54 protein-coding genes and 2 pseudogenes (2 of these 56 only partly in view) are annotated in these 57671 nt (G+C 37.5%); 19 read left to right on the top strand and 37 right to left on the bottom strand.

Annotated features, from left to right (window positions below; all coding sequences use genetic code 11):
• A protein-coding gene (typA, locus tag ACQKN2_RS03565; RefSeq protein WP_427413723.1) for a translational GTPase TypA crosses the window boundary here: on the bottom strand, positions 1-588 show its start. It extends 1257 nt beyond the left edge of the window; the window shows 588 of its 1845 coding nt (coding positions 1-588); the start codon lies at positions 586-588; its stop codon lies off the left edge, out of view.
• Positions 589-726: 138 nt separating this feature from the next.
• Here typA and ACQKN2_RS03560 point away from each other — a divergent pair, with 138 nt between their 5' ends.
• Positions 727-912, top strand: a complete 186-nt coding sequence (locus ACQKN2_RS03560) for a DUF5325 family protein (protein WP_079559722.1) — start codon at positions 727-729, stop codon at positions 910-912.
• Between the two features lie 57 nt (positions 913-969).
• On the opposite strand, the gene ACQKN2_RS03555 is transcribed toward ACQKN2_RS03560, so the two are convergent.
• Entirely contained in the window at positions 970-1764 is a 795-nt protein-coding gene (locus ACQKN2_RS03555; RefSeq protein WP_427413722.1) for an inositol monophosphatase family protein, read from the bottom strand.
• A gap of 238 nt (positions 1765-2002) precedes the next feature.
• Positions 2003-2200, bottom strand: coding sequence for a hypothetical protein (locus ACQKN2_RS03550; RefSeq protein ID WP_370045985.1), 198 nt, complete (start codon positions 2198-2200; stop codon positions 2003-2005).
• A 126-nt stretch (positions 2201-2326) separates the two neighbouring features.
• Between ACQKN2_RS03550 and ACQKN2_RS03545 the strand changes: the two genes are divergently transcribed.
• Positions 2327-2953, top strand: a complete 627-nt coding sequence (locus tag ACQKN2_RS03545) for a YktB family protein (RefSeq protein WP_427413721.1) — start codon at positions 2327-2329, stop codon at positions 2951-2953.
• Positions 2954-3714: 761 nt separating this feature from the next.
• Here ACQKN2_RS03545 and ACQKN2_RS03540 read toward each other — a convergent pair.
• Together ACQKN2_RS03540 and ACQKN2_RS03535 are read right to left on the bottom strand one after the other, a co-directional pair.
• A complete protein-coding gene (locus ACQKN2_RS03540) occupies positions 3715-4002 on the bottom strand; it encodes a UPF0223 family protein (RefSeq protein WP_079559718.1) in 288 nt (95 codons plus the stop codon).
• A 20-nt stretch (positions 4003-4022) separates the two neighbouring features.
• Positions 4023-4982, bottom strand: coding sequence for an NAD(P)H-dependent flavin oxidoreductase (locus tag ACQKN2_RS03535; RefSeq protein ID WP_427413720.1), 960 nt, complete (start codon positions 4980-4982; stop codon positions 4023-4025).
• A gap of 151 nt (positions 4983-5133) precedes the next feature.
• Between ACQKN2_RS03535 and ACQKN2_RS03530 the strand changes: the two genes are divergently transcribed.
• Complete coding sequence (locus ACQKN2_RS03530; RefSeq protein WP_427413719.1) at positions 5134-6603, top strand: aminotransferase class I/II-fold pyridoxal phosphate-dependent enzyme; 1470 nt, start codon at positions 5134-5136, stop codon at positions 6601-6603.
• Between the two features lie 201 nt (positions 6604-6804).
• Here the strand turns inward: ACQKN2_RS03530 and ACQKN2_RS03525 are convergent, their stop codons facing one another.
• Positions 6805-7173 carry a helix-turn-helix transcriptional regulator gene (locus tag ACQKN2_RS03525; RefSeq protein ID WP_427413718.1) on the bottom strand — a complete coding sequence of 123 codons (369 nt, stop codon included), beginning with the start codon at positions 7171-7173 and terminating at the stop codon, positions 6805-6807.
• A 486-nt stretch (positions 7174-7659) separates the two neighbouring features.
• On the opposite strand from ACQKN2_RS03525, the gene ACQKN2_RS03520 reads away from it, so the two are divergent.
• Positions 7660-8256, top strand: a complete 597-nt coding sequence (locus ACQKN2_RS03520) for a class I SAM-dependent methyltransferase (RefSeq protein WP_427413748.1) — start codon at positions 7660-7662, stop codon at positions 8254-8256.
• 34 nt (positions 8257-8290) lie between these two features.
• On the opposite strand, the gene ACQKN2_RS03515 is transcribed toward ACQKN2_RS03520, so the two are convergent.
• The 7 genes from ACQKN2_RS03515 to pdhA form a co-directional block, all read right to left on the bottom strand.
• Positions 8291-8968: an LrgB family protein gene (locus ACQKN2_RS03515; protein WP_427413717.1), complete on the bottom strand. Its 678-nt coding sequence runs from the start codon at positions 8966-8968 to the stop codon at positions 8291-8293.
• The gene (locus ACQKN2_RS03510) at positions 8961-9404 is read right to left on the bottom strand and encodes a CidA/LrgA family protein (protein ID WP_427413716.1); all 444 of its coding nucleotides are present in this window, start codon (positions 9402-9404) and stop codon (positions 8961-8963) included. Before ACQKN2_RS03510 ends, ACQKN2_RS03515 begins: the two co-directional genes overlap by 8 nt.
• 486 nt (positions 9405-9890) lie before the next feature.
• Positions 9891-10673 (bottom strand): SDR family NAD(P)-dependent oxidoreductase, encoded by a 783-nt coding sequence (locus ACQKN2_RS03505; protein ID WP_427413715.1) that lies wholly within the window; start codon positions 10671-10673, stop codon positions 9891-9893.
• 241 nt (positions 10674-10914) lie between these two features.
• Entirely contained in the window at positions 10915-12330 is a 1416-nt protein-coding gene (gene lpdA, locus ACQKN2_RS03500) for a dihydrolipoyl dehydrogenase (protein WP_053483451.1), read from the bottom strand.
• Between the two features lie 5 nt (positions 12331-12335).
• Positions 12336-13676 (bottom strand): dihydrolipoamide acetyltransferase family protein, encoded by a 1341-nt coding sequence (locus ACQKN2_RS03495; RefSeq protein WP_427413714.1) that lies wholly within the window; start codon positions 13674-13676, stop codon positions 12336-12338.
• 47 nt (positions 13677-13723) lie between these two features.
• Complete coding sequence (locus tag ACQKN2_RS03490) at positions 13724-14701, bottom strand: alpha-ketoacid dehydrogenase subunit beta (RefSeq protein WP_079559704.1); 978 nt, start codon at positions 14699-14701, stop codon at positions 13724-13726.
• 3 nt (positions 14702-14704) lie between these two features.
• Positions 14705-15820 carry a pyruvate dehydrogenase (acetyl-transferring) E1 component subunit alpha gene (gene pdhA / locus ACQKN2_RS03485; RefSeq protein WP_427413713.1) on the bottom strand — a complete coding sequence of 372 codons (1116 nt, stop codon included), beginning with the start codon at positions 15818-15820 and terminating at the stop codon, positions 14705-14707.
• 394 nt (positions 15821-16214) lie between these two features.
• On the opposite strand from pdhA, the gene def reads away from it, so the two are divergent.
• Complete coding sequence (gene def, locus ACQKN2_RS03480; protein WP_427413712.1) at positions 16215-16772, top strand: peptide deformylase; 558 nt, start codon at positions 16215-16217, stop codon at positions 16770-16772.
• A gap of 125 nt (positions 16773-16897) precedes the next feature.
• Here the strand turns inward: def and phnX are convergent, their stop codons facing one another.
• From phnX to ACQKN2_RS03455, 5 genes are read right to left on the bottom strand one after another with little or no spacing between them, the layout of a single operon-like run.
• Complete coding sequence (gene phnX / locus ACQKN2_RS03475) at positions 16898-17704, bottom strand: phosphonoacetaldehyde hydrolase (protein ID WP_427413711.1); 807 nt, start codon at positions 17702-17704, stop codon at positions 16898-16900.
• A complete protein-coding gene (gene phnW / locus ACQKN2_RS03470) occupies positions 17704-18795 on the bottom strand; it encodes a 2-aminoethylphosphonate--pyruvate transaminase (RefSeq protein WP_427413710.1) in 1092 nt (363 codons plus the stop codon). Before phnW ends, phnX begins: the two co-directional genes overlap by 1 nt.
• 15 nt (positions 18796-18810) lie before the next feature.
• On the bottom strand, positions 18811-19794 hold the full coding sequence (locus ACQKN2_RS03465; RefSeq protein ID WP_427413709.1) for an extracellular solute-binding protein: 984 nt from the start codon (positions 19792-19794) through the stop codon (positions 18811-18813).
• Positions 19757-21421, bottom strand: coding sequence for an ABC transporter permease subunit (locus ACQKN2_RS03460; protein ID WP_427413708.1), 1665 nt, complete (start codon positions 21419-21421; stop codon positions 19757-19759). Before ACQKN2_RS03460 ends, ACQKN2_RS03465 begins: the two co-directional genes overlap by 38 nt.
• Positions 21414-22166 carry an ABC transporter ATP-binding protein gene (locus ACQKN2_RS03455; protein ID WP_427413707.1) on the bottom strand — a complete coding sequence of 251 codons (753 nt, stop codon included), beginning with the start codon at positions 22164-22166 and terminating at the stop codon, positions 21414-21416. Before ACQKN2_RS03455 ends, ACQKN2_RS03460 begins: the two co-directional genes overlap by 8 nt.
• A 145-nt stretch (positions 22167-22311) precedes the next feature.
• Between ACQKN2_RS03455 and ACQKN2_RS03450 the strand changes: the two genes are divergently transcribed.
• Entirely contained in the window at positions 22312-23085 is a 774-nt protein-coding gene (locus tag ACQKN2_RS03450; protein ID WP_427413706.1) for a DeoR/GlpR family DNA-binding transcription regulator, read from the top strand.
• Between the two features lie 545 nt (positions 23086-23630).
• Here the strand turns inward: ACQKN2_RS03450 and ACQKN2_RS03445 are convergent.
• Entirely contained in the window at positions 23631-24401 is a 771-nt protein-coding gene (locus ACQKN2_RS03445) for a Cof-type HAD-IIB family hydrolase (protein WP_427413705.1), read from the bottom strand.
• Between the two features lie 446 nt (positions 24402-24847).
• Here ACQKN2_RS03445 and ACQKN2_RS03440 point away from each other — a divergent pair, with 446 nt between their 5' ends.
• Entirely contained in the window at positions 24848-25057 is a 210-nt protein-coding gene (locus ACQKN2_RS03440; protein WP_427413704.1) for a DNA-dependent RNA polymerase subunit epsilon, read from the top strand.
• Between the two features lie 5 nt (positions 25058-25062).
• Positions 25063-26730, top strand: coding sequence for a ribonuclease J1 (gene rnjA, locus ACQKN2_RS03435; protein WP_427413703.1), 1668 nt, complete (start codon positions 25063-25065; stop codon positions 26728-26730).
• 361 nt (positions 26731-27091) lie between these two features.
• Here rnjA and ACQKN2_RS03430 read toward each other — a convergent pair whose 3' ends face one another.
• Complete coding sequence (locus ACQKN2_RS03430; protein WP_427413702.1) at positions 27092-27925, bottom strand: TetR/AcrR family transcriptional regulator; 834 nt, start codon at positions 27923-27925, stop codon at positions 27092-27094.
• Between the two features lie 99 nt (positions 27926-28024).
• On the opposite strand from ACQKN2_RS03430, the gene ACQKN2_RS03425 reads away from it, so the two are divergent.
• Together ACQKN2_RS03425 and ACQKN2_RS03420 are read left to right on the top strand one after the other, a co-directional pair.
• Complete coding sequence (locus ACQKN2_RS03425) at positions 28025-31114, top strand: efflux RND transporter permease subunit (RefSeq protein WP_427413701.1); 3090 nt, start codon at positions 28025-28027, stop codon at positions 31112-31114.
• A 374-nt stretch (positions 31115-31488) separates the two neighbouring features.
• A complete protein-coding gene (locus ACQKN2_RS03420) occupies positions 31489-32049 on the top strand; it encodes a GNAT family N-acetyltransferase (RefSeq protein WP_427413700.1) in 561 nt (186 codons plus the stop codon).
• A gap of 41 nt (positions 32050-32090) precedes the next feature.
• Here ACQKN2_RS03420 and ACQKN2_RS03415 read toward each other — a convergent pair whose 3' ends face one another.
• From ACQKN2_RS03415 to ACQKN2_RS03385, 7 genes are all read right to left on the bottom strand, one after another.
• Positions 32091-33086 carry a S66 family peptidase gene (locus tag ACQKN2_RS03415; protein WP_427413699.1) on the bottom strand — a complete coding sequence of 332 codons (996 nt, stop codon included), beginning with the start codon at positions 33084-33086 and terminating at the stop codon, positions 32091-32093.
• Positions 33087-33104: 18 nt separating this feature from the next.
• Positions 33105-33602 (bottom strand): N-acetyltransferase family protein, encoded by a 498-nt coding sequence (locus ACQKN2_RS03410; protein WP_427413698.1) that lies wholly within the window; start codon positions 33600-33602, stop codon positions 33105-33107.
• A gap of 26 nt (positions 33603-33628) precedes the next feature.
• Positions 33629-34594: a S66 family peptidase gene (locus ACQKN2_RS03405; protein ID WP_427413697.1), complete on the bottom strand. Its 966-nt coding sequence runs from the start codon at positions 34592-34594 to the stop codon at positions 33629-33631.
• A gap of 44 nt (positions 34595-34638) precedes the next feature.
• Entirely contained in the window at positions 34639-35436 is a 798-nt protein-coding gene (locus ACQKN2_RS03400; RefSeq protein WP_427413696.1) for an alpha/beta fold hydrolase, read from the bottom strand.
• Positions 35437-35727: 291 nt separating this feature from the next.
• Positions 35728-38250, bottom strand: a complete 2523-nt coding sequence (mprF, locus tag ACQKN2_RS03395; RefSeq protein WP_427413695.1) for a bifunctional lysylphosphatidylglycerol flippase/synthetase MprF — start codon at positions 38248-38250, stop codon at positions 35728-35730.
• A 328-nt stretch (positions 38251-38578) separates the two neighbouring features.
• Positions 38579-39283 carry a response regulator gene (locus ACQKN2_RS03390; protein ID WP_427413694.1) on the bottom strand — a complete coding sequence of 235 codons (705 nt, stop codon included), beginning with the start codon at positions 39281-39283 and terminating at the stop codon, positions 38579-38581.
• Positions 39284-40885, bottom strand: coding sequence for an ATP-binding protein (locus ACQKN2_RS03385; RefSeq protein WP_427413693.1), 1602 nt, complete (start codon positions 40883-40885; stop codon positions 39284-39286). It lies immediately after the preceding gene.
• A gap of 415 nt (positions 40886-41300) precedes the next feature.
• Here ACQKN2_RS03385 and ACQKN2_RS03380 point away from each other — a divergent pair, with 415 nt between their 5' ends.
• On the top strand, positions 41301-42563 hold the full coding sequence (locus ACQKN2_RS03380; protein WP_427413692.1) for a dicarboxylate/amino acid:cation symporter: 1263 nt from the start codon (positions 41301-41303) through the stop codon (positions 42561-42563).
• A gap of 122 nt (positions 42564-42685) precedes the next feature.
• Here ACQKN2_RS03380 and ACQKN2_RS03375 read toward each other — a convergent pair whose 3' ends face one another.
• The 4 genes from ACQKN2_RS03375 to ACQKN2_RS03360 form a co-directional block, all read right to left on the bottom strand.
• The gene (locus ACQKN2_RS03375; protein WP_427413691.1) at positions 42686-43165 is read right to left on the bottom strand and encodes a hypothetical protein; all 480 of its coding nucleotides are present in this window, start codon (positions 43163-43165) and stop codon (positions 42686-42688) included.
• A gap of 5 nt (positions 43166-43170) precedes the next feature.
• Positions 43171-43833, bottom strand: coding sequence for a TrkA family potassium uptake protein (locus ACQKN2_RS03370; RefSeq protein ID WP_323645594.1), 663 nt, complete (start codon positions 43831-43833; stop codon positions 43171-43173).
• Positions 43834-44318: 485 nt separating this feature from the next.
• A complete protein-coding gene (locus ACQKN2_RS03365) occupies positions 44319-45524 on the bottom strand; it encodes an MFS transporter (protein WP_427413690.1) in 1206 nt (401 codons plus the stop codon).
• Positions 45521-46402 carry an NAD(P)-dependent oxidoreductase gene (locus tag ACQKN2_RS03360; RefSeq protein WP_427413689.1) on the bottom strand — a complete coding sequence of 294 codons (882 nt, stop codon included), beginning with the start codon at positions 46400-46402 and terminating at the stop codon, positions 45521-45523. Before ACQKN2_RS03360 ends, ACQKN2_RS03365 begins: the two co-directional genes overlap by 4 nt.
• Before the next feature lie 285 nt (positions 46403-46687).
• Between ACQKN2_RS03360 and ACQKN2_RS03355 the strand changes: the two genes are divergently transcribed.
• Entirely contained in the window at positions 46688-47134 is a 447-nt protein-coding gene (locus ACQKN2_RS03355) for an Lrp/AsnC family transcriptional regulator (RefSeq protein ID WP_427413688.1), read from the top strand.
• A gap of 137 nt (positions 47135-47271) precedes the next feature.
• Here the strand turns inward: ACQKN2_RS03355 and ACQKN2_RS03350 are convergent.
• Positions 47272-47460: pseudogene (locus ACQKN2_RS03350) on the bottom strand (IS6 family transposase); the annotation flags it as partial.
• A 379-nt stretch (positions 47461-47839) separates the two neighbouring features.
• On the opposite strand from ACQKN2_RS03350, the gene ACQKN2_RS03345 reads away from it, so the two are divergent.
• The 3 genes and pseudogenes from ACQKN2_RS03345 to ACQKN2_RS03335 form a co-directional block, all read left to right on the top strand.
• Entirely contained in the window at positions 47840-48910 is a 1071-nt protein-coding gene (locus ACQKN2_RS03345) for an SDR family oxidoreductase (protein ID WP_427413687.1), read from the top strand.
• Between the two features lie 129 nt (positions 48911-49039).
• The gene (locus ACQKN2_RS03340; protein ID WP_427413686.1) at positions 49040-49270 is read left to right on the top strand and encodes a hypothetical protein; all 231 of its coding nucleotides are present in this window, start codon (positions 49040-49042) and stop codon (positions 49268-49270) included.
• Between the two features lie 61 nt (positions 49271-49331).
• A pseudogene (locus ACQKN2_RS03335) lies at positions 49332-49640 on the top strand (IS3 family transposase); the annotation flags it as partial.
• 238 nt (positions 49641-49878) lie between these two features.
• On the opposite strand, the gene ACQKN2_RS03330 reads toward ACQKN2_RS03335, so the two are convergent.
• From ACQKN2_RS03330 to ACQKN2_RS03310, 5 genes are all read right to left on the bottom strand, one after another.
• On the bottom strand, positions 49879-50634 hold the full coding sequence (locus tag ACQKN2_RS03330) for an SDR family NAD(P)-dependent oxidoreductase (RefSeq protein WP_427413685.1): 756 nt from the start codon (positions 50632-50634) through the stop codon (positions 49879-49881).
• 60 nt (positions 50635-50694) lie between these two features.
• The gene (locus ACQKN2_RS03325) at positions 50695-51480 is read right to left on the bottom strand and encodes a MerR family transcriptional regulator (protein WP_427413684.1); all 786 of its coding nucleotides are present in this window, start codon (positions 51478-51480) and stop codon (positions 50695-50697) included.
• A gap of 321 nt (positions 51481-51801) precedes the next feature.
• Entirely contained in the window at positions 51802-52182 is a 381-nt protein-coding gene (locus ACQKN2_RS03320; RefSeq protein WP_427413683.1) for a winged helix-turn-helix transcriptional regulator, read from the bottom strand.
• 546 nt (positions 52183-52728) lie between these two features.
• A complete protein-coding gene (locus ACQKN2_RS03315) occupies positions 52729-53181 on the bottom strand; it encodes a TlpA family protein disulfide reductase (RefSeq protein ID WP_053483465.1) in 453 nt (150 codons plus the stop codon).
• A gap of 504 nt (positions 53182-53685) precedes the next feature.
• Positions 53686-54228, bottom strand: a complete 543-nt coding sequence (locus tag ACQKN2_RS03310; protein WP_323645374.1) for a peroxiredoxin — start codon at positions 54226-54228, stop codon at positions 53686-53688.
• A gap of 406 nt (positions 54229-54634) precedes the next feature.
• Here ACQKN2_RS03310 and ACQKN2_RS03305 point away from each other — a divergent pair, with 406 nt between their 5' ends.
• The 4 genes in view from ACQKN2_RS03305 to ACQKN2_RS03290 are tightly spaced (at most 17 nt apart) and all read left to right on the top strand, a layout consistent with a single transcriptional unit that may run on beyond the window.
• Positions 54635-55177 (top strand): XRE family transcriptional regulator, encoded by a 543-nt coding sequence (locus ACQKN2_RS03305; RefSeq protein ID WP_323645375.1) that lies wholly within the window; start codon positions 54635-54637, stop codon positions 55175-55177.
• A gap of 17 nt (positions 55178-55194) precedes the next feature.
• Positions 55195-56301, top strand: coding sequence for an ABC transporter ATP-binding protein (locus ACQKN2_RS03300; protein WP_427413682.1), 1107 nt, complete (start codon positions 55195-55197; stop codon positions 56299-56301).
• The gene (locus tag ACQKN2_RS03295) at positions 56291-57103 is read left to right on the top strand and encodes an ABC transporter permease (RefSeq protein WP_427413681.1); all 813 of its coding nucleotides are present in this window, start codon (positions 56291-56293) and stop codon (positions 57101-57103) included. The genes ACQKN2_RS03300 and ACQKN2_RS03295 overlap by 11 nt, the downstream gene beginning before the upstream one ends.
• Positions 57100-57671 carry the 5' portion of an ABC transporter permease gene (locus ACQKN2_RS03290; protein ID WP_323645378.1) on the top strand. The gene runs 226 nt beyond the window's last position, so only the first 572 of its 798 coding nucleotides appear in the window; it begins with the start codon at positions 57100-57102; its stop codon lies beyond the right edge, outside the window. The genes ACQKN2_RS03295 and ACQKN2_RS03290 overlap by 4 nt, the downstream gene beginning before the upstream one ends.

Below are 57671 nucleotides of genomic sequence, written 5' to 3'. Positions count from 1 at the left end.
AATAATTTTCTCAAATAGACATTTCATATCTGCTTCTTGCTTAGATGGATCAGCGTCTAAAGAAGCTGTACCATTTACACCTGAAGCATAGACAACAGGGAAGTCTAATTGATCTTCATCTGCACCTAGTTCAATGAATAATTCAAGTACTTCATCTACTACTTCTAGTGGACGAGCTGAATCTTTGTCTACTTTATTAACAACAACGATTGGTGTTAAACGTTGTTCTAATGCTTTTTTCAACACAAAACGTGTTTGTGGCATACAACCCTCATACGCATCGACAACTAGTACAACGCCATCTACCATTTTTAAAATACGTTCTACCTCACCACCGAAGTCAGCGTGTCCAGGCGTATCAAGGATGTTGATACGAGTTCCTTCATAGTTTACTGCTGTATTTTTAGCTAAAATCGTAATACCACGTTCGCGTTCAATATCATTAGAGTCCATTGCACGTTCTTCAACACGTTCGTTTGAACGGAATGTACCTGATTGTTTTAGTAATTGGTCGACTAAAGTAGTTTTACCATGGTCAACGTGTGCGATAATTGCGATATTGCGAAGATCTTGACGTAAGTTTGTCATTATTCCACTCCATATTCTTTTTTCGAATGTTTAACTGTGATATTATAGCACAAGAAGGATAGAAATGTCCTTATTAGAATTTTCCTCATTCTAAAAAATATATTTGATTTACAAATTTTTAATATAGGAGGCTCGGCTATGAATCGTGCAAAATTCGTAATGGCCATCTACGCATTAGCAGCTGTTTTAGCAATGTGTTCTATCGGGTATTCAGTGGCAATTAGCAGTGTATTAGGTATAATAGCAGGCATTGTGGCTACTTGTGTCATTTTCATGACAGCCTTTAAAATGAAACGCAAACTACGTGAGCAAGGCTTACTTTAATAAGAGTTGATTGCTTAAGTAAGAAGGAGCCTGTCTAAAAAATAGACGGCTCCTTTTTTATTCATAAGGTACAATATAATTTTCTAATAGCTCTTTGTGTATAGATGGATTGGCAATGATAAACGTATCCTGATGCAAGAAATCAAAGCCCTCTCCATGTAGATTAGTGGTGATGGCACCTACTTCCTTAGCGATAATAGTACCCCCAGCAATATCCCATGGTGATAGTCGCATCGATACATAAGCATCTAGTTTACCACTGACAACAAACGCTATTTCCATTGCGGCTGAACCATATGACCGCGTACCGCGTACTTTCCGAATCATTTCAATAACTTTTTCATGGTGAATATGTCGATTGGGTGCTACCCAATGAGCGTTTATACCAATGACCGATTCCTCCATTTTGACTGACTGCAATTTACGTAATGGTGAGTCATTGTACCATGCCCCTTTACCCGCAATAGCATAAAATAAATCTTCACGCATGACATCAAATATGTAACCTAGCTTGCCTACCCCATTAACAAAAATACCGATAGAAATCATAAAATGACGATGTTGCTTCACAAAATTCATCGTGCCATCGATTGGATCAATAATCCATACAACACCTTCTAACGACTCTACTTTCTCTCCCATTCCCTCTTCCCCTAAAATTTTGTGGGTTGGATCGAAACTTCGTATTTTTTCGATAAAAAATAATTCTGTTTCACGGTCAATATTTGTGACAAGGTCATTGGCATTTGATTTTGTCTCAATAACTAAATTGTACGAAAAGGCCTCCCGAATACGTCTTCCCGCTTCAAATATAATACTTTTCGCAAACTGATCAATTTGTTGTAAATCCATAAAAACCCACCCTTCGATTATAAGAAAAGGCCTCATACATTTAGCAAAGCTTTTTAACTTTCTCACTACTTAAGGCTTGATTTCTCATGACGTTTTGTTAATACGTAGCACCTAATACTTCCTTGAAAATATAACTTCCCATTATGATATACTGTCTATTTTACCCTTTATAGCAATAAAAATCACCTGCTGTCGGAATATTCAGCAAGTGATTTTTCAAATCGGTATAAAATTTTGACTACGCATAGGCGTGCAAGCTATCAAGTTCAAGCTGAATTTCAGCCAGACGTTTTTTACTTTTTTCAATTTCAAACTCATTTTTTTCATTCATTGCCGAAAAGAGCGAGGCTAATTCATAATCTAATTCTAATTGTAAAATGTGTTCATATTGCTTTTCAATGTCGACTTTACGTATAATTTTTACGATAGGTTTCATAAAAATCACTTCCTTTATTTTATTTTTTCACAATAACTTATCATCTTCGGTAAAGTTCTTGTTATAAGATTTTTTCCCATTTTCGTAATAAAATAAACCTTATAAATCGAAAGGAGTTAATAAAAAATGACGAAAATAAAATGGACGAATAAAGACTTCAATGTTTTTCAAATAGACGGATTAGAACAAAGAATGGGTGCCTTAAATGAATGTGTACGACCGAAATTCCAAATTCTAGGAGAGGATTTTTCTTCCTTCTTTTCAAGTCATCTTGGAGAAGAATTTTATCCTCATGTTGCGAAGCATGCACGTAGAACAGTAAATCCCCCGAATGACAGCTGGGTTGCCTTCGCTCCGTATAAAAGAGGTTATAAATCATTACCTCACTTTCAGATTGGTCTTTGGAGCACACATTTATTCATCGTCTTAGCTATTATTTATGAAGCTCCACAAAAAAATGTGATGGCGGAACGTTTAATCGCCAACAGAGCAATGCTACAGCAACTTCCTGATGATTTCATTGTCTCTGGAGATCACATGTCTCCAGCAGCAATCACCATGCAAGATGCAAAGGAAGACAAGCTAGATGAATTACTTGTTCGTTTACGTGATGTTAAAAAAGGTGAGTTTTTAGTAGGTCGACATATTCCAAAAGATCAAGCGATCAAGCTGTCAGCTAGTGAACTTCACCAATTAACGGAAGAAACCTTTAGCCGTTTACTCCCTATTTATAACATCATTGTTGGAAAATAAAGTTTGACGGATTGTGCTTCATGCTTGGTGGCATAATAACTAAAAATAATTTTCAATAACAAAACCTTATATTTATATATTGTGGAAAATTTACGTTATTATCCCTAGCAAATGAAAATTTGTTAGGGGAATATTCTGGATGAGAGTTTGAAGGAATTATTATTTTTTCTCTGATTTTCAAAAAAATTGAAAAAGTTTTATATTGTTTAAGTAGTATATGAAACACGCTTATTTTTAACACTGCGATAGGGTAAAGCGATCAGAAAAAAAATAGTCAAGAAGCATGCTTGTGAAGCGGTTGATTGGAGCGGAGACTGGGCGACTCCTTGGGGATTAGCGATAGAGGAACAAAGGCTAAGAGCATCACGTCCTGTGATAACGCCTTCGTGACCAACACCCTGTTGCTGCCGCTGCGTTGCACTACGCTTTCGCACAGAAAACATTTGTTGGCCCGACGCCCCCAGGAAGCTTTGCTCTGTGCGAAAGCGTAGCGACAGCAATTGTTTTATCTGTGCGAAAGCGTAGCGACAGCAACAACAAATGTTTTATCTGCGCGATAGCGAAGCGGCAGCGACAAAGCGCCCAGTCGGAGCGGAAATCAACCCCTCGTTTTGCCGGAGGGTCATCTGAATTGACACCCGGCAGCATACTTTTACAAAAAAATTTAAGTAATTTCACATAGAAAAGCGCAAGAAATCAACGTTTCTACAATTGATTTCTAGCGCTTTTTAAGTTTTGACCAGTTTTTTCCCAGTCTCTTTTTATCTACGTTGCTTCGGGGCAACTTTAATAATTGTGCCATCAGTTGCATCTTTTGTTTGTTTCACAACAGGATAACTGACATAGCCACTTGCTTCTTCAAATTCACGGAAAATTGTTTTTTCCTCGGCCTGTGAAGGAACAATTTCTTTAAAACGACGATATTTCGCCATCATCACTTCACGCTTAATGCCTTTTTCATAAGCTTGTTCAATTCCTTCAAAAAATTGGACAACATCAACAATTTCCTCAGTTGACCAATCCGTTGAAAACGGATAAGAGTATTCCATTGGACATAACCACCTTTATGTTACTGACCCCATTTTACCCGGATACTTTCTGCTTCTGCAAGCATTCGAGTAATAAGGTCCTCGACTGTTGGAATATCATGAATCATTCCTGTAACTTGTCCAGCCCAGCCAATGCCTTCTTCTTTTTCGCCCTCATAAATAAAACGTTTATTTGCTTTCCCGCTAATATAATCTTTTAATGCCTCATACGTAGGTGTAGTGCGTTCAATTTCTAAAATCTTTTCCGTAAATTCACTGCGTAACGCTCTTGCTGGTGCACCTATAGAGCGTTTTATAACAGTCGTATCTGCCTCGGTGCTTGCAACTAATGCTTCTTTATAAGCCTCAGAGGCATCAACACATTCCTTTGTCGCTATAAAACGCGTCCCCATTTCAATTCCCTCTGCTCCTAGTGCATGAGCTGCCATCCAGCCACGGCCATCACCAATACCACCAGAGGCAATGACAGGTATTTTCACACTATCTACAACCTGTGGCACGAGCACCATAGTCCCTATATCATCGCGTCCAAGATGACCTCCGCCCTCTTGCCCAACAACCATAACAGCATTTGCACCTAGTTCTTCAGCCTTTTGAGCTTGTCTACGTGCAGCAACAAGAACTAGTTTTTTAATATCCGTTCCTTCCAAAATATCAAAAATAGGTGCAGGATTCCCGCCAGTCATTGTAACAACGGGTACTTTTTCTTCCACCGCAACGCGCACCATATCCTCATAACCAGTGCCATACATACCAATTGCAAAATTTACACCAAACGGTTTATCCGTTAATGTTCGTACTTTATGAATTTCTGCGCGCAATAAGTCAGGATCCCGTAAACTCATTGCTGTTATTTGCCCTAGCCCTCCAGCATTCGACACAGCAGCTGCTAAATCAGCATAGGCTAAATAGGCTAATCCCCCTTGAATAATTGGATATTTAATATTTAAAAGCTCCGTCACACGTGTATTCCAATTCATAATACCTCCCCTTTCCTACGATACTAATTTCTCGAAATTATAAAAAAATCCTTTTATTTTTATTTTTTTCTGCAAAGTCTGTTTTTTCGTGCAATTAGGTGCTATAATTCATTTGTTTTGTTAGATATTAAAAAGTGAGGTGGTACCTGCGTTGTCACAACTAGAGACTCCATTGTTCGACGTATTACTAAAACATCGGAACAGACACCCTATTCAGTTCCATATTCCAGGCCATAAGAAAGGTCAAGGTATGGATCCTGCGTTCCGAGAATTCGTCGGCGACAACGTTTTATCAATTGATTTAATTAATATTGCTCCACTAGACGATTTACATTCACCAAAGGGCGCTATTAAAGAAGCACAAGCTCTTGCTGCTCATGCCTTTGGTGCTGATCATACATTCTTTTCCATTCAAGGTACTAGTGGCGCCATCATGGCGATGATTCTGACCGTCGTCGGTCCAGGTGATAAAATTCTAGTACCACGGAATGTTCATAAATCCATTATGTCGGCGATTGTTTTCGCTGGAGCAATCCCGATTTTTATTCATCCTGAAGTAGATAGTGAATACGGTATTTCTCATGGAATATCGCCTGAAGCTGTTGAAAAAGCTTTGAATGCTTATCCAGATACAAAAGCGGTACTTGTTATTAATCCAACGTACTTCGGCTTCTCAGCAGACTTAAAGCGTATTGTAGAAATAGTCCATAGTCGCGATATTCCGGTAGTTGTCGATGAAGCACATGGTGTACACATTAAATTTCATGATGATCTCCCATACTCCGCAATGGAGGCTGGGGCAGATATGGCTGCAACAAGCGTACATAAGCTTGGTGGTTCTATGACCCAAACGTCTATTTTAAATGTTCGTGAAGGACTTGTTTCTGCAAAACGTGTACAAGCTATCCTGTCGATGCTAACAACGACATCGACATCTTATCCATTACTTGCTTCCCTTGACACAGCACGACGTCAGCTAGCAATCCATGGTTATGATTTAATTGGTGATGCACTTCGCCTAGCAAAGGATGCACGTAAACGCATTAACCAAATTCCACATTTAAAATGTGCTGGTAAAGAAAAATTAAATTCATCAGCAACTTATGATATGGATCCTTTAAAGCTACTAATAAGTGTTAAAGATTTAGGCATCTCTGGTCATCAAGCTGAAGAATGGCTTCGTCACAATGCAAATATTGAAGTAGAATTATCGGACCTATACAATATTTTATGTTTAGTGACATTAGGTGATACGAAAAAGGAAATTAATCTCCTCATCAATGCCCTTAGTCGTATGTCAAAAGCATTTGATTCAGAAGCTGCTATTACTGAAACAATGGTCAATGTACCGGATATTCCTGCACTTGCCATGTCACCACGTGATGCATTTTATGCAGATACTGAAATTGTCCCTCTTGCAGAAGCGGATAATTGTATTTGTGCAGAATTCGTTATGGTATATCCCCCAGGTATTCCGATTTTTATTCCCGGGGAAATAATTACACAAGAGAATATTCGTTATATTCAAATGAATATTGAAGCTGGTTTACCTGTACAAGGACCAGAAGATACAACATTAAAAACGATCCGCGTCATAAAAGAACGTAAACCTATTATTTAATGGAGAAAGCTACCTCAGAAAGAGGTAGCTTTTTTTCTCGAATCAATTATGCCTCGGCATAATTGCGTCCGGAATCGGCTTTGTGCTTAGGCCTGCACAAGGGCCGACACGATGTCGGTCATTTCGGTAATGCCACAGGACGTGGCGTTCTTAGAGTGAGTTCCTATATTCAGCGGGTGTTTAGACACCCACCGAAAGAAGTTAATAATGGTAATAGAACCAAGAAGAGATCATACCAAGCATAGGGAAAACGAGCCACCAATACCTCCACAAAAAATCACCAACAGTTTTGTGATCGGATTTATTTGAATCAGGGGCTGAAACTGGGATTGGGGCTGGGGCTGGGGCTGGGGCTTCTAGTTTATGGTATTTTTCTTCACCTGTAATAAGCTGATCTAATGAAACTTTATATAAATCACTTAACATTCTTAAATTATCAATATCAGGATAGCCCTTTCCTAACTCCCATTTTGAAACGGATTGTCTAGAAATATTTAAAAAGCGTGCGACATCATCCTGTGTATAATTATGTTGTTCTCTTAATTCCTTTAAACGGTTTTCTAGATTCATTGAACTTCACCTCCAACTTCTAGTATTTTGATCAAATAATAATGGATACCTACACTTTATTCTAGAAGTTGTTATTTGCTAATTCGCAACGCATAGTTGCGTTCATGAACGAAGCAAAATATTCGATTCTAGCGCTTACTTCACTTACAATATAATCAATTATGCCTCGGCATAATTGCGTCCAGAATCGGCTTTGTGCTTAGGCCTGCACGAGGGCCGACACGATGTCGGTCATTTCGGTAATGCCACAGGACGTGGCGTTTTTACCGATGCAGGTCAGTTAGCCGTTATCGCATGGATGCGATGATCTTAGGCTAACATCCTATATTGAACACCTTTCCGATTCAGTGACATCCGCCGGAGGCTTTGGGCCAACGTGATGTTGGTCATTCAGTCATCGCCACAGGACGTGGCGTTCTTAGACTGAGTTCCTATATTCAGCGGATGTTTGGAAATCCGCTGAAAGAACTTAAAAGGAGTGATGAGATGAATACATGGGATCAGCGATTCAACACAATCGAATATGTATATGGTGAGCAACCAAATGCTTTTATAGAAGACTATGTTCACTACTTAAAAGATTATACAAACGTGGCTGCATACGCAGAAGGTGAAGGTCGAAATGCAGTATTTTTAGCTATACAGGGCCATATAGTAACTGCCTTTGATTATGCTGAAAGCGGTCTTGAAAAAACAAATCAGCTTGCGGAAAAACATAATGTTGCAGTTCATACAAAGCTTACTGACTTACTTCAGGATGAACTACCAATCGAAACGTTTGATGCTGCTATTATGGTGTTTGGACATTTTCCGGCTGAGCAGCAACAAGAAGTGTTTAAGAAGATTGTCGATTCCGTAAAGTCTGGTGGTCGTGTTATCATGGAACTTTATTCAATTTATCAACTACCCTACGCCTCAGGTGGCCCAAGACAGCTTGATTTTTTATATGATCCATTAGATATTCTAAAATGGTGTCAGCCTTATAAAATCATTCATTTTTTCACAGGTGAACAAGTGCGAAATGAAGGTAAGCTCCACACAGGCCTTGCTCATACCATTCAGTTTATTATCGAAAAAAGTTAAAAAAAGCTATATACAGATTCTGTATATAGCTTTTTCACAAGAATAAATAAACAAATAATGGACATAAAAATGCGCCAATAATTGCAGTTAAGGCCATAGATAACGAGCCTACTGATAATTCTTGTTCTCCGTATTCTCTTAATTTAACAAGTCCAACACCGTGTGAAGCGCTACCTATCGCAACACCTCTACTAACGGCGGAGTCAATTTTACCGTATTTAATGACTAATGGCCCTATAATAGCGCCTACAAACCCTGCCAGCATGACAAGAACAGCTGTTAAAGGTGGAATGCCACCAATTGTCTCACTCACCTGCATACCTACAGGTGTCGTTAACGATTTAGGCAAGGCCGTCAGCAACCAGCTTTTATTAACACCAATCCATTTCAGCATAACAAATATTGTCACTAAACCTGTAATCATAGCAATAAAAATACCTGACAAAATTGCATATTTATATTTCATAATAATCTTACGCTGATTATAGAGAGGATAAGCAAGTGCTACAACTGCTGGACCTAGCATTTTTTGAAGCCATTTCCCTCCCTCCATATAAGTAGAATATGGGATATTAAATACTAATAACATAACTGCACTGACGATAGTTGTCGTCACTAGCGGAATCATTAAAGGATGAGGGAAACGTTGATAAAGTTTTGTAAATAATACGAATAACACAACGGTGCCAACGACAACAATAATTTCAATCAACCGTTAATTCCCCCTTTCCTTCCTCTACAATGGTTTCTGTTTCTTTTTTAGTCAGCTCTTTTTTCTCGACAATTTGACTAAGTAATCCCGTAACATAAATAGAGATTAGCGTACTTGCTATAACGGCTAGCATAATCAATAGACCCGTTGTTGAAACAAGTTCAGGGTAGTCAATCACTCCTACTGTTGCAGGAATGAAAAACAAGGTTAATACGCCAATTAAAAAGCCTGCTCCATCTTGAATGTATTCTACTTTAATTATTTTAAAATGGAGTGAAAGTGCTAATAATAGTAATCCAATTACACTTCCCGGAAGAGGTACATGTAGTAATGCAACAATACCGACGCCCATGTAATAAAAAATATTGAGTATCCCAATCTGAACAATAATTCGAACAACTTTCTTTAACATCGCAGCAAAATTCTCGTTCAACATTTCGCCACATTTCACCCCCCATTACGTTTATTCTACAACTGCAGGAATTTTCTGTCTATTATAATTTTAGAAAAACAATAGAAAAAAAGGATAACTCCAAAATACTTTGAGCTATCCTTTTTCTATATATAAGATAAAGAGGTTGTCTAAAACTGTTCTACATTCATTCGTTAGACATCAGTAAATTAGGTCATCACCACAACGTGTGGTTGATTTCCGCTCCGGCTGGGCGCTTTCCTGTGGGCGTCCGATGAGCCGCTTCACTCGCGTGGCTCGCTCCAGGGTCTCGGGCCAACACGATGTTGGTCACGAAGGCGTTATCACAGGATGTGATGGTTTTAGCCTTCGTTCCCCTATCGCTAATCCCCAAGGAGTCGCCCAGCCTCCACTCCAATCAACTAATTTACAAAGTAAACGTTTTAACAAATGTCATCCACAACTTTTGATGATGGGCCTTAAATATTCCTTTTCTCAAAAAATATTATTCTATAATGCATGTCCTGAACCGCCATCAATGTTTACAGAAGTTCCTGACACATAACTAGCTGCATCAGATACTAAAAAAGTAATGACATTTGCCGCTTCTTGAGTATCCCCTACGCGACCAAGTGGAATTGCTTGACCTACCTTGCGAGAATACTGGTCCCACGATAGCTCTGGTTCTGCCTCTTTCCAATTCTTCTCTATTTGGTCACTACGAATAAGCCCAATACAAACAGAGTTCACACGAATATTATCTTTACCTAAGTCTTTGCTCATAGCTTTCGTTAATGCCAGACCTGCCGCACGACTTACAGTAGTAGGAAGTGAGCTTGCTGGTGGTGTTTTAGCCATTACCGCAGTCACATTAATTATTGCACCGCCACCAACCTTACGTAAATGAGGTACAGCATATTTTGAGCAATTGACAGCACCAAACACTTTTAAATCTAAATCAGCCTGCCATAGCTCACTACTAACCGATTCAAATGGATTTGCTGAAGCTGTACCAGCATTATTAATAAGAATATCAAGGCGACCAAAATGCTCTACTGCTCGTTCAATTAAGTACTTACAATCCTTTTCCTTTGTAATATCCGTCGGTACAATTAAAACGTCTTCACCTGTTTCGTTTTTAATACAGCCAGCAGCCACTTGAAGCTGTTTTTCACCACGAGCACAAAGTACAACCTTCGCTCCCTCTTTCACAAGTTGCATCGCTGTATAATAACCAATTCCCTTACTTGAACCTGTAATAACTGCTACTTTCCCCTTTAAGCCTAGTTCCATTTTTTTCACCCCAGTTTTTTGTTCAACTTCCCTTGTTTCATAGACATCGTTACCATTCCCGGACATCTAGCGGTCAATTACTAGATCCATTGGACACTAAGTCTATCCGGTATTTAATATATTCCCAATTGAATACTATTTTTCGAATATTCATTCGATATAATTACTTTATCAAAATTACAAGTAATATACAAAAAACGGCTACAAAGCAAATGCTTTATAGCCGTCTTCATGAACATTATTATTTTTTTGCTACAATATGGATTGGGTTGCCAAGTAATACTTCAGCAGCTTCCATTGTAATTTCACCTAATGTTGGGTGAGCATGGATTGTTAACGCGATATCTTCAGCAGTCATACCGCCTTCAATTGCTAAGCCCATTTCAGCGATCATATCTGATGCACCAGCACCTACGATTTGAGCACCGATTAATAAGCCATCTTCTTTACGAGCAACAAGCTTCACGAAACCTTCTGTTTGGTTTAATGCAAGTGCACGACCATTTGCTGCGAATGGGAATTTCGCTGCAGTGTATTCAATGCCTTCAGCTTTCGCTTCATCTTCATTATAACCAACTGTTGCCATTTCTGGATCTGTGAAGCATACAGCAGGAATTGCTAAATAATCAACGATTGATTTTTCACCAGCGATTGCTTCAGCAGCAACTTTACCTTCGTAAGATGCTTTATGAGCAAGCTGAGGACCAGCTACAATATCACCAATTGCATAGATGTTTGGAATATTTGTACGGCATTGTTTGTCAACATTGATAAGACCACGTTCACCGAATTCAACACCGATTTCAGCAAGGCCCATTTCATCTGTATTTGGACGACGACCTACAGTTACTAATACATAGTCAGCTTCAACTTTTTTCTCTTCTCCGCCAACTTCATACGTTACTACTACGCCGTTTTCTGTTTCTTCAACGCCTTTTGCAGATGCGTTTACTTCCATTTCAACGCCTTTCTTCTTAAGGCCTTTTTTCACGATTTGTGTCATTTGTTTTTCGAAGCCAGCTAAGATATCTTTTCCGCCTTCGATAATTGTTACTTGTGAGCCAAGGTTAGCATAAGCTGAGCCTAACTCTGTACCAATATAACCTCCACCGATAACGACTAATTTACCTGGTACTTCTTGTAAAGAAAGTGCGCCAGTAGAATTTAGTACGCGATCAGAGAATTTAAATGTTGGAATTTCAACTGGGCGAGAACCCGTTGCGATAATTACATTGTTAAATGTGTAAGTTTGAGCAGATTCACCATTGATGATACGCACTGAATGAGCGTCAACGAAATAAGCTTCACCTTGTACAATTTCAACTTTATTACCTTTAAGTAAGCCTTCAACACCGCCAGTTAATTTTTTAACAACGCTGTCTTTAAATGCTTGTGCTTTTGAGAAGTCTAATTTCACATCAGAAGCGATGATACCCATGTCATCTGAATGTTTAGCATGCTCAAAACGGTGACCTACTGAAATTAATGCTTTTGATGGGATACAACCTACGTTTAAGCACACACCACCAAGTACATTTTTTTCAACGATTGTTACTTTTTGGCCAGTTTGAGCTGCACGAATTGCTGCTACATATCCTCCAGGACCTGAACCAATGACAAGAGTATCTGTTTCGATTGGAAAATCTCCTACTACCATTTTTGTTACGCCTCCATTAATAATAATTCTGGTTCACTTAACAAACGCTTTAAGTGATTTAAAGCATTTTGCGCAGTGGCTCCATCAATCATACGATGATCAAAGCTCAATGATAATGCTAACACAGGTGCGGCTACAATTTCACCATTTTTTATTACAGGTTTTTCTGAAATTCGACCAATACCTAGTATCGCTACTTCAGGATGATTAATTACCGGAGTAAACCATTGTCCTCCTGCAGAGCCGATATTCGTAATCGACATCGAAGCGCCCTTCATTTCATGTGGTGCAAGCTTGCCTTCACGTGCTTTAGTCGCTAATTCATTAATTTCATTTGATACTGCAAAAACAGATTTACGATCCGCGTGCTTAATAACCGGTACTAGTAAGCCTTTTTCTGTATCTGCTGCAATACCAATATTGTAATAATGCTTCTGAATAATTTCTTGTGTTGCATCATCTAATGAGCGGTTAAATTCTGGGAATTCGCGTAAAGTTGAAATAAGCGCTTTAACTACGTATGGTAAATACGTTAATTTAACACCTTTTTCAGCAGCGATATCTTTGAATTTTTTGCGATGTGCTACTAGAGCTGTTACATCGACTTCATCCATTAGTGTAACATGTGGAGCCGTTTGTTTCGAGTGAACCATCGCTTTTGCAATCGCTTTTCGAATGCCCGACATTTTCTCACGTGTTTCTGGGAAATCACCTTCAAGGACTACTGGTGCTACTTGTGTAGTAGTTTCTTGCTGCACAGCTTCTTCATTAGCCACTGGTGCTGCTTCAGCCTCTACAGCGCCTCCACCTTTTAGGAAATTCTCAATATCTAGTTTTAAAATACGTCCATTTTTGCCTGTACCTTTAACTTCACGAATATTTACATCATTGTCTCGTGCAAATTTACGTACTGAAGGCATTGCAATGATACGCTTATTATCTTCAGCTACAACAACAGCTTCAGTCTTTTCAGAAGTTTTCTCTGGAGCCTGCGCCTCTTCAACAGGTGCCTTTACTACTTCCTTGCCATACTCAGCTGTCGCTTGAACTTGAGCCTCTGTTTTCGCTTCAGCATGGTCATCACCTTTTAGCTTTAAGTCTTCATAGCCAGGTGCATCAAAGCGGATTAAGACATCACCAACAACTGCTACTGTGCCTTCTCCTACTAAAACTTCCTCTACTGTCCCTTCAACTGGAGAAGGAATCTCTACTACTGCTTTATCATTTTGTACTTCACAAAGAATATCGTCTTCTTTTACTGTATCTCCAGCTTTAACGAACCATTTAACGATTTCGCCTTCGTGAATACCCTCGCCAATATCCGGTAATCTAAATTCAAATGCCATGTGTACCCATCCTTTCTATTTGCTGTCCTTCAAGTTTAGAAGTTACATTAGAATGTTAAAACTTTTTTCGCTGTTTCCATTACATCTTTATAGTTCGGTAACCAAACACCTTCAGCTTGTGGGAATGGGTACACAGTATCTGGTGCAGCTACACGAAGTACAGGTGCTTCTAAACTTAAAATCGCGCGCTCTGTAATTTCAGCCACTACGTTTGCAGCAATACCTGCTTGTTTTTGAGCCTCTTGTACAACGATGGCACGACCTGTTTTTTCAACTGACGCAATAATTGTTTCAATATCAATTGGTTGGATTGTACGTAAATCAATTACTTCTACAGAGTGACCTTCTTTTTCTAGCTCTTCAGCTGCCTTTAAGCTTTCGTGAACCATTAAACCATAGGCAATAATTGTTAAATCTTTACCTTCACGTTTTACATCCGCCTTACCTAGTGGAATTTCGTATGCTTCCTCAGGTACCTCTTCACGGAATGAACGATATAATTTTAAATGCTCTAAGAAAATGACTGGGTTATCATTTCGAATAGATGAAATAAGTAAACCTTTAGCATCGTATGGTGTTGATGGGACAACAACCGTTAAACCTGGCTGTGCTGTCATTAAGCTTTCTAAGCTATCAGAGTGCATTTCAGGTGTATGCACGCCACCACCAAACGGAGAACGGATTGTTACTGGTGCATTATAAACACCACCGCTACGATAGCTCATACGTGCTAATTGACCACTGATTGAGTCCATTACTTCATATACGAAGCCGAAGAACTGGATTTCAGGAACCGGACGGAAACCTTGTAGAGAAAGACCTACTGCTAAGCCACCTATACCTGATTCTGCTAACGGTGTATCAAATACACGGTCAACTCCAAATTCTTTTTGCAGGCCTTCAGTTGCGCGGAATACCCCACCGTTGACACCTACATCTTCTCCGAATACAAGAACGTTTTCATCATTCTTTAATTCTGTGCGAAGTGCATCTGTAATTGCTTGAATCATCGTCATTTGTGCCATAGGTTATTTCGACTCCTTCTCTTTGTAGATTTCATACTGTTCTTTTAAGTTAGATGGCATTTCGCCTTTATACATATTTTCCATTAATTCTGTTACTTTTTGTTTTGGAGCAGCATCGGCTTTTTTGATCGCTTCTTTAATTTCTTCTTTTGCACGCTCAATAACAGCCTCTTCTTTTTGCTCATCCCACAGACCTTTCGCCTCTAGGTATTTACGGAAGCGTACAAGAGGGTCTCTTTGTGACCATTCATTATCTGTATCCGATGTACGGTAACGCGTTGGGTCATCCCCTGCCATTGTATGAGGACCATAGCGATAGCACATTGTTTCGATTAAAGTTGGACCTTCGCCATTAACTGCGCGCTCACGTGCATCACGTGTTGCTACGTAAACTGCTAGCGGATCCATTCCATCTACTAAAATACTTGGCAAGCCTGCTGCTACACCTTTTTGAGCAATTGTTTTTGCAGCTGTTTGTAATTCACGCGGTGTTGAAATGGCAAATTGGTTATTTTGTACAATGAAGATTGCTGGTGATTTAAATGCACCCGCAAAGTTAATACCTTCATAGAAATCTCCTTGTGATGAACCACCATCACCTGTATAAGTTACTGCCACAGCCTTTTTACCACGTTTTTGAATACCAAGAGCCACACCTGCAGCTTGAATATATTGTGCACCGATAATGATTTGAGGTGCTAATACGTTTACGCCCTCAGGAACTTGGTTCCCCGCAAAATGACCGCGTGAGAATAAAAACGCTTTATCTAAAGGTAAACCATGCCATACGATTTGTGGTACATCACGGTAACCTGGTAAAATCCAATCTTCTTTTTCTAATGCAAAGTGTGACGCAAGTTGTGAAGCTTCTTGCCCAGCCGTTGGTGCATAGAAACCTAAGCGACCTTGACGGTTAAGAGAGATAGAACGTTGGTCTAAAATACGTGTATAAACCATACGTGTCATTAACTCAACTAGTTCCTCATTAGAAAGTTTTGGGTCTGCCTCTTCATTTATAATTTCGCCTTCTTCATTCAAAATTTGAAACATTTCAAATTTATCTTCGATTTCAGTTAGCGTTTGTTTAGCATCAAAAATATTATTGTTTTTCTTGCTCATTTGCCACATCTCCCTTTCAGCTGTATTAAAATAAATCACCGTTTCAACTAGTACAACTTATTCTTTGCACTCAGTATACTGAATAAAATACTGTCGGTCAATCATATATTACGCGTACAAACAAAGATTTTTTCTAAAATAACGATTAAACAACTCTGTTTCATACTGTACCACCAATTAATTATAACTGTATTATAACAACGTGTTATAGGTACTCAATTATTAAGTTCTCCTACACGATTACCAATAGTAGAATGCCCAGTTTCAGATAATCTAATAGCTATTGAAAAATTTTTTAAGTATATTCAAATAAGTTCTTTTTTCATGTGATTGTTTTAATACGTGATGTATACTTATAAATAAGGCACTACAAAGTTGAAAGGAAGATTCATATATGATTTTAATGGATGATATTATTCGCGAAGGTCATCCGACTTTACGCACAAAAGCTGAGGAGGTAAAATTCCCTTTAACTGATGAAGTAAGACAACTCGCAGAAGACATGCTTCAGTATTTAATAAACAGCCAAGATCCCGAAATGGCCGATAAATATAACCTACGTAGCGGCATTGGATTAGCTGCCAATCAAGTAAATAGCCTCCATCGAATGTTTGCCCTTCATTTAACAGATGAGAATGGCGAACAATTGAGTTTTGTAGCAATCAACCCAAAAATCGTTAGTCACTCAGTAGAAAACACGTACCTTGCAACGGGTGAGGGCTGTCTTTCTGTAGATCGCAATGTCCCAGGCTATGTACCGCGCCACGCTCGTGTTACAGTTAAATTTAAAACAATTGACGGTGAAGAGAAAAAAATGCGACTTAAAGGAATGCCTGCTATAGCCTTCCAACACGAATTAGACCACCTTAACGGCATTATGTTTTACGATCGCATCAATGAAAAAAATCCATTTGTTGAAATTCCAGATTCTACACCTTATGAGCGCGATTAGGAGCACAGAAAGAAAGCAAACCCCTGCAGTTATTTTAAACTGCGGGGTTTACTTTTTTTCGACCTCGTTATGAAATCCTATCTGACACTTTAACTTCGGGTTCAGTCTAATATCCGCCGGAGGCTTTAGGCCATTACGATTGCTCGTTCTAAACGCTCATTAATTTTTTCCAACAGCGCAGGGAGCTCTTTCATCGTACGAATCGTATAATGCGCACCTGTTTCTTTAAATATTCGTGCTGTTTTTTCAATAGCCAATTGCTGCTCTTCTTCAGACAAAGCCATATACTCTTCTTCAGATAGCCCCATTTCAGAGCTTCCAATAATAACACCAACAGCCCATACTCCTGCATTTAGAGCCTCTTGAATATCTGAAGTTGTATCACCAACCTTCATCACTTGCTTCGTTGCCTTAATACCCAATGCCTCCATATTTTTGAAAATCATATATGGGTATGGGCGTCCTTTATCTCCTATTTGAGTAGGCGTGACTAAAAAATCTGGTTCATATCCTTTAGCCGCTGCATGCGGAGTCACTACCTCCATCATCGAGTCTGTATATCCCGTCGTGGAACCGATACGAATACCCGCTTCTTTTAATTGCTGTATCGTTTCTTTCACATACTGAATTGGGTCAGTGTAAGTCGCTAATGATTCCATTAATTTCGATTCAAACTGCATATATAAAACGTGGACATCCTGTTCCGTAAAATCTCGTTCATACTTTTGGTTCCATGCCTCACGAATTCTTGGCATTTCAAGCATTGTACGAATATGATCAATTTTCAACATGCCCATCGGTTTACGCGCTTCCTCTAGCGTAACCTCGATTCCCGCATCTTCAAAAACTGTAAGAAAAACATTCACAGGAGCAAAGCAACCAAAATCAACAGTTGTACCTGCCCAATCTAAAATAACCGCTTCAATCTTCATTATTTAATCACCGCCATATAATTTTCGATAACCTTACATAATGTTTTCATATCATCTTCATGAATGTCTCCAATATTGCCAATTCGGAATGTATCCACATCCGTTAGTTTCCCCGGATAAATGACAAACCCTGCTTTTTTCATCGCATTATAGAAATGCTCGAAGGAGAACCCTTCATAAGGGAATAAAAACGTTGTAATAATAGGTGATTGTAACCCCTCTGAAATATAGGCATTAAACCCAAGTGCTTGCAATTGTGAACGAAGTATACGGTTATTATTCGCATATCGTTCGTAACGAGCATGTATTCCACCTTCTTCCGCAAGCTCCTCTAATGCCTTCGCAAAAGCTGCCACTACATGTGTAGGTGATGTAAAACGCCATTTCCCATCTAGTTTCATCGCTTCCCATTGATTATATAAATCTAATGCAACGCTTCTAGCTTGCCCTTTACACTTTTCTAATTCATCAATCTTCGCTATAACAAACCCAAACCCAGGTACTCCTTGGATACATTTATTGGCACTGCTAATTAAATAATCAATCCCTAATGCTGCTAAATCCATTGGTACGCCACCAAAGCTACTCATCGCGTCAACGATAAACGTTTTATCCAACCCTTTCACAACGCCTCCTATTTCTTGAATAGGATTTAAAATGCCAGTTGTCGTCTCACAATGTACAATAGCAACATGCGTTATTGTTGAATCATTTTCCAACAGCGCTTTCACTTCGAGTGGTGATGGCTGTTCATTATAAGGAACACTATAGACCGTATGCTGTAGTTTAAGCACTTTCGCCATTTCAACAATGCGTTCACCGTAAGCACCATTTGTGATAATAAGGACTTTATTTTCTTCTCCAATAGCAGTTGTTAACACAGATTCTACAACAAAACTACCACTTCCCTGCATAAGAACAGTTGTATAATCTGTTTCCTTCACTTGCGCTAACTCTAAAAGTTGCTTACGTATTGTTTGTGTAACATCTTTATAATCATCATCCCATGTGCAACGATCCTTTAACATCTCTTGTTTTACTGTTGCAGTTGTCGTTAAAGGTCCAGGCGTTAATAATTTATAGTTGTTCATAAAATTAATATCTCCTTATTTTTGCGCCTCTTTAAAGAAAGCTTGATGTTTTTCTAATAGGTCTACCGTTAATGTTGTGTCCCATTTCTTTAAATATTTAGGTATGTACTCTTCATTTACTTGCTCACCTTCATAAAGAACCACTGGATATTGCTTCAATAAATCGGGGCGGGCCTCCGTCGCTATTACTTTGGCTATTTCACGCGCTAACGCTTCATTCCCCTCTTTATCTACCACAGCCACTGATTCTGTTAATGTAAAGTTACCTTCTTTTGGATCGATGTAATCAATCGGTAGCCCTTCTTTTTTAGCATCAATAGCTTGAATACGGAGACCAAACCCTACAGCCACTTCACCCGTTTTTACTTTTTTAATAGGCCCAGAGCCCGAACTTTCGATATGCGGTCCAGCATTTTTGATTAAATCAGCTAATACTTGTTTACCTTCTTTTTCTCCATACTCATTAATAATGGCCTGCACTAACAACCAACCTGTTGACGAGTCAAGAATATTTGGAAATGACAATAAATCTTTATAGGCAGGTTTTGTTAAATCCTTTATAGATGTTGGAACTGGCAAATCTTTTTGTTTTAATAAATCCGTATTGATAAAAATCGAGCCGATATTCCCTAAAATCGGTAATGCAAATGTAGAACCATCATCTAAAGGCTTTAAATCAGAAGATAAATCTGCAAACATTGACTTAGATTTTTGCGCACTTTCAATAAAATAAGAAGCCGTTGTTACAACATCCGCCTCAATGTCTTTCCCCTCCGCCATTATTTTCCCACCCAGTTCAGAAGTTCCGAATGATTGGATTAAATATTTCCCTTTATATCCCTTGTTATCTAATGTCGCTTCCATGACGTCAATTGCTTCATCATCTGCATTTGAATAAATAATGACCTGATCTTTCGAACCCGCTTCCGCTCCTCCACAAGCAGCCAATACAATCGCTGAACTAACTGTACCTAACATCATTACTGTTGATTTTTTCATCTTTATGCTCCTTTGTTTTTTCTTTAGGTGTTGCTATATAGTCACAACCTAATTTCACAATGAGGTTTGTACATAAAATAAAAATCGATAGAACAAAAATGTCTGTATATTTCGCGAAATGTTGAAGTTCTTTTATACGTGTCGATACAAGCATTGTTTTCGTGCCAACAAGGAAAATCACCCCGCTAACGGTCACCATGGCATTTAAAAAATAATAGCTAAACATTTGATAAATCGTAGGTCTGATATTCGGTAAAATAACGCGAATAACCGTTTTTAACCACGAATCTTTTAATAGCTCTGCTGTTACTTCCCATGTCGGATCCATTTTTTGCAATGAATTTTTCGCCATTAAATATGGTGTTGTAAAGAAGTGAACAACATTACACGCAATAATGATGAGGAAAGTCCCTTTTAAGGAACTCCCGTTAAAGAAAAACAAGTAAGAAAGACCAAGTACCATGCCTGGCACAGTATTCGTAATCATTGAAGCAAAATCTATGCTTTTCTTTCCTTTAAGTGGTGTTCGTACATTTAATAGAGCAGATACAAATGATACGCCTACACCTAAAACAGCTGTCAAAACAGCCACAATTAACGAATTCATATAAACTTGCTTCAAGCCCGGTTCAGCCAGTACATTTTTTACATGCTCAAATGTAAAACTGAAATCATATGGATAACCTTTCGTAAAAGGTACTATAAATATTGTTGAAAACATGATTAACACTGCGCTTACACAAACAAATGAGAATGCAGCAAACATCAAGTCACGTAAACGATGGACAACGAGGTCACTTTTAGAAACTTCCTTATATTGAAAATTAAACCGTTCTAAAATCGTTAACATCACAACTCCAAGTACTGCAGGCACTAACATTAAAATCGAAATCACTGCACCTCTCTCGAAATGTACAATGGAGCCAAGCATTGCTTGATATAGCTCGGTAGCAATAACTTTGTAGTTACCCCCAACTGACGCAGGTATCCCGAAATCTGTAAAGCTTAAAACAAACGATAATATGAATGCCCCGCCAATCGTCCCTAGCATCGGTCGAAATACTGTATGATAAAATCTTCGGTATGGACGATCATGCATCAGCATGGAAACTAGCAGAAAGCGTTTATCAATGTATTGCATAGAATTTTGCATTAATATAAAGGCAACTGGTAATGTATAAAGAACATAACCAATTAACAAACCGTTAAATCCATATATCGTAAACAAGGGCTGACCAAGTATCTTCGTAATAATCCCTTGATTGCCAAAGGTATAAATTAGTACAAAACCATATGTAATGGTTGGTAATAGCATTGGTAATGTAATACCCACTTGGACAAGCTTTTTCGTCAAGCGATGCATCGTTGTAAAATGAACAGCATAAGCCAATAAAAAAGCCAAAATTGTCGTGATCAAAGCTGCCGTTAAAGAGACTTGAAAACTATTTAAAAATGCATCACGAATCTCCACATTTTGCAATGTTTCCACATAGTTTTGAATGGTGATGGCCTTCCCCTTTTTTAAAGATTGCCAAAACATATACAGTAACGGAACAATTAAAAAGAAGACAAAAAAGAAAAGAATCGGAAGAAAAATCAATTTCATCATTTTATTTGTTTTAAGCATAAGATTCTCCAAATAGCTGATAAATGTTATGACGTTTTATATGAAGCTGTCTTAATATAAAATCTTCAACAAATTGGTTTTTTGGTGTATGTAATATTTCTTGCGGCGTTCCAAATTGCGAAACAGTTCCCTCATTAATAATTAACACCTTATCTGATAGAGTGAGCGCCTCCTCTGGATCGTGCGTGACAATGATTGTCGTTAAATTAAATTGGCTAGCGATAGATTGAATACGTTCCTTAATCGATTCCTTTATCACGCCATCAAGCGCACTTAACGGTTCATCCAACAATAAAATTTTAGGCTGCATCACAAGTGTTCTAGCTATAGAGACACGCTGTTTTTGTCCACCTGACAACTCATGAATCTTTTTATGTAAATGTGGGGTCAGTTCTAAAAAGTCTATATATTCCTGGACCTCCATTTTTGACATTCCTTCTTTTTTATTTTTCAAACCATACACGATGTTGTCATATGCACTTAAATGCGGAAACAATGCAAAGTCCTGAAAAACAATATTAAACCCTCGATCTTGCATGGATTGTTTCGATATATCTTGTCCATTGTAAAAAAGCTGTCCATCCGTTTGTTGAGTAAGACCTAAAATAATATTGAGTAAAGTTGTTTTTCCACAGCCACTCGGTCCTAGCAACGAAACTATTTCACCCGGTTGAATGTTTAAATTTATATTCATTAAAACTTTTTTATTTTTATAGTTTTTCGAGATATTCTTTAGTTCTAACAAATCGTTCACCTCTCTTTAGTTCTTACCCTTAGTATAGGGATAATTTGTAAAAGGAATTACAGATTTGTGTAAATATTGAGTAAATCCTGACCAACTGTTGACAAAGTTGTGATTACTTTGATTATTATTTAGTAGAGGTGATGAAATGTATACAATAGAAAGGCAACAGCATATTTTGCAATTTGTGCGAAAACATAAGGTAGTAAAATTAGTAACGCTAACTAAAGAGTTTAACGTTTCAATGGAAACAATCCGTCGTGATATTCAACAGCTTGTGCAAGATAAGAAAATAGAGAAGTTTTATGGTGGTGTTAAATATATTGAACCTACTGAGGGGTTGATGGATAACCGAATTCATGAACAGCTACCAGAAAAAATCGCGATCGCAAAAGCTTGCGCCTCTTTAGTACAAGATGGGGAGTGTATTTTTTTAGATAGTGGCACGACCACATATCAGATGACACCATTTTTATTAGAGAAAGAAAAATTAACCGTCATTACAAACTCCCTTCCTGTAGCCTTTGATTTAATTGGCTCCAATATCGAAGTGATCATTATCGGCGGTAAAGTTCGTCATTCCGAAAAGTCTGTAACGTCTAATGATTTCCTCTTCCGCTTCGATCACCTTAATATTAATAAAGCTTTTATTTGCGCTAGTGGGGTGTCGATTGAAAAGGGAATTTCAGATTTCAATCTAGAAGAGGCGATCACCCGAAAACAAATTATAAACATTTCCCAAACTGTATATGTAGCAGCTGACTCTTCAAAATTTGATAAAGATGTCGCTATTCAAGTTTGTTCAGTAGATGAGGTAAATATGATTATCACAGATAATGGACTCTCTAAAGACACGATCAATCATTTCACGGATAAAGGTGTACAGCTAAAAATAGTAAGAACAAACATAGAAACTGAATAAAGTTTACAGGCGCGTTGATTGGGAAAATATAGGTTTATTATTGGCTGATAAAAGGATTTTTTTGTTGATATTTTGCTAATGTATGACCATTTTAACTGATTGTAGCGTAGGGCTACTCGACTCCCGCGGGAAAGCGAGACAGACGAGACCCTGAGGCCAACATGATGTTGGTCACGAAGGCATTGTCACAGGACGTGACGCATTTAGCCTTCGTTCCTTTAGCGGAGGAAGCGGCTCGACGCTCGCCCGCAGGAAGCCTTACTCCGTGCGAAAGCGAAGCGGCAGCAACAAATGTTTTATCTGTGCGAAAGCGCAGCGTCAGCGACAAATGTTTTATCTGTGCGAAAGCGCAGCGTCAGCGACAAATGTTTTATCTGTGCGAAAGCGCAGCGGCAGCAACAAAGCGAGTAGCCCGTAGCGAAAATCAGAGTCTTCTAATTATTTTGAGTGGATAAAAATGGTTAATCAACACGCTTGTAAAATTTACTAAAAAAAGCAACTAGCTGTAGTTAATACCACCAACTAGTTGCTTCTCTTTAATTTCTTTAGATGATATTTAATTGGCGCATGATTTTAGCAAGACCGTCCTCATCTACATGCTCCGCAATATGGGTAGCAACTGCCTTTACGCTCTCATGTCCGTTCCCCATCGCCACGCCTGTCCCAACAGCCTGTAGCATTTCTATATCATTGATACCATCTCCAAAAGCAATGGCATCATTTAGTGTCAGCCCCATTTTCTCAAGGACCTTTTCAATACCAGCAGCCTTCGAGCCTCCCTTTGGTAAAACATCACAAGAATAGCGATGCCAGCGCACAAACTGCACGTTAGGAAATGCTTCACAATATAAATGTTCATCTTTTTCTTCCATAAAAATAAGTGTTTGATATACAGCGTTCTGCATATAATAAGTTGAGTCTAAATTTGGATACGGGTATTTTAAAGTATTCAAGCTTTCTGCTACCATATCGTTATTTTCAACAGATGCAATCATTTGCTTGTCATCTAAAAATACTACAGGTTCGTTTCGTGCTTCACCAAAGGCAATGATTTTGGCTAACTCGTCTTTCTCAACACCATTTGTATAGACAACCTCACCACGATAAACAACATATTGTCCATTAAATGTCACATACGTATTAATATCTAACTCTTCTAGTAAAGTTTGAATCATAAAAGGTGCACGGCCAGTCGCAATAGCTAGCTCATAGCCATTACGACGAGCTTCAAAAAGTGCTTCTTTCGCAGAAGCAGGTAATATTTTCTCACTATTATAAAGTGTACCATCTACATCAAAAAATAATATTTTCTTCATCTTATAGTCCCCTTCATTATGTATTATTCTGCAAGGTTGATGACTTTACAGAGGAAATAATTCACATTATAATAATCCTAAGGAGTGATGTGCCATGCTGAAGAAACTCAAACGTAAATTGTTGAAGCAACTTCGCGGCATACTCGGAAAAAAATCAATTGCCTAACATTTGCCCTTCATTATTTGAAGGGCTTTTCTTTATTTTAGAGTAACTGCATGATAATATAAAGGAAATGCATTTATTTGGCTATGTGCAACCACTGTCTCATTGCTTAATTCAATTGCACCTTGTTGTAATTACGTCTGGATTGTAGCACTGAGATACAAGAACTTCAAACGCCCAATTTCTTCCTTTCACTAGAAATTTGCTGTTTTTTTCTTGTAGTACGTGCGTGGTATTAGTCAAAGGTGCAATAAAATTGTACGCAATAAAAGGAGAGCAAACTATGATTTACAAAGTTTATTATCAAGAAAAAGCAAATGAAATTCCAGTTCGCGAAAATACTAAAAGTCTATACCTAGAAGCTGCTTCAGACCGCGAAGTACGTGAAAAGTTAAAAGACCGAGACTACAACATCGAGTTCATTCAACTGCTTGAAGGTAACTATTTAGCTTACGAACAAGCAAGTCCGAACTTCATCTTAGAGGAAATTTAACAAACATGAAGTTTGTTAAAAATGACCAAGCAGCTGTTTTCGCGCTCGGCGGACTGGGCGAAATCGGCAAAAACACATACGGCGTTCAATTTCAAGATGAAATCATTTTAATTGATGCCGGCATTAAATTCCCAGAAGACGACTTACTCGGTATTGACTATGTTATTCCAGATTATACGTATTTAGTACGCAACGTCGACAAGATTAAAGGATTATTCATTACCCATGGACACGAAGACCATATTGGTGGTATTCCCTACTTATTACGTCAAGTAAATGTCCCTGTCTACGGCGGTAAACTTGCACTTGGCTTATTACGCAATAAGTTAGATGAGCATGGCTTGCTACGTACAACAAAGCTTATCGAAATTAAAGAAGAGGATGTTATTAAGTTCAGAAAAACATCTGTCAGCTTCTTTAGAACAACACATAGTATTCCAGATGCTTACGGGATTGTTGTAAAAACACCACCCGGTAACATCGTGCATACAGGTGACTTTAAATTTGACTTTACACCTGTAGGCGAGCCAGCCAACTTAACAAAAATGGCTGAAATCGGACGCGACGGAGTACTATGCTTACTTTCAGATAGTACAAATGCAGAAAAGCCGAATTTCACAATGTCAGAGCGTACAGTCGGAAAAAGTATCGACGAAATTTTCCGTAAGGTTGATAGTCGTATCATTTTTGCAACTTTCGCATCCAACATTCACCGTTTACAACAAGCAACAGATGCTGCTATAAAATACGGACGAAAAATTGCTGTCTTCGGACGTTCAATGGATAATGCCATTACAATTGGTCGTGAACTAGGCTATATTAATGCACCAAAGGATACATTTATTGATGCCCAAAGCATTAATCGTCTTCCTGCCAATGAAGTAATGATATTATGTACAGGCTCTCAAGGTGAACCGATGGCGGCCCTTTCTCGTATTGCAAATGGTACACATCGTCAAATCCAAATCCAGCCTGGTGACACAGTTATCTTCTCTTCTTCACCAGTGCCAGGAAATACGGTAAGTGTAAACAAAATTATCAACTTACTTTTCCGTGCAGGTGCAGAAGTTATTCATGGTGCACTCAATAATATCCATACTTCTGGTCACGGTTCTCAAGAAGAACAAAAACTAATGCTACGCTTAATGAAGCCTAAATTCTTTATGCCGATTCACGGTGAATTCCGTATGTTGAAAATGCATACTCATCTAGCAGAAGATTGTGATGTTCTACTTGAAAATACATTCGTTATGGAGAATGGTGACGTGCTAGCACTAAGTGCCAATGAAGCACATGTAGCAGGTCGTATTCCTTCAGGAGACGTTTATATTGATGGAAATGGTATTGGAGATATCGGCAATATCGTCTTACGTGATCGACGCATTCTTTCTGAAGAAGGTTTAGTGATCGTTGTTGTAAGTGTAGATATGGAAAACCAAAAAATGGTTTCCGGCCCAGACATTATTTCACGAGGCTTTGTTTACATGCGTGAGTCAGGTACGATGATTAATGAAGCACAAAAAATGCTAAATCGTCACCTGAACGAGTCAATTCAAAGCAAAACTCCTCAATGGACTGAGTTGAAAAATGAAATTACTGACGTATTAGGACCATATTTATTTGAAAAAACAAAACGTCGACCTATGATTTTACCGATTATTATGGAGGTTTAACCTCATTACAAAAAACTACGCAAAACTGCGTAGTTTTTTATTTTCATTTTTCTGAAACCTCTTTGCTTTTTTTTTCGTATATAGTAATAACAACTATCAATTATGTCTCGGCACAATTGCGTTCGGAATCGGCTTTGCGCAAACACAAAAATACATTCAGTAAAAAACCGTTTCTAAAGAAATGACTGCCATACTTGAATGGTTTCACGTTCATATTGTAGTGCTATTAGCAGCACTGCAATCACTTCTATTCACCTAGACTATTACATACTGCTGCTATCACTTCCATTCTTTGTAGACTTTCTTTCATCTCATTAAAAATAGGATCGTTCACCTTTGAGAGTGAGCAATCCTATCATACCTAAATATTAAAATATTTAGCTATTACATAAGCAACCCATCTATGATCTGGCTGTAAACGTATGTTTTCGATTAAACCTTTTAAAATTGGTTTACTATAGGTTGGATTTTCAACTTGAAATTTTAATAATTCCAGAGACTCTCGTTCTATAGACTCTTCAAAGCCATCTAGATGTTGTTCGATTAATTCTAGTAAAGATTCCTGTGAAACTTCTTCATTACAAGGTTCCGCTATTAATTGAACGAGCTCTTCGGTTATAAACGGGATCGTTGTATACCGTGCAATAATTTCCGTCTTTTCAGCTAGAGATTTAGCCAATAGCTCTAAATCGAGTGGTATATCAGAAAAAATAAAAAGTTCTGAATAACTTTTCATAAATCCTTTAATACAATATATGACATCATATTTTGTCTCGGAGAGTTCATCCTGATATAACTGCTCAAGCATATAGATAATCGATTTAGTAACATCCGCATCATAGGCCATTATTTTCTGAAACAACTCGTTTTTTGCAAGAAGTACTTTCTCATTAAAAAACACACGGGCAGATGCAGCATTTTTTTTAAATGCTTGAAAAATACTTTTGTAAAACTCGACTAAAATGATATCTTTACTAAGTGAACTTCTGACTACTTGGTCAATATCAGTAACAAACTGTTGTAGATAATACTCTACCATGGAAATTAGAAGCTCGTCTTTTGTTTTGAAAGATAAATAAAATGCACCTTTTGAAATTCCACATCGTTCTGTAATTTGCTGTACAGATGTAGATTCAAAGCCTTGTTCTGAGAATAGCTCCAATGCTTTCTCCATAATAAGTTGCTTTTTTAACATACTTTTAATTCTCTCCTAATGTATTTCGTTGACAAATGACTGAATAGTCATTAGTATAAATAATTGAATCAAGTTAGTCAATAAAGGGTAGGTGTGAAGGTGAAAGGTTTAGTTAATTTCGTATTGAAAAACAAATTGGCAGTGTGGTTATTAACAATTATCATCACTGTCTCTGGTATTTATTCAGGTACAAGAATGAAAATGGAATCCATACCTGATATTTCTATACCATATTTAATTGTAATGGGTGTTTATCCGGGCGCAACACCTGAACAGGTTATGAATGAGCTTTCCATGCCATTTGAAAAGTCAATAGAAAGCTTAGAAGATGTAAAGGCTGTTTACTCAAATTCCTCTTCAAACGTAGCACAAGTTCAAGTTGAATACGACTACGGAATTGATATGGATGAGAAAAAACGCCAATTAGAGTCCGCTTTAGAAAGTATAAAATTACCTGAAGGTGCTCAAAAGCCGACAGTTATGGCAATTAGCATGAATATGATGCCTGTTGTCGCTTTATCAGTTAGTAGCTCTAAGGAAGATATTGTTGAATTAACGTCAACAGTCGAAGACATTCTACTTCCTAAAATCGAAAAAATTGATGGTATTGCTTCAGCAACTATCAATGGTCAGCACATTAATGAAATATCATTTAAATATGATCAAGCTAAAATGGCTGCTCTCGGCTTAACAGAGGATTCTGTCAAGCAAATGATTCAAGCAAGTGATATGTCACTATCACTTGGTTTATATGAATTTACTGTTGGCGAACAGGCCGTATCAGTAGACGGTAAAGTACAATCTATCGATCAGTTAAAAGAATTATTGATCCCAGTCACACCTTCAGCTACAAATCCTTCACCATTCGTTCGCTTAGGCGATATTGCAACGATTGAAGTCGAAGGTAAAGTACAATCTGTATCACGTACAAATGGCAAAGATGCGATTGCGATTCAAATCGTTAAAGCTCAAGATGCAAATACGGTAAAAGTCGTAAATGCAGTGAAAGATTTAATGAAAGACGAAGAAAAATCATTAGCCGGCTTAAAAGTGGATATCTCACTTGACCAAGGTAAACCAATTGAAGATTCAGTCTTCACAATGATTGAAAAAGCAGTCTTCGGTGGTGCCATTGCCGTATTAATTATTTTACTATTTTTACGTGATTTCAAATCAACAATTATTTCGATTATTTCTATCCCGGTTTCAGTATTCATGGCATTACTACTATTAAACTGGATGAATATCACATTAAACATTATGACTCTCGGTGCGATAACCGTGGCGATTGGACGTGTCATCGATGACTCCATTGTAGTTGTTGAAAATATTTATCGACGTATCCATTTAAAAGATGAAAAACTAACAGGTCGTGCTCTTATTCGTGAAGCGACAATTGAAATGTTCAAACCAATCCTTTCTTCTACATTAGTAACTGTAGCAGTATTCGCCCCACTAATGTTTGTAGGTGGTATGGTTGGTGAATTATTCATGCCGTTTGCGTTAACAATGTCATTTGCGCTAGGTGCTTCATTAATAGTGGCGATTACAATAGTTCCAGCTTTATCTCACTTCCTATTCCGTAAAAAAATATACGGTGAGAAAAAAGAAAGTCAACATAAAGAAGTGGGTAAACTAGCTCTTTGGTATAAAGGTGTATTAGCGAAAGCATTAAACCATAAAATCATTACGTCAGTTATAGCGATTGTATTGCTTGTTGGTTCTCTTGCTTTAACACCACTTATCGGCTTCAGCTTCATGGGCTCTCAAGAAGAAAAGGTTGTGTACTTAACATATTCTCCTGGTACAGGCGAGCTAATGAAAGATACAGAAGCAAATGTTGCAAAAGTAGAAAAAGAATTAATGAAACGCAAAGACATTGATATTTTACAACTTTCTATCAATGACCCTAAACATGTTGATCCTTCGGCAATGATGATGGGTGGCGGTGCTGGTGGTGCCTTAATGTACCTCATCTTCGATCCAGATATGAAGGACTTCCCTGCAGCACGTCAAGAAGTAGAAGACTATGTAACGAACATCGGTCAATCAGGTGAATGGAAAACTCAAAACTTCACATCAATGTCGGGGTCTTCAAATGAAGTAAGTTACACATTATATAGTGAAGATCTAGATAAGCTACGCAAAGCAGTGAAACAAGTGACGGGCGCATTAAAAGAAGTTGATGGATTAGAAGAAATTAAGTCTGATACTGAAGATCCATTTGTTGAGAATATTTTAAAAGTAGACCAAAAGAATGTTCTACAATACGGTTTAACTACTGCTCAAATTGTAATGGCTTTAAATGAAAATACATCAACAGAAGTATTAACTAAAGTTCAGCATAACGGTGAAGATATTGATGTTATTGTACAACGTGAAGAAAAAGCTGCAGCCAAATCTCTTGATGATGTATTAGCTACTAAAATCCAAACAGCTTTAGGCACAACAATGACAATCGGTGAGTTAGTAAAAGTAGAAGAAGGCACTACATTGAACACATTATCTCGCTCAAAAGGTGAATATTTCGCAAAAGTTTCAGGTACGATTATCGGTGACGATATTTCAAAAGCAACTTCAGCTGCTGATAAGAAAATCGATAAATTAGATTTACCTAAAGGTGTAACGACTGGCGTTGGAGGCGTTGCTGCAGACATGCAAGAAACGTTCACACAGCTCGGAATCGCTATGTTAGCTGCGATCGCGATTGTTTACTTCATCCTAGTAGTAACATTCGGTGAAGGTTTAGCACCATTTGCTATTCTGTTCTCACTACCATTCGCAGTAATTGGTGCATTTGTCGGCTTGTACGTTACAAATCAAACAATTTCTGTTTCTGTTATGATGGGACTATTAATGTTAATAGGTATCGTTGTAACAAACGCCATCGTATTAGTAGACCGCATTATTCATATGGAGCGTGACGGACTTCCTATGCGCGAGGCCATTTTAGACGCTGGCGCGACTCGTTTACGTCCAATCCTAATGACTGCTATCGCAACAATCGGTGCGATGATTCCAATGGCGATCGGTAATGGTGGCAGTGGTCTAATTTCAAAAGACCTAGCGATTACCGTAATTGGTGGTTTACTATCTTCGACATTATTAACATTATTAGTTGTACCAATCGTGTATGAAATGCTATCTAAAATGTTAAAGAAAAACCGAAAAGATACTGAAGAAAATTAATAAATACATGTAAAAATGGGCTCTCCTTTAAAGGGGGCCCTTTTTTCTATATTTTGAAGAAACACTATCGTCTTTTATACAAACTACATTATTTTTAATTTTTATAACTCTTTTGGCATAACGTGGGGTTGATTTCCGTTACGGCTGGGCGCTTTCCTGGGGGCGTCCGATGAGCCGCTTCGCTGCGCTGCAGGGTCTCATCTGTGACGCTGATCCCCGAGGAGTCGCCCAGCCTCCACTCCAATCAACATATCAACATGACATACGTTTTAATAAAATGCCATCCCCTATCTCTAATAAAAAGCTTAACAAGAATTTACATATCTTGTTATAATTAAATCCACTAAAATGCGTTCAAATGGAGGGGGAGTTTTGTGAGCGATAATATTTTTATACAAGCACCACCTGTTTTAAAAACTGCAAGATTAACATTAAGACCGATTTCATTAAATGATGTAGAGGCAATGTTTAATTATACGTCCAGTGAAAACGTAGCACGCTATGTTACATGGGATCCTCATAAGAGTTTAGACGAAACAAAAGTGTTTGTTGAATTAGTTTTAAATGGGTATAAACAAGGTAATCATCTATTATGGGGCATTGAATATGAGCAGAAATTGATCGGCACTATCGACTTTGTTTCTGTTAATGACCAGCATAAATATGCGGAAATTGGCTACGTTCTTTCTGAAGATTATTGGAATCAAGGGATTACGACCGAAGCAGTAAAAAAATTAATAGACTATGGATTTAACGAAGTAAAAATGGTTCGAATACAAGCACGATGTTTTGAGGACAATATCGGTTCCCAAAAAGTAATGGAAAAATCGGGTATGCTTTTCGAAGGGATTTTACGAAAAAGTATGTTTGTTAAAGGTTATCATCGAAATGTGAAAATGTATGCCATTACAGATGGTGACTATGTTAAATCATAATTGGATTAAGCCCTGCAAAAATTCAGCAGGGCTTATTTAGCTTACAACCATTCCTCAATACAATAGACTTTTTTGACCGTTGCATCTAGTCTTACTCGTTTTCCTATTGCAATAGGATGCATCGGATGCGTATGACATATATCAAATTCTGCTATTATCGGGATATCGATGCCATCTAACTGTTCAAGCAGGACTTCATACGGTTTACGTCCTGTCCCCAAGTCATCATAACACTCATGCTTCCCTAAAATAATGCCACTTATTTTTTCAAATACACCATGCAATTTCAACATCGCAAAATTTTTCTCAACGATAGCTGTATTTTTTGCGCAATCTTCAATTAATAAGATATCTCCGTCTTTAATATTTGGAAAATAAGGTGTACCAATAAATCCATACATCGCATTTACATTGCCACCGATTAACCTACCTTCAGCAACTCCTTCTTGAACCGTCACCCACTCATTCTTATATAACTTTTTTTCCACCGTTTTTTCTAGCCAATTGACAGGTTCATCTGACCAATAAGAAGGCATCGGAATTTCGTAAGGTAATGATTGTGACTTAAAGAAGTAGTTCTCGAAGAATTGATATGTATCATTAACTAATGGCTCAAACTCACCAAAAGAAGGAACTAAAGCTGGACCATAGAAAGTTGTAATTCCTGTTTTTGCGTAAAGTGCAAGTAGAATTGCCGTTGCATCAGAATAACCAACAACGATTTTTGGATTGCTTTGAAACGCCTCATAGTCGATATATGGCAGCATACTATTTGAATTTGTACCACCGATTGTCGACATTATGATGTGGACGTTTGGATTTCGAAGTAATTCATTTAATTCTTCGGCACGTTCTTTTGGTGTGCCAGAGCGATAAATATCAGATTTACCAGTTAGACTTCCTTCAATTAAGTTTATATTTCTTTGTCCAAGAAAAGCTTTTCCACGCTTATATCGAGAAAGTGCACTGACGGATGATGGCGATGATGGCGAAAAAATACCAATATTGATACTGCTTCTGATGCTTATAGGATTCATACAGAAACTCCTTTTGTGTTAGAATAATTTTGACATGTAATATTCATCCATATATTCCCCATCAACATATAAGGAATGCCTTTTAGTCCCCTCAATTTCAAACCCCATTTTTTTATATAAAGCTATGCCTGCCGTGTTATTCGCCATTACTGTTAGTTCCAAGCGATGCATACCCTTTTCTTTTGCCCAATCGTCGAGGTGACTAAACAATGCAGTACCAATTTTCCGTCCTCTATATTCACTATGGATACCTACGACTATATAGGCTCGATGTGAAACACTAGATGGCATATGATTACCTTGAACGATTAAATAACCAACTACCGTCTTTTCAATTTCAGCTATAAATAAAGCTGAATGGTTGTTATTGTTCAGATTATCGATAAATTTAGTAAACTGTTCAGTCTCTAATTTTCGTTCGCCTGGCCTGAATAACATAAAATTAGACTCTTCCGCATTTTTTATGACAGCTATTACCTGTTCAGCATCTTTACCTATTGCCTCTCTTACTAACATCTTTATCGAACTCCCTTCTTTATCAATTAGAATTTAGTGACATGTATCGTCAAATCTTTCGTATTCATTTGAATTTCACCACCGATAGGAAACGTAAAGATTGGCTGTGTATGTCCGAAATCTACATCATAAATAACTGGTATTCTTCTTAAATTTGGATGCTTATCTAAAATAAAATGCAGTTGCTCCTCTGTCATATTAGAAGCTCTTTGAAAACGCCCGATCGCTATACCTTTAATATTGCTAGTAGCTTGTAATAATGAGGTGAAATCGCGGGCAAATATTTCTGGATTAACTATTTTATCATCCTCTAAAAATAAAATACTATTCGATAGATCAGGCATATACGCTGTCCCTTGAAGTAGATTTAACGTACATAAATTCCCACCAAATAATTGTCCACTTGCTTCTCCGTCAGAATACACCTTCCAGCTGGCTACTTCAAAATGACGATTATGTTGATCTAAATACCATGCATCATCACTCCAAACGCTGGATGCTTTAATCGTATATGGTTTATTTTCTATTAAACATTTTTGGAAATAGGATAGCTGATAGTCTTGCGTTTCTTCCATTTGAAAGCTAGAAAAATGGGGACCCGAATACGTAACAAATCCGCATTTTTTTGTAATAGCGGTTGCTAAAGCTGTGATATCACTGAAACCACAAAGGATTTTCGGATTATTTGCTATCAATTCATAATTTAGATAGGGTAAAATTTCATTACAATTGAAACCACCAATAACTGTTAATACAGCCTTTACATTGGTATCATTAAAGGCATCATGAATGTCTGCAACTCGATGCTCAATTGATGAAGAATGTTGTAGATCACATTCAAAAATATGTCGACCAAAAGATACACGAAAGCCTAGCTCTTCAAGCTTTTTCTTTGTTTGTTCAGCGCCTTCTGCTGTGATGATTGCCGCACTACGACTAGGTGCGATAACACGTATCTCATCACCTACTGTTAATTTATTCGGAATACGCAAACTGCTCCCTCCTCTAATAAGTTTTAAATTTTAAATTTTTATTATTAATCTCTAAATGAATGGAAGATTGCCTTTCTAATCCGTTCAGCTACCTCACCAGGATTGGTAAGAGGCAAAAAATGATAGCTATTAGGAATAATCTCGACTTGTGCATTTGGTTGTCTTTCTTGAAATCTATTTAACTTCTTGTGTAACAAACTATCTGGATGGTCATCAGCCAACAGTAATAACGCCGTCAATGGAATTTCATTTTCTATACAGTAATTATTTTTTACAATCGCTTTTGACAAATCATTTAAAGCTTTTACATTGCTGTGATGGTAAAAAATATTATTTTTTTCTACGAAATTACGAAGGAAGTAATTGTACAAATATTCTTTATTTTCAGTTGGTAGGTTCACCATGTTGCTTACCTCTTCATTAATAGCCTCCTGTAAATCTTCTAATCGATCAATGATAGGTAATTGTATTTCTGAATTATCATCAGGTTGATATTCACCTATAAAATAATACCCACCGTCTAACAATATTAATGATTTAACCGAATCTGGATAGTTTGTATAAAAATTTTGAATGATCCATGCACCTATTGAATTCCCAAGAAAATGAGCTTTAGTAATTTTTAAATACTCCATAATTTCCTTTATCGCTTTGTTATACGACTGAAATGAAAAATCACTGTCTAGTTGACCATTATGCCCCGGTAAATCGATTGCTACAATATGGGCTTCTGGAAGGGTGCTAGCTAATGCTGCGTACATTTCTTTACGTTCACCAAGCGCAGGTATCGCAATGATTACCTCTTTATTTTGAAATGCATTGTATTGAATATAATTTTTCATAATCCTATCCCTCCCCCCTTGTCATCATACTGCTCACCCCTCAAAGGCTATTTAAATTTCAGGTAATTATTTCCTTTATTATCACAAAGCATTTATGGAAAATCAATGGCCCATCAACAAAAGTGTGGATGACATTTGTTAAAACGTATGCCCTGTATATAGGCTGAGTTGCGTATTCAATTGCAGTCATAATAAAAAAAGTCTTAATTCTATACCTAACTAGAATTAAGACCGTAAAATTTATTATTTTGATTCCCATTCTTCTCTAAATAAGCAGCGAGATTTCAGCTCCTACTTTCTCTTTTTACCAATTAATAGCGTGACTTGCACCATTGTAAATGGCAATGAAGATTTCTTTCGATAGCCTATATACTTTGGCTCCCAAAAATCTGCATATTTTAATTTAAAGTTTTTTAGTCCTTTAAAATGATAGAAGTGCTGTCCATGTAAAAATATTTGTGCAGCAATTTTTTCACTCAAAAAGGAGTACCTAGAACGCCCGACATTGGACAATGGCGACATCCCCATATTAAAAACATGATAGCCTTCTTCTTTTGCCCATTCAAAGAGCGATAGGAATATGAAATCCATCGTTCCTGATGGTGCTCCCGGCTTAAAACGCATGAGATCTACCGAGACCCTTTCGCCATTATCGTACATAGGCATGAGACTGGCAAAGCCAATAACCCCTTCTGTACCACGTAAAACGGCGATGTTTGAAGTGTTTAAATAGTGTTCATCAAAAAAGCCAAGAGAAAAGCCTTTTTCTGGCCTTCCCTGTAACCATTTCGTTGATACTTCTTTCAATTCATTCATTAATTCCTGGGAGTAAGGAGGGCTTACTATGTCAACAGTAAAATTTTCTCGTTCAAATTTATTTTTTACCGCTCGACGTCCCTTCATCCCCTTGCCTGTAAGTGTAAACTTATCTAAGTCTACAAAAGCTTCCTCGCCCAATTTAAAAAAACTATACCCATGCTCATGTAAGGAAGGGAAAATTTTATTGTTAATTTCATAAAAGACTGGTGTATAGCCATGCCTGTCCGCCAATTCCAAAAACTCTAGAATCGCAGATGAAAAATCAGCTTCATGTCCCACTGGATCTCCCAGTACAACGATCTTATCAGCATATATTTGATAAGAAAATAAAACTGTCCCTTCCTTATTCCAATGTACAAATTTGTCATGTAAAAAAATTAAATGTGAATACTCTGTCCCTTTATAAGTCATCAAATGCTGTTTGATATGCTCTTCTTGCTCACTAGACAAAAGCTTTTCCATTTTCTTAGGTGCACGTATTAAATTACCTATACAAAAAATGACAATTGCTATTAGGATACCCATTACTGCACTATAAAATAGATCTTGGTAATCTGTAAGAATGTATTCTTGCAGAGTGGCTGGAATATGAATTTTGGAAGTAGGTAAGTTCACATAGCCAATCAAAACATACATCGCTGTAATGATTGTCACTGCAGCAAGATCAACCAAAGCGATCCCCCATGTTAAAACGTAACTTTCACGATAAAATTGCTTTTTGGAGGCAATTAACAACACTGCAACAATCACTAAAAAAATCGCTTCTTCATAGTCGAAGCCTTTAAAAATCGAAAATAATGCGGAACTACTTAGCACAATAAGGCTAAGCTGATACGCCCTCTTTACTTTATATTTAATCCCCCTACATAGCCCTAAGAGAATAAAGCCAGCTGCAACAGTCAGTTGATGAGAGACATGCATGATTGGCGAAGATAAAAATTCCTGCGCTATTTTTAGTCGACTTAACACTCCCGGCACCGAAGCTGATAGCAATAATACAATGCCAGAAAGAAATACCAATATCGTTAATAACGTGTGACTAAACTTCTGAGAAATAACATTTGGCAAGTCATCCCACGATTGATTCCAACGATTCCAATATTCTTTGACAAATAAAAGAGCAGACACTAAAAACGGAAGCACAAAGTAGCCAATCCGGTACAAAATTAATAGAAAAAGTACTTTCTCATCAGCGATTCCTACACTTTGAGTCCCCCATAAAAAAACAAGGTCAAATGAGCCAACTCCACCAGGTATCATGCTGACAATTCCCGCACAGGAAGCAATTAAAAATATAGGAATTAAATTAGATAATTCTATTGGTATCTTCAAAATAAAAGTTAAAATCCAGATCACTAAAAAGACCGCAAGCCATTCAATGACTGATGTTACCATCAATTGAAGCGAGCTTTTTGGAGTTATAGAACTCGCTTTTTTATAGCGAATGACGTGCATAGCAATAAAAATTGGAACATATAAGCTAACAAGAATAACCGCTATCTTTAACCATCGCACCTCTTTCAGCAATGGGAAGTCCCAAAAGAATATATACATCATCCAAGCTAACAGTGAAATCCCTGTTAAATAAAAGAGTGTGACGGAGGCGATGCTTTTTAACAAGTCTTCCTTATCCTCTTTATATTTCGAGTAGAAATAATTACGCAAAAACACACCAACTAAACCGCCAAAGCCAATAAGATTGGAGAAGGTATTGACAATAAACGAATGATTCAGCAAAGTACGTTTGTTTATTTTGATTCCTACTATTTTCACTAAAATAACATCATAAAAAATCATCGGTGTAATGGCACAGAAGGTGATGAAAAGAATAAATAAGAGCTCCCATATCTGCAGTTCATTCACTTCTTTCTTAAGTAAATGAACATCTATCCCACTTATCGATTGTAGAATTTCATAAATAGCTATCGCTAAAAGTACTATTGGAAATAGAACTTTCAAAAACTTCAATAGCGCCTCTTTTCGAACGTTGAACATGTGCTAAACCTACTCCCCATAAGCTTTCTTGAAACGTCTAAGTTCATTGACAGTAGATTCTTTCTTTTAAAGAAATCTTCTGAAAACTAACACACCATTATTGTAGCGTATTCTCTGCTATATGTATCGTCAAAGCAAATTTGACTCTTGCGATAAAGCTTACTATTTGCTGCATAATGTATTCCTCCATCAACAAATGTCTATAACCCTTCTTCTTTCAAAAATCTAATTCGTATATTAGTGAGATACTAAATGATATCCCATAAAAAGGTTTGCCCTTTAAAAGATGTATTAAACCACTTTATAAAATAACCGAATCTGAATCTGATTAAATAAAATATCGATGGATAGGACGTCCCACACTTCCATATTGTATATCCACTTTTAATAAATTTTGTTTTTCTAAAAAGTCCAAGTAACGTCGAGCCGTTACTCGCGCTGTTCCAATGTATGTAGACACTTCCTCCGCTGAGACCGCTTCGTTACTTTCTTGAATATAGGCAAGCACTTTGCCTAATGTTGCCCGGTTAAAACCCTTTGGTAGCTCTTCTATTACAATTGTCTCAGTGATCGGGGGAACAGCTACTTGCTCCGGGATACGTTGCTGCATTAGATGATCTACATCATGCTGTGTTAGATCTTGCATACCGCTTATTTTCTTTTTATATGTTTGATAATTCTTTAAAGTTTGCTCAATTCGTTCAAACGTAAAAGGTTTCATAATATAATCATAGACACCTAGGTGTAAAATTCGCTGCACAGTAGGCCTATCATTCGCAGCAGTTACAGCAATAACATCAACCGGAAGATGTTCTTCACGAATTTTCCCTAGCGTAATGATGCCATCCTGCTCAGGCATAAAAATATCCATAAAGACAAGCTCAGGGTTTAATTGTTTAATCCTCTCAATCCCTTCTATTCCATTACTAGCATAGCCTATTAGCGAAAATCCTTTGATTTGCTCAATAAATTGCCTGTTCACTTCTCGTACCATCGGATCATCCTCAATTAACAACACATTTATTACATCCATCTACTCTTCTCCTAACTCCAATAAGATTAAGAAACTTGTCCCCTTCATACATTCACTCACTACCTCAATATCGCCGTTACCTTTTCTGACAATTTCATGTATTAAATGCAAGCCAATACCGCGATTCTCATTTGCCTTTGTAGAAAATCCATTTTCAAACATACGAGCTTGCACCTCTTCAGACATCCCAATTCCATTATCAGAAACTGCAATTGCTAGCACACCGTCATGCTCATCTACAGAAATCGCTACATATTTATCATCCTTTGAAAGTACATTTAGCGCTTCAAAGGCATTTTCAATTAAATTTCCTAACAAGACAACGAAATCGTGGTGATCTAACAATGGTGGAAAGCGTTTAAAATGACTTTTTCGATCGATTTCTACTTGTATGCCTAATTCCTTGCCATAACTAACTTTACTTAGCAATAATCCTGAAATATTTTCATTATGAAAGCGTTCATTTAAAAACTTCGTTAAAGAAGCTTCATGTTCGGTAGTAGCTGTAACGTATTCAAGTGCTTGCTTTGTATGCCCCAATTGTAGAAGTCCTGCAATCGTATGAAGTTTATTTTTATGCTCATGTGTTTGTACACGCAGCGCTTGCACAAAAGCTTTAACACCTGTTACCTCTTCCGCAAGCTTTTTCACCGCGGTTAAATCTTTAAACATGGCAACTGCTCCGACCAACTCACCGTTAACAATAATCGGGACACGATTACTCAAAATACTATGATGATTGATGTAAAGCTCTTGATTGTATACAGGATTTGCTGTTTCAACAATTTCTGGCAATCGTGTGTCAGGCAAAACATCATAAATATTTTCCCCGATACAATCCTCTATCTTTCTAGTAACGCCTAATATATCAGCTGCTTTTTCATTAAAAATTGTAATATTCATTTCTTTATCGACCGCTATAATGCCTTCATGCATAGCATTGAACGTTTCAGTTCGTTCTACATACATCTTCGCAATCTCATGAGGTTCAAGCCCAAACATTTGCTTTTTAATATGTCGGCCAAGTGTATATGCCCCCCAAATACTAAAAACAAGCGATATCAGAATAGTAATAAAAATTTCATGCTCATAATTTTGCAGCATTTCTATAAAAGTTGGCAGTGAATACCCTACAACGACAATGCCTACTTGTTCTTTTTTTTCATCAATGATAGGGACAAACGCTCGAATCATTACACCGGCTTCCCCTTGCGCCTTCGATACATAATAATGCTCACTAAAGGCAGCATTTAAATCCTGTGATTCACTACGCTTTCCTATTTCTTTACTAACTGGGTGAGATAGTTTAATACGATCCTTATTCATCACAACAATATACTCTGCTTTATTAACAACACGAATTCCATCTACAATTTTATTGACATTTTTCGCCGCTTCTTTCATATTGTCATCTTTCAAATGGATACTGATTTCTGGCACATTTGATACAGTCCGCGCAACGAGCATAGCACGCTGACCAAACTCCTTTTCTTGCTCCGTTAAAAGGTTACCAAGTACAAAAATGCCACCAAGTAAAAAGGAGAATGCAATGATTAAAAATGTCACTAACAGTATTTTGCCGTTTACAGGCATTTTCATCATTTGAAATCCTCCCCCTTCCAAATCTGCATTTACACTATAAAAGCCCTTAATCAAACTCGGTTCTACAAATGATATGCTTTTAAGATTATCTTCAAAAAAATCTTTTGACAACACTTTTAGTTGACATAAGTAGGAGAAAGTCATGAACTTAATGAACAATATTACGAAAAATTGGTATAAAACAAAATTTTCTATCACTAATTATTATTGTATTATAACAAAAGCGAATTCATCACACAGTATCATAACAGCTTGAGCTACTGAAAACACTATGTTTCATTAAAAATATGGATGAATGTACTTAATGAACGATATGTTTCTTATTTTCTAAATCTCTTTTTTTCAAAAGGATTCGCTATGATAATTCTAGTGAAAACGATATCAAAAAGAAAATTCAGAAAAGAGGTAGCATAAAATGAAATTACTGAAAAATTTGACTGTTCAGGTTATAGCTGCGATCATTTTGGGGGTTATTGTTGGAGCCATCTTCCCCGAGTTTGGTGCAAGCCTTAAAATCCTGGCAGACTTATTCATTAAATTAATTAAAATGTTAATCGCCCCTATTATCTTCTTAACAGTTGTCATCGGAATCGGTAGTATGGGAGATATGAAAAAGGTTGGAAAAATCGGAGGAAAGGCGTTACTGTATTTCGAAATTGTCTCTACCTTTGCCTTAGCAATCGGGATTGCTGTTGCAATGATCGTTAGTCCTGGTACTGGGTTAGATACATCAGGTGCTTCCGAAGCTGATATCTCTAAATTTACAACAGCAGCAGCAGAAAGTGAGCAAGGTTTAGGCGCTTTCATCTCTAGTATCATTCCTGAAAACGTTGTCGGTGCACTTGCAGCTGGGCAATTACTTCCTGTGTTATTCTCTGCAATATTGTTCGGTTTAGCTGCTGCTTCTATTGGCGCACCTGCAAAACCGGTCATTACATTTTTTGAACAAGTGGCAGAAATTTTCTTCAAAATCGTAAGTATGGTGATGAAAATTTCTCCAATAGGTGCATTTGGTGCAATGGCCTATACGATTGGTAATTTTGGTTTGAAATCTTTAAGCAACTTAGGTCTATTAATGGCTGCCGTATATATTACTATGTTCTTATTCGTAGTCTTTGTTTTAGGCACGATTGCAAAATTCTTCGGCTTCAATATTTTTAAATTTATCGCTTATATTAAAGAGGAAATTTTCTTAGTAATTGGTACTTCATCATCTGAATCTGCTTTGCCATCTATGATGCGTAAATTAGAGAACTTTGGTTGCTCTAAGCAAGTTGTCGGATTAGTAGTACCAACGGGTTATTCCTTCAATCTTGATGGAACTTCCATCTACCTTTCAATGGCTGCATTATTTATTGCACAAGCATACGGAATGGACTTAACGTGGATTCAAATCATTACACTACTGGGAATTTTAATGATTACATCTAAAGGAGCTGCCGGTGTAACAGGTTCTGGCTTTATCACATTAGCAGCGACACTTGCTGCTTTCCCAATGATTCCAGTCGAAGGGATCGCGCTACTAATTGGCGTTGACCGCTTCATGTCTGAGGCACGTGCCGTAACAAATTTAATTGGTAACGGTGTAGCTTGTGTAGTCGTATCGAAATCTGAAAAAGAATTTGATGTAGAGATGCAAGAACGTGCACTGCAGGGGAAAACTACTATTGTGTCTTAGAAATAAATACGCTAAAGCGCCCGTTTACATCCGATAGGCGCTTTAATCCAAAAGTTAAAAATCTAGATTCTTGAACAAAAAAGGGTAGTGATGACCGCGTGTTGCTGTCTCACTACCCTTTTTTATTTAACATATTGTTCAAGCAAGCGTTGCGTACTTGTTGATTGCTCAAGTGCTTTTTTCTCTTTTGCCCAATAGATCAAATATTGCTGATCTCCAACTTTAAAGACCATCTGCTGTAATTCCTCATTTAGCTCAGAGCTAATAGCAACCTTTAAAATATCCACCTCATATAAAGGCTCTCCTTTTAGTTCGTAGACAATATGATAAAGTGGTTTTTCTTCAAATATAGATCGTTCTTTTTTGCTTAATTTCTTAACATGGCTTAGAGGATAGTTTTCAATATAGGCTGTTGCATCTTGACCTGTTGCTTTAAATACAGATTGCTCCCCTTTAAATAGCTCGATTGCATCAATTTCTGCTGCATGATCTAAAATGTGAGAAATAGCCTCTTCCTCATTTTTTTCGCGAAACTGCAATGTAAAAGCGCCAATCAGAAAAATTGCAGCAAATATAACTAGTTTCCATCTTCGTTTATTCATTTTCATTACCCATTCAATGCCTTTTTAACAAAGCGGTTAATATCTACATCCGCCCCAATGACAAGCATAATATCTCCTAGCAAAATTTTATCACTTGCCTGCGGAGATACGATGATATCCGAACCACGTTTAAGGCCTACAATATTAAGCCCGTACTTCGCACGAATATCTAAATCCATAATGGAGTAACCTGCAATCGCATCATTGGCCTTAAGCTCCATAATGGAATGTTCATCTGAAAGCTCTAAATAATCAAGCACTGTATTAGACAGCATATTATTGGCAATACGTATCCCCATATCACGCTCAGGATGCACGACAAAATCTGCACCAATTTTACGCAGAACTTTTTCATGGTAATCATTTTGTGCCTTTACAGTAATCTGCTGAACACCGATTTCTTTTAAAATAATAGTCGTCAAAATACTAGCTTGAATATCTTCACCAATTGCTACGATCACATGCTCAAAATTACGAATACCTAATGAATTTAATACCGATTCATCCGTCGAATCTGCAATTACAGCCTGTGTGGCAATGGAAGCGAATTCGTCCACCCGCTCTGAGGAATGATCGATCGCCATAACTTGTGCCCCTTGACTCATTAGTTCGCGGACAATACTTCCTCCAAAACGTCCAAGTCCAATGACAGCAAACTCTTTTTTCATCATTATATATCCCTCCGAAAACTACTATACCCTTATTGTAACGCATTCTCTACTATATGTATCGTCAAAACAAGAGACTATTCGTCAATAAAAGACATCTCTTAGAAATCTTTGAAGGAATACCTGGTTTTAGTTAAGAGCACTCGGTTCTCCTCTTTGCTCAGGGGTACTCCTTTGGACGCTCGGTTACGTTATCAAGTTGCCCCTTTTTCCGATCAGGTTATGATTTTAAGTAATCCTTTCTTGTATGCCATGTTGTCCAAGGAATCTTTTGTATTTTCGGTATTATTACCCACTCTCTGTTAGCTTATCTAATAACTGCAAAACAAAGTACCTCCAATTGTTTTGAGCAAATAAATAAGTACCGAAACACGTCAAAATAGACGATGTATTCGGTACTTCCGTTTGCATCATTGAAAGGTAATAAACTTATGGATGTGTATTTGACATAAATAAATGGAATCGCAAGAAAAGTGTAAGGATTATTAATTACCCTCGATTTGATTTTGATTAGGCTTAAATGCATGTGTTTTCCCTCCATACACTATCAAGAAACCGATGAGACTTAATAATACGAGTATCCATGGGAAAGAACCCGCGCCTAATTGATTCAGCATCATTCCGCCAACAAATCCACCTCCAGCTACTGCAAGGTTGAAAATGGTGACAAAAATAGACTGAGCCACATCTGCTCCTTCCCCAGCAGCATCTGCTATAGCCATTTGTAATAATGTTGGTGCCCCGCCAAATGTCAAACCCCAAGCGGCTATTCCAATAAAAATGAGTAATGGTAAACCATTTGTAATTCCTAGCACAAGTGACGCAATAGCGAAACCAACAAGACTGATTATTGACATCAGCCGTAAATAGTTATCAATAAATATACCCATCACCCAAATCCCTACTATCGATGAGATTCCGAACGTTAGTAAAGCGAGACCGACGTGATTAGCAAGTCCAACATACGTCATGTATGGGGCGATATAAGTATAGAGAATGTTATGAGCCAAGATCCAAACGAAGACGACACACAAGATTGGACGAACGCCAGGCAATCGGAAAATCTCATAAATAGGCTGTCGTTGTTGAGCAGATTGTCCTGAAAAATCTGGCACTTTTATATATATCCATATCATCAAGAAAAGTGTAAGCACACCAATAATGATAAAAATAGATTGCCATTCCAAAAACATTCCTAACCAAGTACCCATGGGTAGCCCTAATGACAAAGCGATTGGTTGCCCTGTCCCTGCAATTGCCAACGCACGCCCTTGTAAAGATGGTGCTACCATCCGGCGCGCATATCCGGCCACAAGTCCCCATAGCAAACCGGTGGACATTCCCGCAAGGAAGCGTAATCCTAAGATGAGGACATAGTGAGAAGAGATTGCCGTTGCTATATTTGCAAGAAATAGGATACTTAGTGCCAGTAACAACACTTTCTTTCGCCTCCATCCTCTTGTTAACGCAACAAGGGGAATGGCCGCTACAACCGAACCGATGGCAAAGAGTGTCACCAATTGCCCCGCTAGTGCCTCTGAAATATTGAGCCCTTTACTGATTTGTGGCAGTAATCCAGCTGGAATCGTCTCGGTCATAATTGCAAGAAAACTAGCAACCGATAAGGCGATTAAATTCCATATAGGAAGTTGAAGTGCATGGGATGTTTCTGATGATTTAAACCCGCTCACTGTTTTCTTCCTACTAACCCGGAAGCCGCCATATCTTTGTCCCCATGTCCCGCGTCAAGTGCACGTTGGAATCGTTGCAATCCGGCACGAGTAATATCTATAGGTATCTCCATTTGCTCTGCAGCTTCCACAACTAATTGTGCATCTTTCACTGCATTAGCAATGGAAAAACTGGTTGTATAGTCGTCCTTCATCATTGCTGCCGCCTTTTGTTGAAAATAAGCATTATCCATTGGTCCACCAGTAACGACATCGACAACAAGTGTTGGATCAACGCCTAGTTGCTTGGCTATTGTAAGGCTCTCTGCAACACCATGTGTTAACGCAAAAACCCAACTGTTTAATGCTAATTTTAAACGACTACTTGTTCCTGCTTGATTGGAAACCCATACTGTGCGTTTTCCTATCGCATCAAAAATGGGTTTAATCTGTTCCTTTTCTTCCGTTGGCCCAGAGGCGAGAATAACAAGCTGTCCTTGTTCTGCTGGCTGTTTCGTCCCCTGAACAGGTGCATCGTAAAAGATCAAATCATGTTGTTTGGCAAAGGAAGCTAATTCATCAATCGCTGTTATTCCAACGGTACTCATTTGAATCCATATCATCCCCTTAGACAAGCTTTGCTTTACCGATTGCATGACCTCTAATACGGCAGGTCCATCTTTGAGAAGACTGATAATCACATCAGTACCACTTACCGCCTCTTGTGGCGTATCAAACACGTGAATACCAGTAGATTGAAGCTTTTCTGCCTTAGAAAGCGTTCGGTTCCATGCTTGTACATGAAACGCATTTTTTTGTAAATTAGCAGCAACAGGGGCACCGATAATTCCTGTACCAAGTACGGTGATTGTTTTCACTTTTAACTTTACATTGTTCATACTATAAAGACCTCCAATGATAAACTGAATGCTTACGAAGTAAGACCTTCATTCAGCCTACTTAATTTATTTGTCACATACTCTATTACTTTATTTTTAGAATCCTCCTCTCTCTATTAAAGATGCTTTTATATGGAACTATGCAGCTCCTTTATAAAGTTCATTGTCATTTTATTAAATAAAAGGTACGATGTACATGCATAAAATAATGTATAACAACCTATAAACCTTATTTAAATATATATAATATTGTTTTTTGTTTTATTAATAAAAGGAGGTAGTAAAATGGATAAAATTGATGTAGATATCTTAGAGTTGTTGCAAAGAAATGGTCGAATTTCGATGGTCGAATTAGGCAAAGAGGTCCACATGACACAACCAGCAGTAAAAGAAAGGGTGAGAAAGCTAGAAGAGAAAGGAATCGTTACGGGATATCAGGCTTCTGTTTCCCCGCATAGGATTGGAAAATGTACCTCGGCGTTTATCCTTATCCAATCCTATGACTGTCATTCCTTTATAGATTTTTGCGAGCAATCACCAGAAGTAATCGATTTATACCGAATAAGTGGTCAGTTCAATTATTTACTTAAGGTGGTAACCGAATCGATGGAGACATTAGAGGAATTTAGTGATACCTGTAATAAACATGGAAATTTCACCACCCTAATGGTGCTATCAAACAAAATTGAAAACAAGGCATTGCTTCCTAAAACAGAAACCTTAGATCAATAGCATGTGAAATAGAATCACTTTATTATTTTTCAAAAAAGAACCTCTTTCTCAAGGAAAAGAGGTTCTTATGCTACCAATAATAATATTTTTCATCCCTATTCTTGGTCCAATGCACCATCAAATATAGAAAAAAAGCCTCCTTCTTTGCTTCGCTTTTGGCACAGATGGCAATTATTCATCCTAATTCTTTTCTCATTCAAATTCCAAGAAAATTGTACGTTTTTATTTTTCTTCTTCAAAATTTGGTAGATCCAGTTGCCATATTCATGAACCAAGCGCATGAAGGTTGTCGGATGAACCAAAACACCACATTCCTTCAGGATTTCATCAAAGAAGCCTGCTTGAAATCCTTGCTCGTGTATTTGTATAATATTTCCCTCTCCAAAGCCTCGTAATCACCCAGTATAAGGATGGTGTGTAATAACAATAAAATTGTTTCATTTCAAAGTGTAAACATGTATAACACCGTTCAGAAAATAGTTGTTTAATTACATACTCCCATACTTATTTTTCGCAAATCAGATATCAATATAGTCTTTTAAAAATCTTTTAAAATCCTGAGTATTCTTCCACATACTCGTCTTAAGAGCACTGTTAGATTACAAAAAAGTGCTTATGTCACTTCAAAGTGCGTACTTCTCAAGTGTGGTTCCTTGATGCAAAATAACAGTGAACAAAGCAGATTCTAGAAGGAGCTAAAACACTATGAATAATGAAACTCAATCAACACGCAAAGTCGCCTTAGTTGTAGGCGCAAATGGTGTCATCGGTCGCAACCTCATTGATCACCTAATTACTCTCCCTGATTGGGACGTGATAGGTGTATCCCGTCGAGGCGGAGAATCCGTTGACCGTGTCCGGTATGTAGCTGCGGATCTACTCAATACAGACGACACCTGGGAGAAGTTAGGCGATTTAACTGAGGTAACACACATCTTCTATGCCGCCTATCAGGACCGTCCAACTTGGGCCGAACTCGTTCCCCCTAATCTCACCATGCTAGTAAACACCGTAGAAGTGATCGAATCAGCCGCACCAGGCTTAAAACATGTAAGTTTGATGCAGGGTTACAAGGTATATGGCGCACACCTCGGTCCATTCAAGACTCCGGCTCGTGAGACAGACGCTAACCATATGCCGCCCGAGTTCAATGTTGATCAGCAAGATTTCTTAGAACAAAGGCAAAAAGGTAAGGCTTGGACTTGGTCGGCGCTCCGTCCTTCTGTAGTCTGCGGCTTCTCGCTTGGAAATCCAATGAACCTCGCTATGGTTATTGCAATCTACGCTTCAATTTCGAAGGAACTTGGACTGCCACTGCGGTTTCCGGGCAAGCCGGGTGCTTACGATAGCCTCTTAGAGATGACAGATGCTGGACTTCTCGCGAAGGCAACAGTATGGGCGGCAACTGAAGAGCGTTGTGCTAATCAGGCATTCAACATCACGAATGGCGATTTGTTCCGCTGGAATGAATTATGGCCGAAAATCGCTCACTACTTCGGCTTGGAAACGGCGCCTCCTTTGCAAATGTCCCTGGACGTTGTCATGGCGGACAAGGAGCATCTTTGGAACAAAATGGTTGAGAACCATGGGCTTACTCAGCATTCCTATAAAGACGTATCTTCCTGGGGATTCGGTGATTTCGTGTTCTCTTGGAATTACGATTTCTTCGCTGACGGAACTAAGGCCCGTCGCTTAGGTTTTCATGAATACGTCGATACCGAAGCGATGTTTATGAACATCTTCGACGACTTCCGCAAACGCAAAATCATTCCATAAACGAAAAGCCGGCATTTTTATATGAACTGCATCCCAATTGTTAGACACAGTCTAACAATTGAAGGTGCAGTTTTTCTATGGCTAAATTTTATTCTCAAGCGGTAAAAAAATATTTAAAGGGGACTGAAGGTGAAAAAAACAATCGCCAAATCTCAAGGTGTTGCTTCGAGTGTATTTACGAATGGTGTGAAAAGTTATGAGTCGCATGATGAAACCACTTTTGTAAAACGCTATACATCCTATTCTCCTCCATATAAACTAGATGTCTCTCATTATATGAATGAACACGAGACATCTATCAAGGAAACAGCGGCACTTTTCAATATTCCGCCTTACGAAACACTTCGGAATGGAAATTAGCTTATGAAACAGGAGGATTGTACGCCCTACAATAAAAGGGGTGTGCATCCATGAAATCGTTGAGGGGTCAGTAAAAGCATTACAAGCTGAAAATGAGCGTTTACGTATGGGGATGTGTACTTAAAAAAGTTGAATACCTTATTCAAAACAAGACAAAATCTGAGTAGTCTATGAGCTTAAGCATGACTTTCCCGTGAAGGTGCTACTTCAGCTCGTGGATATTCAGCGTAGTATGTACTATTATTGGGTAAGACATTTCGATCGTTATGGCTATCGTCGTATTTGTGATGAACTGACGAACCGCGGGCACAAAATAAATCATAAAAAAGTGTATCGTATCATGAAAGAATTAGGCTTAAAATGTCTCGTGTTGCATTAAAATCAGATGAATATTAATAACCAATAATAAATTAAGAATAAGAAAAGCCTATTTTGAAAAAGTTTGTTCAAAATAGGCTTTAATCATATTTTATTAATTTATATTTTTATAAAAAAGATTGATCAAATTAATTACCATGAATCCTCTATGAAAACCGACTAAATAATTATTTCATCTGTCCTTTAAAATTCATGATTCTAATCAGTCTCTAGTTAAAACATTTACCTAATTATAGATGACTTCCACCAGTTACATCCATATTATGCCCAGTAATAAAACTCGCTTTTTCACTCGCTAGAAATGAAACAACATTTGCAATTTCTTCTGGTTGACCCTCTCTTTTTAAAGCACTCATATTCTTTGCATTTTCTTGACCTTCTTCTGTATGCAGCCAGTTAGCAGTTGAATCCGTATCAATGATTCCAGGCATTATGGAATTAACCGTAATTCCTTTTTCACCTAATTCCTTTGCTAGTGTAAACGTCATTGTATTAATTGCGCCTTTTGTCATACTGTATACCATCATATGTGGAAACGCGATACGTGTCACACCTGATGATAGATTTATTACCCTACCATTGGATTCGATAAGTCCGATTAAAGATTGTGTGATAAAATATGGTGCTTTAACATTTGCATTAAATAGACGATCGAACTCATTATAACCCACGTCTCCAAATCCATTTGATGTAGCATGTCCAGCATTGTGAACAATTGTATGCAATGATACATTATTATCTTGGATTATCATTTTTTTGATTTTTATGATAAACTCTTCAATCCCTTCACTGGAATTGAAATCACCTTGAATTAAATGTGCTTGTCTGCCAATTGATTCAATTTCTTCTTTAACCTGATTAGCTTTTTCAATATTTTGATTATAATGTAATAGTAAATTGAATCCATCATTTGCAAGTTGGATTGCGATTGCTTTTCCTATCCCTCTAGAAGCTCCTGTTACTAATGCGTAATTATTTTTTTTCATGTAATATAACCTCCCTTTAAAGAGAGTGTAAGGGTTAACCTAAGGGGGAAGGTCAATTAATTAATACTTAGACGGAAAAATAAATTCCGAAAGGCGCTTGGAGGAATATAGATACTCATCTGGGTTTAATATACGTTCATAAATATATGGTTCGGATAATTCTATTTCGTTATTTTTCAGGATCTCATTTATTTTTAATACCGATTCTTCTTGATAAGGATCAATTTCATAAAAAAACTTTTGCGTTTGAAAGCCAAAATAACTTGTGATTCCCAATTGATTCAATTTTTGATTTTCCAATTGTAAAGCGACACGAATAGGGTGAATTTTATTATCTATCAGCTTATATTTGATTATTTTTTCAATCTTTTTAACATTAAATTCGCTAACTAATTCCTCGACGTTATTCAGCGCTACACATATATTTTCATTTGGCAATAATTCATATTCATATACGAGCAATGCTTCTAAATACTCTTTTTGGACTTCATTATTTAACATCATAATTGCAGGACTCAGGGCTTTCAAATTATTTATTGTTTGATTTGCATCTTTTATCTTGTTCATTTCCAATTGAAGCTTTTCTTCTATTAAATTATTTATTTCATCATCTGATAATTTTCTATGGATGATTTTACTGATTTCATTTAAGCTAAACCCTGCTTGTTTTAACAAATTTATTCGTTTAGCAGTTAGTAACTGGTTCTTATCATAATATCGATAATCATTATTTGGATCAACAAACGCTGGATTCAAAATATTATGTTCATCATACAGATACAAAGTTTTTCGTGATAAGCCAGTCAATTTGCTAAAATTCTTTATTAGAAGCAAATTATTATTCACTAATAAATCACCTACTTTCAATTTTATTTTGATTTATAATATACATTATAGGATTTAAGTTCAATTTATTAAAACGTGGATCTTCCACTTGAATAGACGTTCTGAAGAAATACAATACGAAAAATAAAACCCATTCATATACAAATGGGTTCAGTTCATCTTCTTTCAAGCCGATATCTCGTTCGTATGAAAAAAAATCGTTCTTATAAAGGGCAAGTTAGAAAAATCGCACCAATCTTTTACATAGTAACGTCCAAGTGAAAAATTGGTTACAGAGTTTAAAATTATTAGGCGAAAAATTCTACCTATCACCGATGACCCCTATATGTCATTTTCGTCTCCAAGCTCTGGATTGGCCAGAACGGTAGCTCTTCCCCCGTACTTTCTTTCTAGATGCGAATCCCCCCACCTACACATCATATGAAGAATCTCCTTTAAACTCCAACCGTAGTCGGTCAACTCATACTCGACTTTTGGTGGAACCTGATTGTAAGAAGTGCGTAAGATGACGCCTTCCTCTTGAAGCTCTCGAAGCTGCTGCGATAACATTTTTTGAGTAATTGCAGGTATCAACCTTTTCAATTCATTGTTACGTTTCTTGCCAAATGTCAGATGAAAGAGAATCACAGGTTTCCATTTCCCTCCAATTACCTCCAAAGTTGCCTCTACCGCCGTATTGTAAATCTTATGAGAATCCTTCATTACACACCACACCTTACTTTTTATGAATAATCCAGCACATGTCACTGTAAATATCCGATGAATTTGATCCATTAGTGTCCATCATTGATATTATAACTGCAACCCAAAAGCTAACCTCTAGTTCTCGCTCGAAATGAAAGATAAATAAGACAAATCCATTTTTTAAAAAAATTAAAGATTAATCAAAATGGATTTATCTCTAGCAAATTTAGGCTTTTTAATCTACTTCATTTAATTCAGCTTTGTTACATTTTTCATCATTAGTCATTTCTAGCTCTAAAATTAAATTAAGGGAACTACGTTTCTTTTGTATCCTCTACTTCTGTCTTCGAGGTTCAGGACTTGCACCCTATAGTTCATACACATGCCGAGCGCACATTAAGTATATCTTTGCCAACACGGCAAAGATATACTTAAAAACACTCAGGTCACCTCTTGATTGGGTTGCTCCCTTTTCCGTTCTGGTAACAACTTAGTGGTGACTAACCGTATATTTTTGCATAAAAAAGACGAGGAAAAAAAATCCCCGCCTTTTAATCTGCTATTTTATGCGTTACGCATTTCATCTAAAACACGATTTACACGTTTTTCCAGCATTTTCATACCGCTACCACCAGCTTGCATGTGACGAAGCTGACCATCTTTATCGAACACAAAATATGCAGGTACGTATTGATTTTCAAATGCATCTGTTAGCTTTAATTCGCTATCCACAAAGATTGGTTGAACAATGTCATGCTCTGCCGCTACCGATTTGATCGTTTCTAAGTTTGTATCTTCCTCAGAACGTGGCATATGCACGGCAATAACGTTTAACTCATCTTTGTATTGGTCACGGAAATTGTTGACATCCGGCATTGCCTCTTTACATAAATGACAACTAACCGACCAGAAATGGATTAACGTTGGTTTTTCGCCTACTAAATCCGCTTTTGTTACTTCTCCATTTAACCAAGTCGTTGCGCCTACAAGTTCAGGCATTTGTTCACGAAGTTTCATAAAACATTCTCCTTTTTCCTTTTTCTAGGATCATTATCAAAACGTGTGGTTGATTTCCGTTCCGGCTGGGCGCGTCGGGGCAACAAATGTTTTCTGTGCGAAAGCGCAGTGCAACGTAGCGGCAGCAACAGGATGTTGGTCACGAAGGCGTTATCACAGGACGTGATGCTTTTAGCCTTCGTTCCCCTCCCGCTTCGCTTCAGGGTCCCGGGCCAACAGATGTTTTCTGCGCGAAAGCGTAGTGCTAACGTAGCGGCAGCAGCACCGACGTTGGTCACGAAGGCGTTATCACAGGATGTGATGCTCTTAGCCTTCGTTCCCCTATCGCCGATCCCCAAGGAGTCGCCTAGCCTCCACTACAATCAACTTATTTACAAAGTAGACGTTTTAACAAAAGTCATCCCCAATTTTTGGTGATGAACCTTTTTCTCTATCAAGTTTAAAAAAATCCCCACAAACTTACTGTGGGGACTCTTTATTTGTTGAATGATCTAAAACTCTAAATTATAGAGTTGCTTGACCTGGGCGCCAGTTTGCTGGGCAAAGACCACCAGTTTGTAATGCTTGAAGTACACGTAAAGTTTCGTCTACATCACGACCGATGTTGTTATCGAATACTGTTTGGTATTTTAATTCGCCTTCTGGGTTGATGATGAATAAGCCGCGTAGTGCGATACCTTCTTCTTCAATTAATACACCATATTCTTTTGAAATTTGGTGATTTGTATCTGCTGCTAATGGGTATTTTAACTCACCAAGACCATTTTTAGTGCGGTCAGTGTTAATCCAAGCTAAGTGAGTGTGGATTGTATCAGTAGAAACACCGATTACTTCTGCATCTAAGTCTTCGAACTCATCGTAACGATCGCTCATTGCAGTGATTTCTGTTGGACATACGAAAGTGAAGTCCATTGGATAGAAGAAAAGTACTGTCCATTTGTCTTGTGCTTTGATGTCTTCTAATGATACTTTGCCAAATGATTTGTCTGCAAGTACCGCTTCCATTGTAAAGTCAGGTGCTTGTCTACCTACCATGCGTTCTGCCATTATTAATCCCTCCGATTATATATGTAGTGTATATATTCCATTCGCACCAGCGAACTCGTCTTCTACGATAGCAGAGTAATCGTAGTTTTTCAAACAAGTAAACTTCACAAAAGTGCACACTTTTAATTATCTGACAAATTTTCGTCAAATCCCCAAATGGAATAGCTGCTACAGCCTATTTATTAGCTATTTTTAACAACTTTATTCTAGTTTAAACAAAAATTTTCTATGCGATATTTATGTATAATTTCTAAAAATTTCATCTACTTTTTTTTCATTAAAAACGATTGCAAATTCTTTATTATTATGTATAATTGTAATGGTTTTAGTAAACTAAAAGTTTCGTTAAAGTAAACTTCATATTTCAAAAGTTTATGATTGCTAAACTTCTTCTAGGAGGGAAAAGATGCAAATAGGAGCAAAAATCAAAGCGCTTCGTTTAAAAAAAGGTCTTACCCAAGAGGAACTTGGAGAACGTACAGATTTAAGTAAAGGGTATATCTCTCAATTAGAACGTGATCTAAATTCACCTTCCATTGAAACATTATTTTCACTATTAGAAGTTTTAGGGTCAACACCTAAAGAATTTTTCGATGATGGAGCACCTGAACAAAAGGTTGTATATACAGAGGAAGATCAATCCACTTATACAGATGAAGAAAAAAAATATGAAATTCAGTGGCTGATTCCTACATCAAATGAAAAAGAAATGGAACCCATTTTCTTAACACTTGCTGCTGATGGTGAATTTAAGCAGTTTGAACCCTCCCTCTCAGAGACATTTATTTATGTTGTCGAAGGGCGTATTCGTCTCGTTTTAGGAGATGAACAGTACATAGCGAGTGAAGGCAATGCTCTCTATTTTGACGCGACAGATCATCATCAAATTTTTAATGCACATGCTGATGAAACAAAAATTTTACTTGTCGCAACGGATTCATATTTATAGCTTAAGGAGGCGCATCTATGACAACGAATTCGATTATCCGCTTTGAAAATGTTTCAAAGTCCTATAATGACGGCACGGTCGTCTTAAAAAACATTAACCTGGAGCTAGAAAAGGGAAAATTCTATACACTACTAGGTCCGTCTGGTTGTGGTAAAACAACTATTTTACGTATGATTGCTGGGTTCACAGAACCGACAACAGGAAATATCTATTTTCATGATAAAAAAATCAACTCAGTGCCAGCAAATGACCGCCAAGTAAATACTGTTTTTCAGGACTATGCATTGTTTCCTCATTTAAACGTCTTTGAAAACGTCGCATTTGGGCTTCGTATAAAAAAGCTTCCTGAAAGTGAAATTAAAAACCGAGTTGCTGAAGCGTTAAAATTCGTTAACTTAGCAGGCTATGGCAATCGTGAAATTTCTGAAATGTCTGGTGGTCAACGTCAGCGTGTAGCCATTGCTCGTGCAATTGTGAACGATCCTGAAGTAATTTTACTTGATGAGCCTCTTTCTGCTTTAGATTTAAAGCTACGTACAGAAATGCAATATGAGTTACGGGAGTTACAACAACGACTTGGGAAAACATTTGTATTTGTCACACACGATCAAGAAGAAGCACTTGCCATGAGTGATGAAATCTTTGTCTTAAGTGAAGGTGAAATTCAACAATCTGGTACACCAGTAGATATTTATGATGAGCCAATTAACCGCTTCGTTGCTGATTTTATTGGTGAATCAAATATTGTTCCTGGCGTGATGATTGAAGATTTCAAAGTGGAATTTGCTGGTAAAGTTTTCGAATGTGTTGACCAAGGTATGAAGCAAAACGAAAAAATTGATATTGTCATTCGCCCAGAGGATTTAGAAATGACAACAATCGATAAAGGAAAACTTGTCGTTAAAGTTGATACTCAATTGTTCCGCGGGGTGCACTATGAATTATCTACGTACGACAAAGATGGCAATGAGTGGCTCGTGCATTCATTGAAAAAAGCTGAGGTAGGGACAGAAATTGGTTTAGACTTTGATTCGGAAGCAATTCATGTAATGCGCTTAAATGAAACAGAAGAAGAATTCGACAAACGTTTAGAGGCGTACGGGGACGACGAAGATGCAAACTAAGACTTCGAAATCAGCCTTATTTCCTTATGTTTTATGGATTGCATTTTTCGTTATCGCGCCGATTGCACTTGTTGTTTACTATTCCCTACTAGATATACATGGCAATTTCACGCTCGATAACTATAAAGCATTCTTTACTTCTGTCTATTTAAAAATGACATTAAGTTCATTCTGGTATGCGTTTTTAATTACGTTCTTTACGTTACTTGTTTCGTATCCAACAGCCTATTTTTTAACAAAGACGAAACATAAACAGCTTTGGCTTTTACTAATTATTATTCCTTCTTGGATTAATCTATTGTTAAAAACATATGCTTTTATCGGGATTTTTGGCTTGTACGGCCCATTGAATGCATTTATCGAAGTACTTGGTTTTGATCCGAAGCAAATGCTATTCACTGATATTAGCTTTGTGTTCGTATCCGTTTATATTTTTATTCCATTCATGATTTTACCGATTTTCAACTCATTGGATCGTTTAAATCCGGCTCTTGTTTATGCAGCACGTGATTTAGGGGCATCTGCCTTTACTACATTCCGCCGTGTTATATTGCCGTTAACAATGGACGGTGTTAAATCAGGTATTCAAGTTGTATTTATTCCTGCATTATCACTCTTCATGATTACTCGTTTAATTGCAGGAAACCGTGTTATTACACTGGGTACAGCTATTGAACAACAATTCCTTGTCACTCAAAACTGGGGAATGGGTTCAACAATTGCTGTTTTCTTAATTTTATTTATGGTCATCGTTATGTTAATTACAGGACAGAAAAAAGATAAAGGAGGTCGCGTACGATGAGAAAACTATCTGCTACAGCAAGAGTGTATTTAGCGATTGTTTTTATCGTCTTGTATGCACCTATCTTCTATTTAATCTTCTATTCGTTCAATAGTGGTGGCACGATGAATAGTTTTGAGTCCTTTACGTTAGAACATTATAAAGCCGTGTTTGAGGATTCACGTCTACTTGTCATTCTAATTAATACAGTGATCGTGGCATTACTCTCTGCATTGATTTCTACAATCATCGGGACACTAGGAGCTATTGGCATTGTTACTGTAAAAGATTCAAAAATGCGTAATACTCTACTTTCTTTAAACAATGTGTTAATTGTGAGCCCGGATGTCATTATTGGTGCAAGCTTTTTAATTTTATTCACAATGATTGGTATTAAATTAGGCTTTGCTTCTGTGTTATTAGCCCATGTAGCGTTCAGTGTTCCAATTGTTGTACTGATGGTCTTACCGAAGCTATTAGAAATGAATAAATCATTAATCGATGCTGCATTAGATTTAGGAGCAACGAAAAAAGATGTCATGATGCGTGTTATTTTACCGTATATTCAACCTGGTATTTTTGCAGGGTT

Source organism: Lysinibacillus sp. NPDC093688 (assembly GCF_050280145.1).
In the GTDB taxonomy this organism is placed as follows: Bacteria; Bacillota; Bacilli; order Bacillales_A; family Planococcaceae; genus Lysinibacillus; species Lysinibacillus xylanilyticus_B.
The sequence above is the reverse complement of the archived record's forward strand: the minus strand, read 5'-3'. Positions and strand labels throughout refer to the sequence as shown.

Bases quoted from the DNA above. Each gene is read 5' to 3' on its own strand.
- ACQKN2_RS03300 (WP_427413682.1), top strand. From the start codon at position 55,195: ATGACAACGAATTCGATTATCCGCTTTGAAAATGTTTCAAAGTCCTAT.
- ACQKN2_RS03400 (WP_427413696.1), bottom strand. From the start codon at position 35,436: ATGAAAAATTATATTCAATACAATGCATTTCAAAATAAAGAGGTAATC.
- ACQKN2_RS03380 (WP_427413692.1), top strand. From the start codon at position 41,301: ATGAAATTACTGAAAAATTTGACTGTTCAGGTTATAGCTGCGATCATT.
- ACQKN2_RS03360 (WP_427413689.1), bottom strand. From the start codon at position 46,402: ATGAACAATGTAAAGTTAAAAGTGAAAACAATCACCGTACTTGGTACA.
- lpdA (WP_053483451.1), bottom strand. From the start codon at position 12,330: ATGGTAGTAGGAGATTTTCCAATCGAAACAGATACTCTTGTCATTGGT.
- ACQKN2_RS03385 (WP_427413693.1), bottom strand. From the start codon at position 40,885: ATGATGAAAATGCCTGTAAACGGCAAAATACTGTTAGTGACATTTTTA.
- ACQKN2_RS03295 (WP_427413681.1), top strand. From the start codon at position 56,291: ATGCAAACTAAGACTTCGAAATCAGCCTTATTTCCTTATGTTTTATGG.
- ACQKN2_RS03305 (WP_323645375.1), top strand. From the start codon at position 54,635: ATGCAAATAGGAGCAAAAATCAAAGCGCTTCGTTTAAAAAAAGGTCTT.
- ACQKN2_RS03540 (WP_079559718.1), bottom strand. From the start codon at position 4,002: ATGGAATACTCTTATCCGTTTTCAACGGATTGGTCAACTGAGGAAATT.
- phnW (WP_427413710.1), bottom strand. From the start codon at position 18,795: ATGAACAACTATAAATTATTAACGCCTGGACCTTTAACGACAACTGCA.
- ACQKN2_RS03465 (WP_427413709.1), bottom strand. From the start codon at position 19,794: ATGAAAAAATCAACAGTAATGATGTTAGGTACAGTTAGTTCAGCGATT.
- ACQKN2_RS03415 (WP_427413699.1), bottom strand. From the start codon at position 33,086: ATGAATCCTATAAGCATCAGAAGCAGTATCAATATTGGTATTTTTTCG.
- ACQKN2_RS03560 (WP_079559722.1), top strand. From the start codon at position 727: ATGAATCGTGCAAAATTCGTAATGGCCATCTACGCATTAGCAGCTGTT.
- ACQKN2_RS03535 (WP_427413720.1), bottom strand. From the start codon at position 4,982: ATGAATTGGAATACACGTGTGACGGAGCTTTTAAATATTAAATATCCA.
- ACQKN2_RS03445 (WP_427413705.1), bottom strand. From the start codon at position 24,401: ATGAAGAAAATATTATTTTTTGATGTAGATGGTACACTTTATAATAGT.
- ACQKN2_RS03310 (WP_323645374.1), bottom strand. From the start codon at position 54,228: ATGGCAGAACGCATGGTAGGTAGACAAGCACCTGACTTTACAATGGAA.
- ACQKN2_RS03315 (WP_053483465.1), bottom strand. From the start codon at position 53,181: ATGAAACTTCGTGAACAAATGCCTGAACTTGTAGGCGCAACGACTTGG.
- ACQKN2_RS03345 (WP_427413687.1), top strand. From the start codon at position 47,840: ATGAATAATGAAACTCAATCAACACGCAAAGTCGCCTTAGTTGTAGGC.
- rnjA (WP_427413703.1), top strand. From the start codon at position 25,063: ATGAAGTTTGTTAAAAATGACCAAGCAGCTGTTTTCGCGCTCGGCGGA.
- ACQKN2_RS03510 (WP_427413716.1), bottom strand. From the start codon at position 9,404: ATGTTGAACGAGAATTTTGCTGCGATGTTAAAGAAAGTTGTTCGAATT.
- ACQKN2_RS03370 (WP_323645594.1), bottom strand. From the start codon at position 43,833: ATGAAAAAAGAGTTTGCTGTCATTGGACTTGGACGTTTTGGAGGAAGT.
- ACQKN2_RS03450 (WP_427413706.1), top strand. From the start codon at position 22,312: ATGTATACAATAGAAAGGCAACAGCATATTTTGCAATTTGTGCGAAAA.
- ACQKN2_RS03555 (WP_427413722.1), bottom strand. From the start codon at position 1,764: ATGGATTTACAACAAATTGATCAGTTTGCGAAAAGTATTATATTTGAA.
- ACQKN2_RS03550 (WP_370045985.1), bottom strand. From the start codon at position 2,200: ATGAAACCTATCGTAAAAATTATACGTAAAGTCGACATTGAAAAGCAA.
- ACQKN2_RS03460 (WP_427413708.1), bottom strand. From the start codon at position 21,421: ATGCTTAAAACAAATAAAATGATGAAATTGATTTTTCTTCCGATTCTT.
- def (WP_427413712.1), top strand. From the start codon at position 16,215: ATGATTTTAATGGATGATATTATTCGCGAAGGTCATCCGACTTTACGC.
- ACQKN2_RS03520 (WP_427413748.1), top strand. From the start codon at position 7,660: ATGAATACATGGGATCAGCGATTCAACACAATCGAATATGTATATGGT.
- mprF (WP_427413695.1), bottom strand. From the start codon at position 38,250: ATGTTCAACGTTCGAAAAGAGGCGCTATTGAAGTTTTTGAAAGTTCTA.
- pdhA (WP_427413713.1), bottom strand. From the start codon at position 15,820: ATGAGCAAGAAAAACAATAATATTTTTGATGCTAAACAAACGCTAACT.
- ACQKN2_RS03495 (WP_427413714.1), bottom strand. From the start codon at position 13,676: ATGGCATTTGAATTTAGATTACCGGATATTGGCGAGGGTATTCACGAA.
- ACQKN2_RS03545 (WP_427413721.1), top strand. From the start codon at position 2,327: ATGACGAAAATAAAATGGACGAATAAAGACTTCAATGTTTTTCAAATA.
- ACQKN2_RS03525 (WP_427413718.1), bottom strand. From the start codon at position 7,173: ATGAATCTAGAAAACCGTTTAAAGGAATTAAGAGAACAACATAATTAT.
- ACQKN2_RS03430 (WP_427413702.1), bottom strand. From the start codon at position 27,925: ATGTTAAAAAAGCAACTTATTATGGAGAAAGCATTGGAGCTATTCTCA.
- ACQKN2_RS03505 (WP_427413715.1), bottom strand. From the start codon at position 10,673: ATGGAACTAGGCTTAAAGGGGAAAGTAGCAGTTATTACAGGTTCAAGT.
- ACQKN2_RS03320 (WP_427413683.1), bottom strand. From the start codon at position 52,182: ATGAAGGATTCTCATAAGATTTACAATACGGCGGTAGAGGCAACTTTG.
- ACQKN2_RS03410 (WP_427413698.1), bottom strand. From the start codon at position 33,602: ATGTTAGTAAGAGAGGCAATAGGTAAAGATGCTGAACAGGTAATAGCT.
- ACQKN2_RS03330 (WP_427413685.1), bottom strand. From the start codon at position 50,634: ATGAAAAAAAATAATTACGCATTAGTAACAGGAGCTTCTAGAGGGATA.
- ACQKN2_RS03390 (WP_427413694.1), bottom strand. From the start codon at position 39,283: ATGGATGTAATAAATGTGTTGTTAATTGAGGATGATCCGATGGTACGA.
- phnX (WP_427413711.1), bottom strand. From the start codon at position 17,704: ATGAAGATTGAAGCGGTTATTTTAGATTGGGCAGGTACAACTGTTGAT.
- ACQKN2_RS03440 (WP_427413704.1), top strand. From the start codon at position 24,848: ATGATTTACAAAGTTTATTATCAAGAAAAAGCAAATGAAATTCCAGTT.
- ACQKN2_RS03490 (WP_079559704.1), bottom strand. From the start codon at position 14,701: ATGGCACAAATGACGATGATTCAAGCAATTACAGATGCACTTCGCACA.
- ACQKN2_RS03375 (WP_427413691.1), bottom strand. From the start codon at position 43,165: ATGAATAAACGAAGATGGAAACTAGTTATATTTGCTGCAATTTTTCTG.
- ACQKN2_RS03355 (WP_427413688.1), top strand. From the start codon at position 46,688: ATGGATAAAATTGATGTAGATATCTTAGAGTTGTTGCAAAGAAATGGT.